Origin of the sequence: Agromyces mediolanus (assembly GCF_023715325.1) — a bacterium.
GTDB classification, from domain to species: Bacteria; Actinomycetota; Actinomycetes; order Actinomycetales; family Microbacteriaceae; genus Agromyces; species Agromyces mediolanus_A.
Genome location: NZ_JAMBNX010000009.1, coordinates 111,649 through 165,223, shown reverse-complemented (window position 1 = coordinate 165,223; position 53,575 = coordinate 111,649). Strand labels below are relative to the sequence as shown.

At 72.4% G+C, this 53,575-nt stretch carries 51 protein-coding genes (1 of these 51 cut by a window edge); 27 read left to right on the top strand and 24 right to left on the bottom strand.

Going from position 1 to position 53,575, the window contains the following annotated elements; all coding sequences use genetic code 11:
• Positions 1-154: 154 nt before the first annotated feature.
• The 5 genes from M3147_RS15780 to M3147_RS15760 all read right to left on the bottom strand — a co-directional run bounded on the left by M3147_RS15780 (position 155) and on the right by M3147_RS15760 (position 5,843).
• Positions 155-1,666 (bottom strand): APC family permease, encoded by a 1,512-nt coding sequence (locus M3147_RS15780; protein ID WP_251204370.1) that lies wholly within the window; start codon positions 1,664-1,666, stop codon positions 155-157.
• 116 nt (positions 1,667-1,782) lie between these two features.
• The gene (locus M3147_RS15775; RefSeq protein WP_251204369.1) at positions 1,783-2,166 is read right to left on the bottom strand and encodes a RidA family protein; all 384 of its coding nucleotides are present in this window, start codon (positions 2,164-2,166) and stop codon (positions 1,783-1,785) included.
• Positions 2,167-2,216: 50 nt separating this feature from the next.
• Positions 2,217-2,948 (bottom strand): IclR family transcriptional regulator, encoded by a 732-nt coding sequence (locus tag M3147_RS15770; protein ID WP_251204368.1) that lies wholly within the window; start codon positions 2,946-2,948, stop codon positions 2,217-2,219.
• Positions 2,948-4,555, bottom strand: a complete 1,608-nt coding sequence (locus M3147_RS15765; protein ID WP_251204367.1) for an N-acyl-D-amino-acid deacylase family protein — start codon at positions 4,553-4,555, stop codon at positions 2,948-2,950. Before M3147_RS15765 ends, M3147_RS15770 begins: the two co-directional genes overlap by 1 nt.
• Before the next feature lie 13 nt (positions 4,556-4,568).
• Positions 4,569-5,843, bottom strand: a complete 1,275-nt coding sequence (locus M3147_RS15760; RefSeq protein WP_251204366.1) for an alanine racemase — start codon at positions 5,841-5,843, stop codon at positions 4,569-4,571.
• A 96-nt stretch (positions 5,844-5,939) separates the two neighbouring features.
• Here M3147_RS15760 and M3147_RS15755 point away from each other — a divergent pair, with 96 nt between their 5' ends.
• Together M3147_RS15755 and M3147_RS15750 are read left to right on the top strand one after the other, a co-directional pair.
• Positions 5,940-6,845 (top strand): sugar kinase, encoded by a 906-nt coding sequence (locus M3147_RS15755; protein ID WP_251204365.1) that lies wholly within the window; start codon positions 5,940-5,942, stop codon positions 6,843-6,845.
• Complete coding sequence (locus M3147_RS15750; protein ID WP_251204364.1) at positions 6,842-7,459, top strand: bifunctional 4-hydroxy-2-oxoglutarate aldolase/2-dehydro-3-deoxy-phosphogluconate aldolase; 618 nt, start codon at positions 6,842-6,844, stop codon at positions 7,457-7,459. Before M3147_RS15755 ends, M3147_RS15750 begins: the two co-directional genes overlap by 4 nt.
• On the opposite strand, the gene M3147_RS15745 is transcribed toward M3147_RS15750, so the two are convergent.
• Positions 7,456-8,250 carry an IclR family transcriptional regulator gene (locus tag M3147_RS15745; protein ID WP_251204363.1) on the bottom strand — a complete coding sequence of 265 codons (795 nt, stop codon included), beginning with the start codon at positions 8,248-8,250 and terminating at the stop codon, positions 7,456-7,458. The two genes, M3147_RS15750 and M3147_RS15745, sit on opposite strands and share 4 nt — an antisense overlap.
• Before the next feature lie 123 nt (positions 8,251-8,373).
• Between M3147_RS15745 and M3147_RS15740 the strand changes: the two genes are divergently transcribed.
• From M3147_RS15740 to M3147_RS15710, 7 genes are read left to right on the top strand one after another with little or no spacing between them, the layout of a single operon-like run.
• The gene (locus M3147_RS15740) at positions 8,374-9,909 is read left to right on the top strand and encodes an ABC transporter substrate-binding protein (protein ID WP_251204362.1); all 1,536 of its coding nucleotides are present in this window, start codon (positions 8,374-8,376) and stop codon (positions 9,907-9,909) included.
• A 54-nt stretch (positions 9,910-9,963) separates the two neighbouring features.
• The gene (locus M3147_RS15735) at positions 9,964-10,767 is read left to right on the top strand and encodes an ABC transporter ATP-binding protein (RefSeq protein WP_251204361.1); all 804 of its coding nucleotides are present in this window, start codon (positions 9,964-9,966) and stop codon (positions 10,765-10,767) included.
• On the top strand, positions 10,764-11,786 hold the full coding sequence (locus M3147_RS15730; protein ID WP_251204360.1) for an oligopeptide/dipeptide ABC transporter ATP-binding protein: 1,023 nt from the start codon (positions 10,764-10,766) through the stop codon (positions 11,784-11,786). Before M3147_RS15735 ends, M3147_RS15730 begins: the two co-directional genes overlap by 4 nt.
• Positions 11,783-12,730, top strand: coding sequence for an ABC transporter permease (locus M3147_RS15725; RefSeq protein WP_251204359.1), 948 nt, complete (start codon positions 11,783-11,785; stop codon positions 12,728-12,730). Before M3147_RS15730 ends, M3147_RS15725 begins: the two co-directional genes overlap by 4 nt.
• Positions 12,727-13,599 carry an ABC transporter permease gene (locus M3147_RS15720; RefSeq protein WP_251204358.1) on the top strand — a complete coding sequence of 291 codons (873 nt, stop codon included), beginning with the start codon at positions 12,727-12,729 and terminating at the stop codon, positions 13,597-13,599. The genes M3147_RS15725 and M3147_RS15720 overlap by 4 nt, the downstream gene beginning before the upstream one ends.
• Positions 13,596-14,969 carry a serine hydrolase domain-containing protein gene (locus M3147_RS15715; protein WP_251204357.1) on the top strand — a complete coding sequence of 458 codons (1,374 nt, stop codon included), beginning with the start codon at positions 13,596-13,598 and terminating at the stop codon, positions 14,967-14,969. Before M3147_RS15720 ends, M3147_RS15715 begins: the two co-directional genes overlap by 4 nt.
• Before the next feature lie 31 nt (positions 14,970-15,000).
• Positions 15,001-15,357, top strand: a complete 357-nt coding sequence (locus M3147_RS15710; protein ID WP_251204356.1) for an iron chaperone — start codon at positions 15,001-15,003, stop codon at positions 15,355-15,357.
• 65 nt (positions 15,358-15,422) lie between these two features.
• Here M3147_RS15710 and M3147_RS15705 read toward each other — a convergent pair whose 3' ends face one another.
• On the bottom strand, positions 15,423-16,787 hold the full coding sequence (locus tag M3147_RS15705; protein WP_251204355.1) for an NAD-dependent succinate-semialdehyde dehydrogenase: 1,365 nt from the start codon (positions 16,785-16,787) through the stop codon (positions 15,423-15,425).
• Between the two features lie 181 nt (positions 16,788-16,968).
• On the opposite strand from M3147_RS15705, the gene M3147_RS15700 reads away from it, so the two are divergent.
• On the top strand, positions 16,969-17,199 hold the full coding sequence (locus M3147_RS15700) for a hypothetical protein (protein ID WP_251204354.1): 231 nt from the start codon (positions 16,969-16,971) through the stop codon (positions 17,197-17,199).
• Complete coding sequence (locus M3147_RS15695) at positions 17,196-17,594, top strand: TA system VapC family ribonuclease toxin (RefSeq protein ID WP_251204353.1); 399 nt, start codon at positions 17,196-17,198, stop codon at positions 17,592-17,594. The genes M3147_RS15700 and M3147_RS15695 overlap by 4 nt, the downstream gene beginning before the upstream one ends.
• A 7-nt stretch (positions 17,595-17,601) precedes the next feature.
• Here M3147_RS15695 and M3147_RS15690 read toward each other — a convergent pair whose 3' ends face one another.
• The gene (locus M3147_RS15690) at positions 17,602-18,324 is read right to left on the bottom strand and encodes a hypothetical protein (RefSeq protein ID WP_251204352.1); all 723 of its coding nucleotides are present in this window, start codon (positions 18,322-18,324) and stop codon (positions 17,602-17,604) included.
• On the bottom strand, positions 18,317-19,075 hold the full coding sequence (locus tag M3147_RS15685; RefSeq protein WP_251204351.1) for a GntR family transcriptional regulator: 759 nt from the start codon (positions 19,073-19,075) through the stop codon (positions 18,317-18,319). The genes M3147_RS15690 and M3147_RS15685 overlap by 8 nt, the downstream gene beginning before the upstream one ends.
• A gap of 73 nt (positions 19,076-19,148) precedes the next feature.
• On the opposite strand from M3147_RS15685, the gene M3147_RS15680 reads away from it, so the two are divergent.
• The 7 genes from M3147_RS15680 (at position 19,149) to M3147_RS15650 (ending at position 26,227) form a co-directional block, all read left to right on the top strand.
• Positions 19,149-20,315, top strand: a complete 1,167-nt coding sequence (locus M3147_RS15680; RefSeq protein WP_251204350.1) for a CaiB/BaiF CoA transferase family protein — start codon at positions 19,149-19,151, stop codon at positions 20,313-20,315.
• Positions 20,312-21,520: an acyl-CoA dehydrogenase family protein gene (locus tag M3147_RS15675; RefSeq protein WP_251204349.1), complete on the top strand. Its 1,209-nt coding sequence runs from the start codon at positions 20,312-20,314 to the stop codon at positions 21,518-21,520. Before M3147_RS15680 ends, M3147_RS15675 begins: the two co-directional genes overlap by 4 nt.
• Positions 21,521-21,534: 14 nt before the next feature.
• Positions 21,535-22,983 (top strand): aldehyde dehydrogenase (NADP(+)), encoded by a 1,449-nt coding sequence (locus tag M3147_RS15670; protein WP_251204348.1) that lies wholly within the window; start codon positions 21,535-21,537, stop codon positions 22,981-22,983.
• 119 nt (positions 22,984-23,102) lie between these two features.
• Positions 23,103-23,924 (top strand): amino acid ABC transporter substrate-binding protein, encoded by an 822-nt coding sequence (locus M3147_RS15665; RefSeq protein ID WP_251204347.1) that lies wholly within the window; start codon positions 23,103-23,105, stop codon positions 23,922-23,924.
• Positions 23,925-23,936: 12 nt separating this feature from the next.
• Positions 23,937-24,602, top strand: coding sequence for an amino acid ABC transporter permease (locus M3147_RS15660; protein WP_251204346.1), 666 nt, complete (start codon positions 23,937-23,939; stop codon positions 24,600-24,602).
• On the top strand, positions 24,589-25,407 hold the full coding sequence (locus M3147_RS15655) for an amino acid ABC transporter ATP-binding protein (RefSeq protein ID WP_251204345.1): 819 nt from the start codon (positions 24,589-24,591) through the stop codon (positions 25,405-25,407). The genes M3147_RS15660 and M3147_RS15655 overlap by 14 nt, the downstream gene beginning before the upstream one ends.
• Positions 25,408-25,438: 31 nt before the next feature.
• Entirely contained in the window at positions 25,439-26,227 is a 789-nt protein-coding gene (locus M3147_RS15650) for a Pr6Pr family membrane protein (RefSeq protein WP_251204344.1), read from the top strand.
• On the opposite strand, the gene M3147_RS15645 is transcribed toward M3147_RS15650, so the two are convergent.
• The 3 genes from M3147_RS15645 to M3147_RS15635 form a co-directional block, all read right to left on the bottom strand.
• Entirely contained in the window at positions 26,124-27,587 is a 1,464-nt protein-coding gene (locus tag M3147_RS15645; protein WP_251204343.1) for a flavin monoamine oxidase family protein, read from the bottom strand. The genes M3147_RS15650 and M3147_RS15645 overlap by 104 nt on opposite strands.
• 79 nt (positions 27,588-27,666) lie before the next feature.
• Entirely contained in the window at positions 27,667-29,073 is a 1,407-nt protein-coding gene (locus tag M3147_RS15640; protein WP_251204342.1) for an aspartate aminotransferase family protein, read from the bottom strand.
• A gap of 43 nt (positions 29,074-29,116) precedes the next feature.
• The gene (locus M3147_RS15635) at positions 29,117-30,682 is read right to left on the bottom strand and encodes a CoA-acylating methylmalonate-semialdehyde dehydrogenase (RefSeq protein ID WP_251204341.1); all 1,566 of its coding nucleotides are present in this window, start codon (positions 30,680-30,682) and stop codon (positions 29,117-29,119) included.
• Positions 30,683-30,785: 103 nt separating this feature from the next.
• Here M3147_RS15635 and M3147_RS15630 point away from each other — a divergent pair, with 103 nt between their 5' ends.
• From M3147_RS15630 to M3147_RS15610, 5 genes are all read left to right on the top strand, one after another.
• The gene (locus M3147_RS15630; protein WP_251204340.1) at positions 30,786-32,420 is read left to right on the top strand and encodes a PucR family transcriptional regulator; all 1,635 of its coding nucleotides are present in this window, start codon (positions 30,786-30,788) and stop codon (positions 32,418-32,420) included.
• A 104-nt stretch (positions 32,421-32,524) separates the two neighbouring features.
• On the top strand, positions 32,525-32,965 hold the full coding sequence (locus M3147_RS15625; RefSeq protein WP_251204339.1) for a VOC family protein: 441 nt from the start codon (positions 32,525-32,527) through the stop codon (positions 32,963-32,965).
• A gap of 10 nt (positions 32,966-32,975) precedes the next feature.
• Positions 32,976-33,719: a winged helix-turn-helix transcriptional regulator gene (locus tag M3147_RS15620; protein ID WP_251204338.1), complete on the top strand. Its 744-nt coding sequence runs from the start codon at positions 32,976-32,978 to the stop codon at positions 33,717-33,719.
• A gap of 133 nt (positions 33,720-33,852) precedes the next feature.
• On the top strand, positions 33,853-34,473 hold the full coding sequence (locus M3147_RS15615) for a hypothetical protein (protein WP_251204337.1): 621 nt from the start codon (positions 33,853-33,855) through the stop codon (positions 34,471-34,473).
• Positions 34,470-35,132 carry a hypothetical protein gene (locus M3147_RS15610; RefSeq protein ID WP_251204336.1) on the top strand — a complete coding sequence of 221 codons (663 nt, stop codon included), beginning with the start codon at positions 34,470-34,472 and terminating at the stop codon, positions 35,130-35,132. The genes M3147_RS15615 and M3147_RS15610 overlap by 4 nt, the downstream gene beginning before the upstream one ends.
• Before the next feature lie 97 nt (positions 35,133-35,229).
• Here the strand turns inward: M3147_RS15610 and M3147_RS15605 are convergent, their stop codons facing one another.
• The 7 genes from M3147_RS15605 to M3147_RS15575 all read right to left on the bottom strand — a co-directional run bounded on the left by M3147_RS15605 (position 35,230) and on the right by M3147_RS15575 (position 43,276).
• Positions 35,230-36,030, bottom strand: a complete 801-nt coding sequence (locus M3147_RS15605) for a nitrilase-related carbon-nitrogen hydrolase (RefSeq protein WP_251204335.1) — start codon at positions 36,028-36,030, stop codon at positions 35,230-35,232.
• Between the two features lie 20 nt (positions 36,031-36,050).
• Positions 36,051-37,427: an NAD-dependent succinate-semialdehyde dehydrogenase gene (locus M3147_RS15600; protein WP_251204334.1), complete on the bottom strand. Its 1,377-nt coding sequence runs from the start codon at positions 37,425-37,427 to the stop codon at positions 36,051-36,053.
• 59 nt (positions 37,428-37,486) lie between these two features.
• Positions 37,487-37,882: a cupin domain-containing protein gene (locus M3147_RS15595; RefSeq protein ID WP_251204333.1), complete on the bottom strand. Its 396-nt coding sequence runs from the start codon at positions 37,880-37,882 to the stop codon at positions 37,487-37,489.
• A complete protein-coding gene (locus tag M3147_RS15590; protein WP_251204332.1) occupies positions 37,879-39,330 on the bottom strand; it encodes an NAD(P)/FAD-dependent oxidoreductase in 1,452 nt (483 codons plus the stop codon). The genes M3147_RS15595 and M3147_RS15590 overlap by 4 nt, the downstream gene beginning before the upstream one ends.
• A 135-nt stretch (positions 39,331-39,465) precedes the next feature.
• Positions 39,466-40,980: a helix-turn-helix transcriptional regulator gene (locus M3147_RS15585; protein ID WP_251204331.1), complete on the bottom strand. Its 1,515-nt coding sequence runs from the start codon at positions 40,978-40,980 to the stop codon at positions 39,466-39,468.
• A gap of 146 nt (positions 40,981-41,126) precedes the next feature.
• Complete coding sequence (locus tag M3147_RS15580; protein ID WP_251204330.1) at positions 41,127-41,711, bottom strand: cysteine hydrolase family protein; 585 nt, start codon at positions 41,709-41,711, stop codon at positions 41,127-41,129.
• On the bottom strand, positions 41,708-43,276 hold the full coding sequence (locus M3147_RS15575; RefSeq protein ID WP_251204329.1) for an HNH endonuclease signature motif containing protein: 1,569 nt from the start codon (positions 43,274-43,276) through the stop codon (positions 41,708-41,710). The genes M3147_RS15580 and M3147_RS15575 overlap by 4 nt, the downstream gene beginning before the upstream one ends.
• Before the next feature lie 257 nt (positions 43,277-43,533).
• Between M3147_RS15575 and M3147_RS15570 the strand changes: the two genes are divergently transcribed.
• Together M3147_RS15570 and M3147_RS15565 are read left to right on the top strand one after the other, a co-directional pair.
• The gene (locus M3147_RS15570; protein WP_251204328.1) at positions 43,534-44,178 is read left to right on the top strand and encodes a GNAT family N-acetyltransferase; all 645 of its coding nucleotides are present in this window, start codon (positions 43,534-43,536) and stop codon (positions 44,176-44,178) included.
• Between the two features lie 139 nt (positions 44,179-44,317).
• Positions 44,318-44,776: a hypothetical protein gene (locus M3147_RS15565; protein ID WP_251204327.1), complete on the top strand. Its 459-nt coding sequence runs from the start codon at positions 44,318-44,320 to the stop codon at positions 44,774-44,776.
• Positions 44,777-44,890: 114 nt separating this feature from the next.
• On the opposite strand, the gene M3147_RS15560 is transcribed toward M3147_RS15565, so the two are convergent.
• From M3147_RS15560 to M3147_RS15540, 5 genes are all read right to left on the bottom strand, one after another.
• Entirely contained in the window at positions 44,891-46,546 is a 1,656-nt protein-coding gene (locus M3147_RS15560; protein ID WP_251204326.1) for an amidohydrolase, read from the bottom strand.
• Between the two features lie 66 nt (positions 46,547-46,612).
• Positions 46,613-47,455: an ABC transporter permease gene (locus tag M3147_RS15555; RefSeq protein WP_251204325.1), complete on the bottom strand. Its 843-nt coding sequence runs from the start codon at positions 47,453-47,455 to the stop codon at positions 46,613-46,615.
• Positions 47,452-48,378 (bottom strand): ABC transporter permease, encoded by a 927-nt coding sequence (locus M3147_RS15550; protein WP_251204324.1) that lies wholly within the window; start codon positions 48,376-48,378, stop codon positions 47,452-47,454. Before M3147_RS15550 ends, M3147_RS15555 begins: the two co-directional genes overlap by 4 nt.
• The gene (locus tag M3147_RS15545; protein WP_251204323.1) at positions 48,371-49,555 is read right to left on the bottom strand and encodes a polyamine ABC transporter substrate-binding protein; all 1,185 of its coding nucleotides are present in this window, start codon (positions 49,553-49,555) and stop codon (positions 48,371-48,373) included. The genes M3147_RS15550 and M3147_RS15545 overlap by 8 nt, the downstream gene beginning before the upstream one ends.
• A gap of 55 nt (positions 49,556-49,610) precedes the next feature.
• Positions 49,611-50,768, bottom strand: a complete 1,158-nt coding sequence (locus M3147_RS15540; RefSeq protein ID WP_251204322.1) for an ABC transporter ATP-binding protein — start codon at positions 50,766-50,768, stop codon at positions 49,611-49,613.
• A gap of 361 nt (positions 50,769-51,129) precedes the next feature.
• Between M3147_RS15540 and aceA the strand changes: the two genes are divergently transcribed.
• Together aceA and aceB are read left to right on the top strand one after the other, a co-directional pair.
• Complete coding sequence (gene aceA / locus M3147_RS15535; RefSeq protein ID WP_251204321.1) at positions 51,130-52,464, top strand: isocitrate lyase; 1,335 nt, start codon at positions 51,130-51,132, stop codon at positions 52,462-52,464.
• A 71-nt stretch (positions 52,465-52,535) separates the two neighbouring features.
• Positions 52,536-53,575, top strand: partial view of a malate synthase A gene (gene aceB / locus M3147_RS15530; RefSeq protein ID WP_251204320.1) — the 5' portion only. Its footprint extends 625 nt past the window's final position; the window shows 1,040 of its 1,665 coding nt (coding positions 1-1,040); the start codon lies at positions 52,536-52,538; its stop codon lies beyond the right edge, outside the window.

Here is a 53,575-nt window from a genome sequence, read left to right as displayed (position 1 = left end):
CCCCCAACCCCCAACCCCCGAGGGGGTCGTTTTGCGGCATCCGCAAGTCGCGATGGCGAGGAATCCGTCGGAAAGTGACCCCTTCGGGAGCGGGCGGGGCGGGGAGCAGTCGGGAGCAGGCGGGGCGGGAGCGGATGGGGCGCCGCCGAGCCCGCTACCGCCTGACGGGCGTCGCCCCGGTGCGGGTGCGGATCGCCTCGGCGACGGCGACGGCGTCGCCCTCCGGCGCGTTCGACTTCCGGTCGGGGCGGGCGATGAACAGGTAGGCCAGTCCGGTCACGAGCACGATGCCGAGACCGATCAGCACGACCCAGTCGGTGAACACGTCCCCGGATTCCCCGGGCCTGGCGATCAGCACGATCGCGAAGATCCCGTACGCCAGGGCCAGGATGTTCACGACGACGCCGGCCCCGCGCAGCGAGAACGGCCCGGCCGGGCGCCAGCCCTTCGCCCGCTGCCGCAGCGAGGCGAGCACGACCATCTGGAACGCGACGTAGATGCCGAGCACCGCGAAGGAGGTGATCGGCACGAGCAGATTGCCGTTGAAGAAGATCAGCACGCTGATGATCGCGGGCACCGTGCAGGCGACGATGAGCGCGTTCGTCGGCACCTTGTTGCGCGGCGACACCTTCGCGAGCCAGGTGTGGCCGGGGATCATCCCGTCGCGGGCGAAGGAGAACAGCAGCCGGCTCGCGGCCGCCTGCAGGCTCAGCACGCAGGAGATGAAGGCGGTGATCGCGACGAGGAGGAAGATCTTCGCGCCGACGGGGCCGAGGGTGTCGGCCAGGATGCCGGGGATCGGGTCGGCGTCCTCGCCGGAGACGATCGCCTCGAGGTTCGGCGCGGCGAGCACGTAGCCGCCGAAAGAGAACAGCGCCGAGACGCCGCCGACGAGGATCGTCATCATCATCGCCCGGGGGATGCGCTTCGCGGGGTTCGAGACCTCCTCGGCGACGTCGCCGCAGGCCTCGAAGCCGTAGAAGAGGAAGAGCCCGGCGAGCGCGGCGCCGAGGAAGGCCACCGCATAGCTGCCGTCGCCCTCGACGCCCATCGTGTTGAAGAAGATGCCGAAGTCGTGCTTGCGCTGGAAGATCAGCAGGTAGAGGCCGAGGCCGATGACGCCGATGAGCTCGGCGGCGAGGCCGATCTGGGCGACCCGGGCGAGGGTCTTCGTGCCCGAGAAGTTGAACACGAAGGCGAGCAGCAGCAGGCCGAGCGTGATCGCGAGGTTCACCCCCGGCGTGAGCTCCAGGTCGAAGAGGCTCGCCACGAAGCCGGAGCCGAACTCGGCGACGGCGGTGATCGTGACGATCATCGCCCAGATGTAGATCCAGGCCGCCATCCAGGCGTAGCGGCGGCCCCAGAGCCGCCGCGCCCAGGGGTAGATGCCGCCGTGGATCGGGTACTGCGAGACGATCTCGCCGAACACGAGGGAGACGAGCAGCTGCCCGCAGCCGACGATGACGATCCACCAGATCGACGGCGGGCCGCCGATCGTGAGCGCCACGGCGAACAGCGAGTAGACGCCGACGAGCGGCGAGAGGTAGGTGAAGCCGAGGGCGAAGTTCGCCCACAGGCTCATCGAGCGGTTGAACGAGTCGTCGTAGCCGAGCACCTGGAGGTGCTCGGCGTCGTCGAGGTGGGTGACCTCGGATTCTGCAGGCATGGGGGGGTCCCTTCGATCGTCATTGATCTCGCGTCTCGCGCGGGTCGAGCGCCAGCATAGCCAGAGCTGCGGTCCTAAAGCTATAGAACCGGATGATTCGATGGGACCCCGCCCGATCAGGCCTGCGGCACGGCCGCCACGACGTCGATCTCGACGAGGATGTTCGCGAGACGCGAGCCGACCGTGGTGCGCACGGGGTACGGCTCCTGGAAGAACTCCGCGTACGCCTCGTTGTACTCGGCGAAGTCGGCGAGGTCCTCGAGGTGGGCGGTCACCTTCACGACGTCGTCGAAGCCGAGGCCGTACTCGGCGAGCACCGCGCCGATGTTGCGGAGCACCTGGCGGGTCTGCTCCTGCACGCCGCCCTCGACGACGAGGCCCGTCGCCGGGTCCTGCGGGCCGAAGCCGGCGGTGTAGAGGAAGCCGTTCGCGACGACGCCGTGGCTGTAGGGGCCGGCGGGCTTGGGGGCGTTCGAGAGGGTGACGGCGGTCTTCGGCATTGCGTGCTCCGGTCTTCGTGGGTGGTGGGTGGTGGGTGATGGGTGGTGGTTCAGCCGAGCTCGGCGGCGATCGCCGCGGCCGTGGCGCGGAGGGCGGGGAGGTGCTGCTTCAGGGCGTCGAGGTCGGCGACCATGCGGATGGCGGTGACCGACACGGCGCCGACGACGCCCATGCTCGACACCACCGGCACGGCGAGGCAGTTGACGAAGGGCTCGAACTCGCGGTCGTCGGCGGCGTAGCCGGCGGCGGCGACCCGGTCGAGCTCGGCGTCGAAGCGCGCCCGGCTCGTGATCGTGCGCTCGGTGAACGGCGCCCAGTCGACCCCCGCGAGCACGGCGTCGCGCTCGGTCTCCGGCAGCTCGGCGAGGATGGCCTTGCCGACGCCCGAGCAGTAGGGGATCACCGCCTTGCCGATGCGCGAGTACATGCGCACGCCCGAGGCATCCTCCACCTTGTCGACGTAGACGATCGATCCGTCGAGGAGCGCCGCGAGGTGCACGGTGTTGCCCGTGCGCCGGTGCAGCCGGCGCACGTGCTCGGCGCCCGCCTCGCGCAGGTCGAGCGACTCGAGGGCCTCGCGGGAGAGTGCGGCGAGCCGCGGTCCGAGCGCGTAGCGGCCGGAGCTGCGGCGGCGCACCCAGCCGACCTGCTCGAGCGACTGCAGCTCGCGGAACATCGTCGAGCGGTGCAGCCCGAAGGCCTCGGCGAGCTCGGCGACGGTGCGCGGCGACTCGGCGACGGCGTCGATGATGCGGGCGGCCCGCTCCACGCTCTGCGACATCAGCGGCTCCCCTCGTGGGCGGCGGGCGAAGCTGCGCGGCGCAGGCCCCGGCCGGGTGTCGCGCCGGTGAGCCGGCCGCCCGCGAGCACCGGCACGCCCGCGACGAGCACGTCCTCGATGCCCTCGGCGAGTCCGAGCGGTGCGTCGTACGAGGCGGTGTCGCGCACGGTCGCCGGGTCGAGCAGCACGAGGTCGGCGAGGGAGCCCGCCTGCACGCGGCCGCGCCGGCCGAGGCCGAAGCGTTCCGCGGCCCGCGTCGAGGCGAAGGCGGCGAGCCCGGCCCAGTCGAGCACGCCGTGCTCGAGCACGAGCTCGCGCGGGTAGCGCGCGAAGCTGCCGCGCGCCCGCGGGTGCGGATGCCGGCCGACGAAGATGCCGTCGGAGCCGCCCATCGCCCGGGGGTGGGCGAGGATGCCGGCGAGCTCCGCCGCGCTCCGCTCGCGCTGCACGGCCATCACGACGTTCACCTCGAGCCGGCTGGCGACGAGGGCGTCGAGGGCGAACTCGGCCGGGCTCCGGCCGGCGCGGGCGGATGCCTCGGCGAGCGTCAGTCCGTGCGCCCAGTCGAGCTCGGCCGCGGCGAGGTGGCCGAAGACGAGCATTTCCGGCCAGGCCGGGCCGAGGCTCGGGTAGTCGGCGATGCCGGGGAACCAGTCGCGCAACAGCTCCGCGCGCACCCGTTCGTCGGCGAGCAGGCCGACGAGCTCGTCGGCGGGGCGCACACCGAACTCGGGCGGCAGCAGGGGCATGGCGAGCAGGGAGCAGCCGCGGCCGTAGGGGTACGCGTCGAAGCTCGCGTCGAGGCCGGCCTCCGCGAGCTCGGCCATGAGCGCGTGCACGATCGCCGGCTCGGCGTGGAAGTGCGAGACGTGCACGGGCGCCCCTGACCGCCGCCCGATCTCCGCGAGTTCCGCGACGCCGGCCGCGGAGTTCGCCTCGTAGCCGCCGCGGAGGTGCGAGACGTAGACCCCGCCGGCCCGCCCGAGCTCCATGGCCAGCTCGGCGAGCTCGTCGACGTCGGCGAAGATCCCCGGCACGTAGTCGAGGCCGCTGGAGAGGCCGAGGGCCCCCTCGTCGAGGCCGGCGCGGACGAGGGCGCGCATCGCGGCGAGCTCCTCGGCCGTCGCCGGGGCCGCGGACCGCCCCAGCACCTCGTGCCGCACGGTGCCGGCGGGCACGAGCACGCCGGCGTTCAGCGGCGTGGTGCCGTCGTAGCCCGCGAGGAGCCCGGCGATGCCGCCGCCGGCGTCGCCCGGGTGCCGGCCGTTGATGGCGGCGAAGTACTCGCTCCCGTACGCGCCGTCGCCCGGTGCGAAGCCGACGCCGTCCTGACCGCCGATGACGCTCGTGACGCCCTGGCGGAGCAGTGCGAGCTGCACCTCCGGGTCGAAGAGCCGGGCGTCGGCGTGCGAGTGGGCGTCGACGAAGCCGGGCAGGACGAGCCGCCCCTCGCCCGCGATCTCGTGTGCGGCGGAGCGGCCCGCGGGCGCGCCGCGCTCGTCGCGAGGCCGGACCGCGGCGAGGAGCTCGCCGTCGAGGACGAGGTCGACGGGCTCGGCCGCCGGGTCGAGCCGGACGTCGCGGATGACGGATCGGGGATCGCTCATGCTCGTCCGCCGCTCAGAAGAAGGTCCGGACGAGATCGACCACGCGGGTGCTGCCCGCCCGCTCGACGACGGGCAGCCAGCGGCGCTTGTCGAACGCCGTGCAGGGGTGGGAGAGGCCGAGGGCGACGACCTCGCCCACGCCGACGGGCAGCTCGTCGCCGCGGAGGAAGGCGTGCTGGTCGTTCACCGCGGTGACCTCGGCGCCCGGCAGGGGGCGGCTCGCCGCGTCGCCGAGCTCGGCGGAGACGGCGAGCGGGTGCGGCAGCCCCTCGTCGAAGGGGAAGTCGCGCCGGCCGCCGTCGAGCAGCGCGAGGCCGGGCTCCGGATGCGAGACGACGCGCGCGTAGCCGCGCATCGCGGGCGCGAGTTCCGCGTCGAGGGGCGAGATGCCGTGGTAGAAGCCGTCGTCGTGCACGAGTGAGGCGCCCGAGCGGAGGATCCAGCGCCCGGGCCGGCCCGACGCCGTCGCCGCGGCCATCGCCGGGGCGAAGACCTCGGCGACGACGTCGGGGTAGGCGCTGCCGCCGGCCGTGACGACGAGCGGTGCCTCGTCGTCGACCAGCCCGGCCACCCCGTCGCGCAGTTCGAGCATCGCCGTGAGGAAGTCGCGCACGGCGGAGAGCCCCGCCGCGCTGCGGTCGTGGGCCAGCGCGCCCTCGTAGCCGGCGACGCCGGCGAGGCGCAGCACCGGCGAGGCGGCGACGCGGCGGGCGAGCGCGAGGGCGTCGGCGACGGAGCGGGCACCCGTGCGGCCGCCGGCGCCGCCGAGCTCGACGAGCACCTCGATCGGGCGGGGGAGCGGGCCGCGCGGGGCCAGGCCGCGCTCCATCGCTTCGACGGTCTCGATCGAGTCGACCCAGCAGTGGAAGCGGAAGCCCGGGTCGGCGAGCTCGTCGGCGAGCCAGGCGAGGCTCGCCGGGGCGACGAGTGCGTTCGCGAGCATCAGGCGGTCGGCGCCGAAGGCGCGCGCGGTGCGGAGCTGGCCGGGGGTGGCGAGGGTGAGGCCGCTCGCGCCACGGTCGAGCTGCAGGGCCCAGAGCTGCGGGGCCATCGTGGTCTTGCCGTGCGGCATGAGCTCGAGTCCGGCGGCGCTCGTCCACTGCTGCACGGTCGTCGCGTTGTGCTCGAGGGCCGCGCGGTCGAGCACCGTGAGGGGGGTCCAGAACTCGTCGAGCGTCGGGGCCGTGGCGAGGAAGGCGCGAGCGGTGAGCCCCGCGGCACGGGCCGGCAGCCCGGTGTCGGCGGGCGTCAGCACCTCGTCGTGCAGTCGGTCGAGTGCGAGCGTCATGCGTCTCCTCGCAGTGCGGCGTGATCGGTCGGACGAAAGGTGTGCAGATAGTGCAACACGCTTGCGCGGCATCTGCACAGCAGTCAGCATAGGGCCGTGCCGCCCATCCCTGAAGTCCTGACCGTCGGCGAGACGATGGCGCTCGTCGTGCCCGCCCGCGCCGAGCCGCTCGAGTCCGCCGTGGACTTCCGCGTCGAGCCGGGCGGTGCGGAGTCGAACGTCGCGGCGCATCTCGCCGCGCTCGGTCGCCGCACGGCCTGGGCGGGGGCGGTCGGCGACGACCCGCTCGGCCGCCGGCTGCTCGGTCAGCTCGACGCGCTCGGCGTCGACACGGCCTGGGCCAGCCGCGACGCCACGGCGCCCACCGGCGTCTACTTCAAGGACCCCGGTGGCCGGGTGCACTACTACCGGACGGGCTCCGCCGCGTCGCGGCTCGACGCCGACGCGGTCGCGAGGCTGCCCGTCTCGGGCGTCCGGCTGCTGCATCTGAGCGGCATCACGCCCGCCCTCTCATCGAGCTGCGACCGCCTCGTCGAGGCGCTGTTCGACGCCGCCGCCTCGGTGGGCGTCCCGGTGAGCTTCGACGTGAACCATCGGCCGGCGCTGTGGCCGTCGGCGGCCGCGGCCGCCGAGCGGTTGCTGGCGCTCGCCCGCCGAGCCCGCTTCGTCTTCGTCGGACTCGACGAGGCCGAGGGACTGTGGGGCACGCGCACGCCGGACGCCGTGCGCGAGCTGCTGCCGACGCCGGCGCAGCTGATCGTGAAGGACGGCGCCGTCGGCGCGACCGCCTTCGCCGACGGCGCCCCCGCCGTGCACGTGCCGGCGATCCCGACGACCGCCGTCGAGGTGGTGGGCGCGGGCGACGCGTTCGCCGCGGGCTGGATCGCCGCCTGGCTCGACGGCGGGGATGCCGAGGCGAGGCTCACGGCGGGCCATGCCCGGGCCGTGCTGACCATCGCGGGCACGAGCGACGTGCCCCGTGAGGAGAGGAACGACGGATGACCCGGATCGAGAACGCCGAGTTCGCCGAGCTGCTCGGCGGTGCGCCCCTGATGGCGATCTTCCGCGGGCTCGGCGCGCGCCGGAGCCTGGAGCTCGCGGAGCGCGCCTGGGAGCTCGGCATCGACGCGGTCGAGCTGCCCATCCAATCCGCCGATGATGTCGAGGCGCTGCGCCTCGTCGCCGCCGCCGCGCGGAGCGTGGGACGCGTCGTCGGTGCGGGCACGGTGGTCAGCGCCGAACAGGTCGAGCTCGCGGCGGGCGCCGGCGCCGCGTTCACCGTGAGCCCCGGCTTCGACGAGGCGGTCGTGCGCGCTTCGGCGGCGGCCGGGCTGCCGCCGCTGCCGGGCGTCGCGACGGCCACCGAGGTGCAGCGGGCCGCGGCGCTCGGCCTGAGCTGGCTGAAGGCCTTCCCCGCCGCCTCGCTCGGATCGGGGTGGTTCCGCGCGATGCGCGGTCCGTTCCCCGAGGTGCGTTTCGTCGCGACGGGCGGGCTGGATGCCGGGAACGCCGCCGACTTCCTCGCGGCCGGGGTGCGCGCGGTCGCCGTCGGCTCCGCGCTCGAGGACGAGTCGCAGCTGCCCCGGCTCGCCGAGCTGCTGCGCGGCGGCCGCTAGCGGCGGGCGCCCAGCCGGCGCGAGATCTCGTTCGCCGAGGCGACGACGAGCGCGCTGAGCTCGGGCACGCGCTCGCTCGTCACGCGGGAGACCGGGCCGGACAGGCTGATCGCGTGCGAGCACTGGCCGTGCTGGTCGAACACGGGGGCTGCGACGCAGCGGATGCCGTCCTCGTTCTCGACGTCGTCGATCGCCCAGCCGCGCTCGCGCGTGAGCGCGAGGTCGTGCCGGAGGGCGGCCTCGTCGGTGATCGTCCGCGGCGTCCGGCGGGGCATCCCGGCCTCCAGTACGGCGTGGACGGCCGCCTCGTCGAGCTGCGCCAGGATCGCCTTGCCGACGCTCGTCGAGTACATCGGCTGGGTGTTGCCGACCCGCGAGAACATGCGCACCGCGAGCGGGCTGTCGACCTTGTCGATGTAGACGACGCGGGGGAGCGCGGCGCGGACGAGGTGGGTGGTCTCCTGGGAGGCGCGCGACAGCTGGATGAGCACGTCGTGCATGTCGCGGTCGATGCTCACGGCGTTCAGGTAGCTCTGGCCGAGCTGGGCGCTGCGCCAGCTCAGCCGGTAGTGCCCCTGGCTGTCGCCGGCCTCGATGAAGTGCTCCTCGATCATCGGCTGCATGAGGCGCAGGATCGTGCTCTTGTTCAGCTGCAGCAGCTCGCCGAGCTCGGCGAGCGAGTAGCCCTCGCCGCTCCGGTCCTCGCCGAGCTGCAGCAGGATCGCGAGCGCACGGCGCAGCGAGGACGAGTTGTTGCGAGGGGCGGGTGCAGTCGGGTGCTGCTCGGTCATCTGGTCTCCTCCGCGAATTAGGAAAGACTCTATACGTTCTGCACTGCAATACAGCACTTTGCTTTGCACAATCCTTCTGGATACTCTGCAACGACCCCCGCTTCCAACGACGGAAGGCTTCACATGTCCAGACCTCACCAGCACGTGTCCGCACTCGGCTCGGCGATCGCGCTCGGCGCCGCCGCGCTCCTGCTCGCCGGCTGCGCCGCGCCGCAGTCCCTCGCCGGCGGCGGCGACAGCGGCGACGCCCTCACCATCGCGGAGACGACGCCGCCCACCTCGCTCGATCCGCAGGGGTCGAGCATGTTCAGCGACCGCTTCGTCTGGCAGCTGAGCTACGAGTGCCTCCTCACGACGAGCGACGACGGCACCGTCGAGCCCGCGCTGGCCACCGGGTACGAGAAGTCCGAGGACGGCCTGAGCTACACGTTCACGCTCCGCGAGGGGGTGACCTTCTCCGACGGCGACTCCCTCGACGCCGACGACGTGGTCTTCACCTTCGACCGCCTGACGACGAGCCCCGAGCGCATCGACCTGGAGCTCTTCCCGACCCTCGTCGGTGCCGAGAAGGTCGACGACGCCACGGTGCGCTTCGATCTGTCGAGCCCCGACGCCGGCTTCGTGAACAACATGGCCAACCCGCTGGTCTGGGGCTGTGCGATCCTGAGCGACGGCTCCGACGACTCGCTCGCCACCGCGATGGTCGGCACCGGCCCGTGGACCCAATCGGCGTACGAGCCCGGCACGAGCCTCACCCTGCAGCGCAACGACGACTATTGGGGCGAGCCGACCGCTTCGGCACAGCTGTCGATCCTGTACATGCCGAGCATGGCGACGCAGGTGAGCAACCTCAAGGCGGGCAAGGTCGACCTGATCTTCCCCGACCAGACCTCGGCCGGCTCGCTCGAGAAGGAGGGCTTCGCCGTCGAGCGCACACCCACCGACTCGACGATCTTCCTGCAGATCAACGACACGAAGGCGCCGTTCGACGACCCGGCGGTGCGCCAGGCGCTCGCACTCGCCTTCGACCGCGACCAGCTCGCCGAGCAGGCCTACGGCGGCGCGGCGCGCGCGAGCGGCTACCTGCCGCCGGGCCTCGAATGGGCGCCCGACGTCGCCGAGCTGCCGAACTTCACCCAGGACGCCGCGAAGGCCAAGGAGCTGCTCGCCGGCGCCGGCTACCCGGAGGGCGTCAGCGCGAAGCTCATGTACATCGGCTCGTACGACTACGGCACGAACGACCTGCTGGCCAGCATGCAGGACCAGCTCGCTCAGGCCGGGTTCGCGATCGAGCTCGAGCCGCTCGAAGGCGCCACCTGGGGCGACCGGCTCACCTCGATCGACTACGACCTCAGCTGGAACGCGCAGTCGTACTACTCCAACCCCTACCAGTACATCGCCCCCGCCCCCGGGCGCCAGGGACCGGTGCCCGCCTCGCTCCAGCAGCTGCTCGACGCGGCACTCGCCGCCGACTCGCAGGAGGCCTACCAGGACGCGCTCGTCGCCGTCGAGATGCACGAGGCGGAGATCGTCTACCCGACGCTCACCCTGCTCGCCACCGACGCGTTCGTCGCGCACCCCGACGGGGTGAGCGGCGTCTCGGTCCCGTCGAGCCAGAGCCGGGCGTTCCTCGCGGGCGTCTCGAAGAGCACGGACTGAACCCCGGGGCCGCCGGCCAGCCCGGCGGCCCCCACAGCACGGAAGGGAAGCGCGATGCCGCTCCTCGAACTCGAGCACGTCGACATCCGGTACCGGGCCGGTTCGGAGCCCGCGGTGCGCGACGTCTCGCTCACGCTCGACCACGGCGAGCGGGTCGGCATCGTCGGCGAATCCGGATCGGGCAAGAGCACCCTCGTCGCGGCGGTGCTCCGCTCCCTGCCGAAGGGGGCCGCGGTCGACGGCCGCATCACCCTGGACGGCCGCGACCTCGCCGGGGTCCCGCCCGCCGAGTTCCGCCGGCTCCGCAGCGTCGAGGTCGCCCGGATCCCGCAAGACCCGCTCGCGAGCCTCAACCCCGTCATCCGCATCGGCGTCCAGCTCGACGACGTGATCCGGGCGCACCGCCGGCTCCCGGCCGCGGACCGGCGCCGGCTCGCCGTCGACGCGCTCGCGGCCGTCGGCATCCCCGCGCCGGAGTCGAAGCTGCGCAGCTACCCGCACGAGCTGTCGGGCGGTATGCGCCAGCGCGTGCTCATCGCGATGGCGCTCGTGAACGAACCCCGCCTGCTCATCGCGGACGAGCCGACGACCGCGCTCGACGTCACCGTGCAGGCCCAGATCATCGACCTGCTCCGGCACCGGCTCGACCACGAGGGCATGTCGATGCTGCTCATCACCCACGACATCGGCGTCGTCGTCGAACTGTGCGAGCGGATCGTCGTCATGCGCCGTGGCGGCATCATCGAGGAAGGACGGACCGCCGAGATCATGCGGGACCCGAAGCATCCGTACACCAGATCGCTCTTCGCCGCGGCCTCGGCCATGCCCGTCGGCCGCCGCCGGGAGGGCGCCGCATGACCGCCGTGGACGCGCCGGCGGTGACCGCCCCGGCCCTCGCGGCGACCGGCCTCGTACGCCACTTCGCCGTCTCCGGTCGCCGGTCGAAGGCCGAACGGGCCGCCGGCGCCGGACGGCATCGCGCCGTGCACGCCGTCGACGACGTCAGCCTCGTCGTCCCGGCCGGCACGACGCTCGGCGTGGTCGGCGAATCGGGATGCGGCAAATCCTCGCTCGGGCGACTGCTCGTCGGCCTCGATCGTCCCGACCGCGGCGAGATCGAATGGGCGGGCGAGCGGGCCGGCACGCACCGCGGTCAGGTGCAGGCCGTCTTCCAGGACCCCGCGAGCGCACTCGACCCGCGGATGACGGTCCAGGACGCGATCGGGGAGGCGCTCCCCGGCCTCCGCGGCGACGAGCTCCGCGCCGCCGTCGACGAGCTGCTGCACCGGGTCGGGCTCGACGCCGAGCTCGCGGAGCGGCTCCCGCACCAGCTCTCCGGCGGTCAGCAGCAGCGCGTCTGCATCGCCAGGGCGATCGCCTCGAACCCCGCGCTCGTCCTCCTCGACGAGGCGGTCAGCTCGCTCGACGCCTCGCTGCAGGCCCAGGTGGTCGAGTTGCTGCTGCAGCTCCAGGAGCGCAACCACGCAGCCTACGTGTTCATCTCCCACGATCTCCGGGCCGTGCGCGCGGTCAGCGACCGCATCGCCGTGATGTACCTCGGCCAGATCGTGGAGCTCGCCCCCGCCGAGCGCTTCGACCTCGAACTGCTCCACCCGTACTCGGTGGCGCTGCGCTCGGCTGAACCGCACCTCCCGGGCGACGGCCACCGCATCGAGCGGATCGTGCTCCAGGGGGATCCGCCGAGCCCCATCGACCCGCCGAGCGGATGCCGGTTCGCCTCGCGCTGCCCGGTCGCGCAGGCACGCTGCCGCACGGAGGCGCCCGCGCTCGTCGAGCGCACCGACGGCCACGCGGTGCGCTGCCACTTCCCGGGATCGCTCGTCCCGCTCGTCCTGCCCGAGGAGCAGCCCGCATGATCGGCTACATCGTGAAGCGCGTCGCCGGCGCGGTGCTCGTGCTCCTCCTGCTGAGCGTGCTCATCTTCTTCGCCGGCCGCGGGCTCGTCTCGGGCAACCCGGCGACGCTCATCGCGGGCTCGAAGGCCTCGCCGGAGACGATCGCGGCACTCGAGCACTCGCTGGGCCTCGACCGGCCGATCATCGTGCAGTACCTCGACTGGCTCGGTCGCGCCGTGACCGGCGACTTCGGCGTCTCGCCCTTCTCCGGGATCGAGAACACCGAGGTGCTCCGCCAGCAGCTCCCCGTCTCGCTGGAGCTGGCGCTCATGAGCCTCTGCTTCGCCGTGCTGATCGGCGTGCCGCTCGGGGTGATCGCCGCGAAGCGGGCGGGCAGCTGGCTCGACACGGCGCTCCGCGCGCCGATGATCCTCATCTTCGCGATCCCCGGGTTCATCTCCGGCACCATCGCGATCTTCCTCGCGACGAACGTGCTGACGAACCTCTACTCGCCGGTGTACATCCGCTTCGAGGACAATCCGCTCGGCAACCTGCAGATCATGCTGCTGCCGGCCCTCGCCGTCGGCATCCCCACGGCGCCGCTCATCATGCAGGTGACCCGCGCGGCGATGATCGAGGTGCTCGGGCTCGCCTTCGTCGCCTCGGCCAGGACGAACGGCCTGCCGGAGCGGCGGGTGACGTACGGCTATGCGTTGAAGGCCGCGACCCCGCCCATCCTCACCTTCATCGGCTTCACCTTCGGCTCGCTCATCGGCGGCCTCTTCATCGTCGAGCAGATCTTCGGCCTGCCAGGGCTCGGCCGGGGGATGCTGCAGTCGATCTCCACGCGCGACTTCACCCAGCTCACCGCGCAGGCGCTCGCGCTCGCCGCAGCTTTCATCGTCGGCAACCTCATCGTCGACCTGCTCGTGCCCGTCGTCGACCGAAGGATCGCCCTGCGATGACCAGCGAACTCACCGAAACCCTCGCCTCGACCTCGCTGCTGCAGCCGTCGAAGCGCCGCCGGATCCCCGTCGTGGGCACGATCGCGTACGCCGTGCTCGCCGTCTACGTGCTGCTGGCCATCGTCGGCCCGCTGCTCGTGCCGTACCCGCCGAACCAGCTGAACGTCGGTCCGCGGCTCGCGCCGCCCGGACCCGAGTTCTGGTTCGGCACCGACGCCCTGGGCCGCGACCTGCTCTCCCGGGTCGTCGCCGCGATCCGGCCGGCCCTCGTCGCGGCGGCGACGGCGACGGCGATCGCCCTGGTGATCGGGACCCTGTTCGGCCTCGCCGCGGGCTACTGGCGCGGGGCCGTCGACGGCGTGATCTCGCGCATCGTCGACTTCCTGTTCGCGGTGCCCGAGTACCTGCTCGCGATCCTCGTCCTCGCGGTCCTCGGCAGCGGCCTCGTGAACGCGGCCGTCGCGATCGGCATCGTCTTCATCCCGCGCTTCGCGAGGACGGTGCGCGGCTCGACGCTCGAGATCATGTCCCGCAACTACATCGACGCCGCGCGGCTGTCCGGGCGGGGCGGGGCGTGGATCATGTCCCGCCATCTCCTGCCGAACATCGCTTCGCCGCTCGTCGTGATCACCGCGATCAACCTCTCGACGGCGACGGGCGCCTACGCGGCGCTGAGCTTCCTCGGCTTCGGGGTCCGGCCGCCGGACGCGGACTTCGGCAGCATGATCGCCGACTCGCTGCAGTACCTGACGGCGGATGCCTGGGTGGTCGTGCCGCCCGCGGTGGCCTTCGTCATCCTGATTCTCGCCATCAATCTCGCGGGGGACGCCCTCCGCGACCGACTCGACCCGAGGAGCGTCTCCCGATGACCGTGCTCTCCCTCTCCGCCGCCGAACTCCGGGCCCGGCTCGAGCCGGCGCTGCCCGAGCTCCTCGAGGAGTTCCAGGTGCCCGGCGCGGGCATCGCGCTCCGACTCGGCGAGGAGCGTATCGGCTTCGGCGTCGGCGTCACGAACCTGGAGCACCCGCTCCCGGTCGACGGCGACACGATCTTCCAGATCGGCTCGATCTCGAAGACGCTGCTCGGCGTCGTCGTCGCGCAGCTCGAGGCGGAGGGGCTCGTCGAGCTGGACGCCCCGGTGGCCCCGCTGCTCGCGGACCTCGGCCGACTCGATCCGCGGATCACGCTCGGGCAGCTGATCACCCACCGCTCCGGCATCGACGCCCAGTACATGATCGGCCGCGCGCACGAGCTGCTCGCCGACCACGCGGATGACAGCATCTCCGCCTCGATCGCGAAGTTCGCCGACGACGAGCCGATGTTCGCGCCGGGCAGCGACTTCTCCTACAGCGGGCCCGGCTTCATGGTCGCCGCGGCGGTCGTCGAACGGGTCACGGGCCGGCGCTGGGCCGACGTGCTCCGGGAGCGGGTGCTCGAGCCCGCCGGGATGCGGCGGACGTTCACCACCGCGGACGAGGCGATCACGCACCGCGTGGCGGCGCCGCACGACCTCACGGACGGCCGGGCCAGGGTGGCCCGCGACGAGGGCTGGCAGCTGCACTGGCAGCTGCCCGGTTGGGACGTGCCCGGCGGCGGGGTGCTCAGCACGCCGAACGAGCTGCTCCGCTACGCGGAGTTCGCCGAGCGGGCGGCGCCGGGGACGGCGCACTTCCGCACGCTCGCGAACCGCGGCGTGCCCGGCCAGGACATCGCCTACGGCTGGATGGCCGAGCGTCGGCGCGGCCGGGCCGCGTACCTGCACGACGGGCTCACGATCGGCTACTCGACCCGGCTCGTCCTGGTGCCGGAGGCGCAGCTCGGCTACGCGATCCTCACGAACTCGGTGAAGGGCGAGCCCTTCAAGAACGCGGTGGAGCGGCTGATCCTCGACGCCCGCTTCGGGGCGGAGCCCCGCACCGACGTCGCCGTCGAGGCGTTGGCCGGGTACCTCGGGCTCGTCGGCCGCTACGACTGCGGCTTCTACGGGCAGGCCGACCTCCGCGTGCGGGCCGACGGGGACGGCTTCGAGCTCGTCTCGCTGCCGACCGCCCGCGACGACGGGAGCTACACGATCGACCCGATGTCGGTCGAGCGCCTGCTGCCCGCCGGCCCCGGCGTGCTCTCCAGCGACCCGGGGTCCGAGTTCCCCGAGGACGTCGTCGCGTACGTGCGGGACGACGCTGGCCTCGGCGTCGCGCTCAGGCTGGGCGAGCGGCTCGCGGTCCGCGTCGGGGGCTGACCGGGCCCGCCCGGGGTGGCAGGATGCCACCATGGGAACGGTGACGGACTACCTCGACGCCCGCAGCGGGTCCGACCGGGCGGCGCTCGAACGCGTCATCCGCGTCGCGCGCGAGCTCGCACCGGACGCGAGCGAGGGGGAGAGCTACGGCATGCCCGCGCTGCTGCACCGCGGCAAAGGCCTCGTCGCCGCGATGGCGGCGAAGGAGCACCTCGGGCTCTACCCGTTCAGCGGCACGGTGCTCGCCGGCTTCGCGGACGAGCTCGCGGGCTTCGACTGGTCGAAGGGCTCGGTGCGGTTCAGCGCCGAGCACCAGCTGCCCGAGGAGTTGCTGCGGCGGATCCTCGGCGCGCGCATCGCCGAGATCGACGCGCGCCTCGACCGCTGAGCACGGCGGAGACGACGGATGCCGCAGGCATCGGCCTGCGGCATCCGTCGTCGTGATCGGCGGGATCAGCCGATGCGGATCATCTTCTTGTTGACGAACTCGTCGGCGCCGAAGCGGCCGAGCTCGCGGCCCGAGCCCGAGCGCTTGATGCCGCCGAAGGGCAGCTCGGCGCCGTCGGCCCCGACGACGTTCACGAAGACCATGCCGGCCTCGATCTTGTCGGCGACGCGGAGGGCCTGCTCGCGGTCGGTGGTGAACACGTAGGAGCCGAGACCGAACGGGGTGTCGTTCGCGAGCTCGACGGCGGCGTCCTCGTCGGCGACCTTGAACACCTGCGCGACCGGGCCGAAGAACTCCTCGTGGAAGGCGTCCGAGCCGGGCTTCACGTCGGTGAGGATCGTGGCCGAGTAGTAGTTGTCGCTGCGGGTGCCGCCCGAGTGCAGGGTGGCGCCCTGGGCGACGGCGCGGTCGACCTGCTCCTGCAGGGTGTCGGCGGCCTTGGCCGAGGACAGCGGGCCGAGGGCCGTGCCGTCCTTGGCGGGGTCGCCCTCCTCGACGGCGTTCATCGCGGCGGTGAACTTCTCGAGGAAGGGCTCGTAGAGCTCGTCGGCGACGATGAAGCGCTTGGCCGCGTTGCAGGCCTGGCCGTTGTTGTCGACGCGGGCCATGACGGCCGCCTCGACGGTCGCGTCGAGGTCGTCGGTCGACAGCAGGATGAAGGGGTCGGAGCCGCCGAGCTCGAGCACGACCTTCTTCAGGTAGCGGCCGGCGATCTCGGCGACCTTCGCGCCGGCGCGCTCCGAGCCGGTGAGCGAGACGCCCTGCACGCGCGGGTCGGCGATGACGGTCTCGATCTGCGCGTGCGAGGCGTAGATGTTGACGTAGGCGCCCTCGGGGAAGCCGGCGTCGAGGAAGATGCGCTCGATCGCGGCGGCCGACTCGGGGCACTGCTCGGCGTGCTTCAGCAGGATGGTGTTGCCGATGATGAGGTTCGGGCCGGCGAAGCGGGCGACCTGGTAGTACGGGAAGTTCCACGGCATGATGCCGAGCAGCGGGCCGAGCGAGGAGCGGCGGATGAGCGCCGAGCCCTCGCCCGCGAGCAGCTCGATCTCCTCGTCGGCGAGGAGCGATGCGGCGTTGTCGGCGTAGTACTCGTAGATCGCGGCGGAGAACTCGACCTCGCCGACGGCCTGCTCGCGGGGCTTGCCCATCTCGCGGACGATGATGTCGGCGAGCTCGTCGATGCGCTCGGTGTGCAGCTCGGCGACGCGGCGGATGAGGGCTGCGCGCTCGGCGACGGTGGAGTTCTTCGACCAGGTGCGGTGGGCCTCGGTGGCCTTCGCGATCGCGGCCTGCAGCGCCTCGTCGGTGATCGTGTCGTAGCTCTTGACGACCTCGCCGGTGGCGGGGTTGGTCACGGCATAGGGCATGGGGTTCTCCTTCTCGGGTGCACGCACGCCAGAGTCCGTCTGCCGCGGTGCATACGCTCGTCCTTCAAAGATATAACAGCGGATGATTGATCGGGACCGGTCTCTGCGGATGCACAGCTGGACGTGGCGCGATTGCCGCTGCATCGGATCTGCATCACTCATGATGCGATAGCCTGGTCGCATGCGCACCACCGTCGATCTCCCGCCGGCCGTGCACCATCGCGTGCGCGAGCTCGCCGCCTCACGGCACCAGTCGATGTCCCGCGTGATCGCCGACCTGACCATGACCGGGCTCGCCGGCCTGCAGGTCGAGGTCGAGTACACCCGCGATCCGCAGTCCGGCCTGCCGGTGCTGAGTCTCGGCCGAGCCGTCGACGACGCCGAGGTGGCCGACGCGCTCGACGACGAATGACGACGCGCTTCCTGCTCGATGCGAACGTGCTCATCGCGCTCACCGTCGCCGAGCACGTGCACCACGAGCGCGCGAGCGCCTGGTTCGCCGGGGTCGAGCAGGCCGCCGTCTGCCCGATCGTTGAAGGCGCGCTGCTGCGGTTCCTCGTGCGACTCGGGGTGCCGCCGAGCTCCGTCCGCGCCATGCTGCTGGCGCTGCACGACGATCCCCGCATCGAGCTCTGGGCCGAGTCGCTGTCGTACACCGAGGTCGAGCTCGGGCACGTGATCGGGCATCGCCAGGTGACCGACGCCTATCTCGCGGCGCTCGCGCGGCACCATCGGGGGCGGCTGGCGACCCTCGACGAGGCGCTGCACGCGGCGGTGCCGGAGTCCACGCTGCTCGTGCCGCGCTGAGGGGCGCTCAGGCCGGAGCGACGAGCACCCGGAAGGGCGTCGCCGCGCAATCGAGCGCGGCGGCCGAGCTGCTGGCGAGCTGGCCGACCTGCAGCGCCGGCTCGGTCGAGAGCACCACCCGGCCGTCGGCGTTCACGAGCGCGAGCGGGGCGTCGACCGCGAGGAAGCCGGCGAGGAGCTCCCGCTCGAGCCGGCGCACCGCGACGTCCGCGCCCACGACGCCGACCATGCGCTCGCCGTCGGCGGCGTGCGCGGGCATCGTCAGGGTGAGGATGTAGTCGCAGGTGCAGAGGTGGTCGACGAACGGCCCGGTGACATGCGCGTGCCGCGTCGTCGCGGGGATGCGGTACCACTCGAGGGCCCGGAAGTCGCGCAAGTACTCGGTGTAGCCGCGGGTGGAGAGATCGAGCCGGGTGGGCCCGTCGGTCGAACCGAGCACGGGGTTGTCGTCGAGCGGGCCGAGCCACCAGGCGAAGTGCACGTCGCGACCGTGCACGATCTCGCCGTCGGCGATGAAGCCGGCACCGACGAGGAGGGCGTCGGGCTCGACGAGGCGGGGGATGACGAGCTCGGAGACGAGCTGGTCGAGCGCGAGCGGCTTCACGCCGGGCGCGATCGCCCGCTCGATCGGCGCACGCCAGGCGGCGAGCTGCTCGAACACGCCCGTGAACAGCCGCGACACGGCCGCGGCGGCGGCCTCGGCCCCGGCGGGGAGCGCCTGATCAGTCATCGATGCCCCCTCCTCGCTCGACTCTCGCCTTCGCCGCGAGCAGCCGTTCGGCGAGACTCGCGACGAGGGCGCCGGCGGCGGCGCGGGCTTCCGCCGGGCGGTGTGCGGCGACGGCCTCGACGATGCGCCGGTCGGTCGCGGCGGCCAGGCGGCGCTCGTCCTCCTCGTCGAGACCGAGCAGCAGCAGCGGGCCGGCGTCGGCCTGCAGGCGGATCTGCTCCCGCACGAGCCGCGCCGACTGGCTGAGCACGGCGAGCTCGAGGAAGAAGCCGCCCTGGTTCGTGCGGGCGGATGCCGCGGTGCCGAAGTCGGCCGCGTCGAGCCACTCGGCGAGGCGGACCGCCTCCGGCTCGGCCGCGCGCTCGGCGGCGCGCTCGGCGATGCCCGCGAGGATGGCGCCGAAGTAGACGGCCATGTCGCTGAGCTCGACCTGGGCGAGGGCGCGCAGCCGCGCGGTGAGCAGGGCGCGGTGCTCGGCGTCGTCGTGCACGACGAAGCTGCCGCCCTCCCGGCCGCGACGCGTCTCGACGAGGCCGGCGTCGCGGAGGATGCCGAGGCCCTCGCGCACCGTGATGAGCGCGACGCCGAAACGGCGGGCGAGCTCGGGCTCGCTCGGCAGGCGCTCGCCGGGGTGCAGCACCCCGAGCACGATGCCGTCGGTGAGCCGCTGCGCGACCTGCTCGGCACGGCCGGCGTCCGACAGCTGCGCGAACACGGCCTCGCGCGCTCCCGGGCCCACCCTCGATCCCATAGCGCACAGCTTTTCACAGGAGTTAAAGATTCACTATAGGATGAATGAAGATCGACGGTGATGGAGGCGAGCGATGACGAGTGAGACCCAGCAGGCGGGTGTGCTCGCGGGGCTCCGCGTCGCCGACTTCTCCCGCGTCCTCGCCGGCCCGTACGCGACCATGACCCTCGCCGACTTCGGCGCCGACGTCATCAAGATCGAATCGCCGGCCGGCGACGACACCCGGCACTGGAAGCCGCCCGTCGACGCCGCCGGCAATGCCACCTACTTCGGCAGCGTGAACCGCAACAAGCGCTCGGTGGCACTCGACCTGACGAGCGAGGCCGGCCTCGCCGAGGCGCGCCGGCTCGCGGCGAGCGCCGACGTCGTCATCGAGAACTTCCGCCCCGGCGTGATGGCCCGCTTCGGCCTCGCCTACGACGACGTCCGGGCCATGAACCCCCGCGCGGTCTACTGCTCCATCACGGGCTTCGGCACCGGCGAGGGAGCCGCGCTCGCCGGCTACGACCTGCTCGTGCAGGCCGTCGGCGGGCTCATGTCGATCACCGGCGAGCCCGAGGGCGAACCGGCGAAGGCGGGCGTCGCGCTCGTCGACGTGCTCTGCGGGCAGAACGCGGTCGCCGGCATCCTGCTCGCCCTCCGCGAGCGCGAGCGCACCGGACGCGGCCAGCTCGTCGAGGTGAACCTGCTGCAGAGCCTCCTCGCCGCGCTCACGAACCAGGCGGCGTCCACGCTCGTGACGGGTCGCGCGCCGCGCCGGCTCGGCAACCAGCACCCGTCGATCGCGCCCTACGCGGTGTTCCCCGCCGCCGACCGCGACCTCGTCATCGCCGTCGGCAACGACAAGCAGTTCCGGGCGCTCACGGCCGAGCTCGGCATCCCCGGTCTCGCCGACGACGAGCGCTATGCGACGAACGAGGCGCGCGTCGCCCACCGCGACCACCTGCGCGCCGAGCTCGAGGCCGCCCTCGCCGCCGCGCCCGCGGCCGCGTGGGTCGCCCGCTTCGCCGTGTGCGGCGTGCCCGCCGGTCTCGTGAACGACGTCGCCGAGGCGATCGCCTTCGCCGAGTCCCTCGGGCTGGAGCCCGTCGCCGAGATCGCGCAGAGCCGCACCGTCGCGAACCCCATCGGGCTCTCCGAGTCCGCCCCCGCCTACCGCACCCCGCCGCCCGCGCTCGACCAGCACGCGGGCGCCGACTGGAACGACGCCTCGACCGGCCAAGGAAAGGAACCCCGATGACCACCGCACCCCGCATCGACCAGGTGTTCGACTTCGACGAGCTGCTGAGCGAGGAGGAGCGCGGCTGGCAGCAGCGGGCCCGCGCCTTCGCGCAGGACCGCATCCTGCCGATCATCGAGGACGACTTCGAGCAGAAGCACTTCCGCGCGGAGCTCATCCCCGAGCTCGGCGCCGCGGGCTTCCTCGGCATGCACCTGAGCGGCTACGGCTGCGCGGGCGCCGGCGCGGTGAGCTACGGCCTCGTCTGCCTCGAGCTCGAGGCGGCCGACTCGGGCTGGCGCACCTTCGTCTCCGTGCAGGGCTCGCTCGCGATGAGCGCCATCCACAAGTACGGCTCCGAGGAGCAGAAGCAGCGGTGGCTGCCGGGCATGGCGAAGGGCGAGCTCCTCGGCTGCTTCGCGCTCACCGAGCCGCAGGGCGGCAGCGACCCCGCCGCGATGACGACCGTCGCCCGCCGCGAAGGCGACAGCTGGGTGCTCGACGGCGCCAAGCGCTGGATCGGCCTCGCCTCGCTCGCCGACGTCGCCGTGGTCTGGGCCCGGGTCGAGGACGACTCGCTCCCCTCGACGGGCTCGGGGAACCAGGGCGCCAAGGCGGTGCGCGGCTTCCTCGTGCCGACGACGACGGCCGGCTTCACCGCGACCCCGATCGACGGCAAGCTCTCGATGCGGGCGAGCGTGCAGTGCGACATCGAGCTCGACGGCGTGCGGCTCCCCGCCGACGCGATCCTGCCGGGCGCCGAGGGGCTCTCCGGTCCGTTCGGCTGCCTGAACGAGGCGCGCTACGGCATCGTCTGGGGCGCGATGGGCGCCGCCCGCTCCTGCCTCGAGGTCGCCCTCGACCGTTCCATCACCCGCGAGGTGTTCGGCAAGCCGATCGGCGCGAACCAGCTCACCCAGGCGAAGCTCGCCGACATGCTGCTCGAGGTCGAGAAGGGCATGCTGCTCGCCCTGCACCTCGGCCGCCGCAAGGAGGCCGGCCGGCTCACCCCCGCGCAGATCTCCGTCGGCAAGCTGAACAGCGTGCGCGAGGCGCTCGCCATCGCCCACGAGGCGCGCACCATCCTCGGCGGCGACGGCATCACCAACGCCTTCCCCGTGATGCGGCACGCGGCGAACCTCGAGTCCGTGCGCACCTACGAGGGCACCGACGAGATCCACCAGCTCATCCTCGGCCGGGCGCTGACCGGCCTGAACGCGTTCTGAACGGCGGCGGAAGCATGACGACCGTCGACGACGCCGTCCGCGCGGCGGCCGCGAGCGGGCTCGAACGCAGCGACCGCGCCGAGCGGGCCGGCTGGCTCCGCGCGATCGCCGACGCGCTCGAGGCGCACCGCGCCGAACTCGTCGAGCTCGCCAACCGCGAGACCCACCTCTCGGAGACCCGGCTCGACGGCGAGGTCACCCGCACCGCGACGCAGCTGCGCTTCTTCGCGGGGGTCGTCGAGGAGGGCTCCTACCTCGAGGCGACGCTCGACCGCCCCGACGCCTCGCTGCTCCCGCCGCGCCCCGATCTGCGGCGGATCCTGCGACCGCTCGGGGTCGTCGCGGTGTTCGCCGCGTCGAACTTCCCCTTCGCCTTCTCGGTGCTCGGCAACGACACCGCCTCGGCGCTCGCCGCCGGCGACCCGGTGGTCGTGAAGGCGCACCCGGGGCATCCCGAGCTGTCCCGCCGCACCGCGGCGATCGCCCGCGCTGCGCTCGCGGGGGCCGGTGGTCCGGCCGACGCGCTCGTGCTCGTCGAGGGGATGGATGCCGGCATCGAGCTCGTGCGGCATCCGCTCGTGCGCGCGGTCGGCTTCACCGGCTCGACCCGCGGCGGTCGCGCGCTGTTCGACCTCGCCGCCGCGCGCCCCGAGCCGATCCCGTTCTACGGCGAGCTCGGCTCGATCAACCCGGTCGTCGTGACGCCGGCCGCCGCGGCGGAGGACGCGGCCGGGCTCGCGGCCGGGCTCGCCGGCTCCTTCACCCGCGACGGCGGCCAGTACTGCACGAAGCCCGGGCTCGTGTTCGTGCCCCGCGGCACCGGCTTCGAGGACGCGCTCGCGGCCGCCGCCGCCGAGGCGCCGGGCCAGCGACTGCTCACCGAGGGCATGACGCGCGCCTTCACCGAGGGCGCGAGCGGCATCGCCGCCCGCGGCGACGTCGAGCTGCTCGTCGACGGCGGTGCCGCGCCGGAGCCCGGGGTGTCCCGGCCCACGGTCGTCGCCACCGACATCGCCGCCTTCCTCGCCGACCCGGCCGCGTTCCAGGAGGAGCACTTCGGCCCCCTCACGCTGCTCGTCCGCTACGACGACCCCGCGCCGGGCGCCGAGCTCGACCGGGCGCTCGCGGCGCTCGAGGGCAGCCTCACCGGCACCGTGCGGCACGCGGCATCCGACGACGACGAGCTCGTCGCGCGGGCGAGCGCCGCGCTCGCCCGCATCGCCGGCCGTGTGCTGTACAACGGCTGGCCGACGGGCGTCGCGATCGCCTGGGCCCAGCACCACGGCGGCGGATGGCCCGCCTCGACCGCCTCCGTGCACACCTCGGTCGGGGCGAGCGCGATCCGGCGCTTCCTCACGCCGGTGGCCTATCAGGATGCCCCGCAGCAGGTGCTCCCGGTCGAGCTCCGCGACGGAAATCCGGCGGGGGTGCCGCGCCGCGTGGACGGGGTGCTCGAGGCGTAGCCGCACCGGGCGGGAATGCAACGGGGCGTCACGCGGTTTCTGGAAGGCGGCGCCCTGTGCTGGACTACCGGGTGTCTCACCAGCGCTGCACCCCAGCCGTCCGAAACGGAGCACCACCCATGCCCAGCCCCCGCCGCCTCCGCGCCGCCATCGGCGCCGCCGCGTCCGTCGTCGCCGTGATCGCCCTCGCCGCCTGCTCGAGCGGCGGTGCCGGGTCGGCGTCCCAGAGCGACGCCGCCGGCAACGAGTACGGGCTGCTGAAGCCGGGCACGCTGACGGTCGCCACCGAGGGCACCTACCGGCCCTTCACGTTCCACGCGGACGGCTCGGGCGAGCTCGTCGGCTACGACGTCGAGGTCGCCGAGGCGGTCGCCGACGAGCTCGGGCTGAAGGTCGAGTTCCAGGAGACCCAGTGGGACGCGATCTTCGCAGGCCTCGAGGCGGGGCGCTTCGACGTCATCGCGAACCAGGTCTCGATCAACCCGGAGCGCGAGGAGAAGTACCTGCTCTCGACCCCGTACACGGTCTCGCCGAGCGTCGTGGTCGTGAAGGACGGCGACACCTCGATCACGAGCTTCGCGGACCTCGAGGGCAAGACCACCGCCCAGTCGCTCACGAGCAACTTCTACACCCTCGCCCAGGAGGCGGGCGCGAACGTGCAGTCCGTCGAGGGCTGGGCGCAGGCCGTCGCCCTGCTGGAGCAGGGCCGCGTCGACGCGACCGTGAACGACGAGCTGACCTACCTCGACTACGTGAAGGAGAACCCCGACGCGAAGCTCCAGGTCGCGGCCGAGACCGACCCGACCGAGAGCGCCTTCGCCTTCACCAAGCAGAAGACCGCGCTCGTGAAGGCGGTCGACGAGGCGCTCGCGAAGCTGCAGGCCGACGGCACGCTCGCGAAGATCGGCGAGAAGTACTTCGGCCAGGACGTCTCCCAGTAGTACCGTCCCACTATGGCCGACGGCTGGCAGCTCTTCCTCGATTCCTTCTGGCCGATCGTCTGGGGTGCGGTGAGCGGGACCATCCCGCTCGCGCTCGCCTCCTTCGCGATCGGACTCGTCCTCGCCCTGGGCGTCGCGCTCATGCGGCTCTCCCGGAACCGCGTGGTGTCGGGCATCGCCCGGGTGTACATCTCGATCATCCGGGGCACCCCGCTGCTCGTGCAGCTCTTCGTGATCTTCTACGGGCTGCCCGCGATCGGCGTCGTCATCGACCCGTGGCCGAGCGCGATCGCGGCGTTCTCGCTGAACGTCGGCGGCTACGCGGCGGAGATCATCCGGGCGGCGATCCTCTCGGTGCCGAAGGGGCAGTGGGAGGCCGGCTACACGGTCGGCATGTCCCACGCGAAGACGCTGCGGCGGATCATCCTGCCGCAGGCGGCCCGCGTCTCGGTGCCGCCGTTGTCGAACTCGTTCATCTCGCTCGTGAAGGACACCTCGCTCGCCTCGCTCATCCTCGTGACCGAGCTGTTCAAGGTGTCGCAGCAGATCGCGGCGTTCAGCCAGGAGTTCATGCTCCTGTATCTGGAGGCCGCACTCGTCTACTGGCTGATCTGCCTCGCCCTGTCGAGCGGGCAGAGCGCCCTGGAGCGGAGGCTCGATCGCTATGTCGCCCACTGACCCCGTGGCTGCCCGCCCGGGTGCCGCCGACCGCCCGCTACTGACCGCCGCCGGCCTCCGGAAGGCCTTCGGCCAGAACGAGGTGCTGCGGGGCATCGACTTCGAGGTTCGCCGCGGCGAGGTCGTCGTGCTCATCGGCCCGAGCGGCTCGGGCAAGACGACCGTGCTGCGCTCGCTGAACGGGCTCGAGACGCCGGACGCGGGCGTGCTCGACCTCGACGGCGGACCGGTGATCGACTTCGCCGCGCAGGCGCTCGGCCCCGCGAAGGCGGCCAAGCGCGAGCGGCTCGCGCTGCGCGACCGCTCGGCGATGGTGTTCCAGCACCACAACCTCTTCCCGCATCTCACCGTGCTGGAGAACGTCATCGAGGGCCCGGTGCAGGTGCAGCGGGTGCCGAAGGTGCGGGCGGTCGCGGAGGCGACGGCGCTGCTCGAGCGGGTCGGTCTCGCCGAGAAGCGCGACGCGTACCCGTTCGAGTTGTCCGGGGGGCAGCAGCAGCGGGTCGGCATCGTCCGCGCGCTCGCGCTGAAGCCGGACCTGCTGCTCTTCGACGAGCCGACGAGCGCCCTCGACCCCGAGCTCGTCGGCGAGGTGCTGCAGGTGATCGCCGAGCTCGCCCGCGAGGGCTGGACGATGGTGGTCGTGACGCACGAGCTCGCCTTCGCCCGGCAGGCGGCCGACGAGGTGCTCTTCCTCGACGGCGGCGTCGTGGTCGAGCGCGGCGCGCCGGCCGAGCTCTTCACGGCGCCGCGCGAGGAGCGCACGCGGCGCTTCCTCGACCGCATCCTGCGCCCCCTCGACTGAGCGGCGCGGGCGCCGGCGGTAGCGTTGAGGGATGACTCCGCGCACCGACGGCCTCGCGTCGCCGGCCTGGGCGCGGGCGTTCACGAGGGCCAGGCGCCTCGCCACCGGTGGGCAGCGGCGCGCGCTCGGCTGGTTCCGGCTCGGCATCGCCGCGCTCGAGGTGGTCGCCCTCATCGGCAACTTCGTCTACGTGCTCGGCTTCCGTGCCTTCGCCACCGCGAACTTCTTCAGCTACTTCACCGTGCAGTCGGCGTTCGCGGCGGTCGCGACCCTCGTGCTCGCGGGCGGCTACGCGCTCCTCGCGCCGCGCGACCCGCGCTGGCTCGGCACGCTCCGCACGATCGTGACGGTGTACGTCGTGATCTCGGGCATCGTCTTCGCGCTCATCGTCGCGAACGCCTCGACGCGCGACTACCGCATCGAGGTGCCCTGGTCGGACACGCTGCTGCACTTCGTCGTCCCGGCGCTCGCGCTCGTCGCCTGGACGGTGGACGCCGTGCTCGCGGTGAACCCGCCGGTGTCGTGGTCGACCATCGCCTGGGTGCTCGCCTACCCGTCGCTGTGGCTCGGCTACACGCTGGTGCGCGGTGCGGATGTCGGGTGGTACCCGTACTTCTTCCTCGACGAGACGCAGGTCGGCGGTCCCGTCGGCGTCGCGGTCTACTGCGCGATCGTGCTCGTGATCTTCGTGGCCGTGACGGCGGGGCTCGTCGCGATCAACCGCGGGCTGTGGCGTAGGGCGCGAGATCGGCGAGCACGGCGTTCTGGAACGTCTGATCGTCGAGCCGGTCGAGCAGTCGCGCTTGCGACGCCGCGATGACGCCGACGAGCACGGGGTCGCCGCCGAGGTCGATCCATCCCGCGACGTGCGACGGGGTCTCGACCGTGAGCAGCTGCGGCACGGTCGCCTGCGCGTCGGCGGTCGTCTCGCCCTCGGCGGGGGTGGCGGTGCGCCAGAACGCCTCCTCGAATCGGAGCCAGACGAGATCCACGGCCCCCGTGCGGAGCGCGGCGATCGCCTCCTGATGCGCGGCGGGCAGTGCCGGCTCGAAGGCGAAGGCGTCGGACTGCAGCACCCCGAGGGGCACGGCGATGATCGCCCGGTCGGCCGCGACGGACTCGCCGGAGTCGAGGCGCAGGCCCACCCGCCGCTCGGTGATCGTCACCCGGGTCACCGCGCTGCCCGCGGCGACGTCGATGCCGTCGGCGAGACGGTCGGTGACGTCGGCGAGTCGACCGGTGACGAGCCGGCGCGGGGCGCCGACGAGCCCGGCGAAGTCGGTGCGTGCGGAGACGAGCGTCGCCCCGGCCCCGGTCAGCGGCTCGACGCCGGTGCGGACGGTGTGCTGCACCCAGGCGAGGTCCTCGGGCGTCAGCTCGCCCGCGCCGCTCGCGCGGAGCGCGTCGGCGAGGGAGCGGTCGTCGTCCTGCGCGAGGGCCCACTCATGTACGCGGGCGAGCGCGTCGGAGCCGGTGGATGGCACGTCGAGCACGGTGCCGTCGGCGCTCCGCGTCTCGACGGTGCCCGGGAACGGCTCCGTCGTGACCTCGCTCGCCGACAGCAGCGCGGTCAGCTCCTCGTCGTCGTCCACGAAGAGCGGGCCGAGTTCGACCTCGCGGCCGAACGCGGCATCCTGCACCGACTCGATCCGCCCGCCGATCCGGGTGCGCGCCTCGACGACGATGACCTCGAAGCCCTCGTCCTGCAGCACCCGGGCGGCGGCCAGCCCGGCGAGTCCGGCACCGACGACCGCGACCCGCTCGCCCGGGTCCGCGCGCTCGACGAGCGAGCGGGCGGCGAGCCGACCGGTCGAGAGCGCGCCCTGCAGGGTGCCGGGCGCGTCGGGGGAGCAGGCTTCGCCGGCGAACCAGACCCGGTCGGCGACCGGTTCGGCGAGGGTCTCGCGGAGCTCGGGTGTCGTGCCGACCGCCTGGAAGCCGAAGGCGCCGCGGGCGAAGGGGTCCGCCGCCCAGGTGGAGCGGCGCATCGCGCTCGGCAGCGGGATCCCGGCCGGGGCGCTCGGCGTCGGCGTGGGGGAGGCGCTCGGCGTCGGCGAGCCGCTCGGGGTGGGCTTCGGGCCCGTGGTGCAGCTCGCGAGCGCGAGCGAGGCGGCACCCGCGAGCCCGGCGGCCAGGAGCGCCCGGCGGCTCATGCCGCCACCGTCAGCCCGCTCCCGCATGCTTCTCAGGCTAGCCGGAAACGCGTGATCGCCCGCGTCCATCCGGACGCGGGCGATCATCGGGCGAGTGCGGACCGGCTCAGGCCGTGTACCCGTCGGCCACCGTCAAGGCCTCGTCGATGACGTCGAGGCCGCGGACGAGCTCGTCCTCGGTGATGACGAGCGGCGGGGCGACGTGCGTGCGGTTGAAGTGCACGAACGGCGAGACGCCGTTCTGCTTGCACGCCGCGGCGAACGCGCCCATCGGCGCGGCGTCGGCGCCCGAGGCGTTGAACGGCACGAGCGGCTCGCGGGTCTCGCGGTTCTTCACGAGCTCGATCGCCCAGAAGAGGCCGAGGCCGCGGACGTCGCCGACCGAGGGGTGCTTCGCCTGCAGCTCGGCGAGCCGCGGGGCGACGACGCGCTCGCCCAGGTCGCGGACGCGCTCCAGGATGCCGTCGCGCTCGAACACCTCGAACGTCGCCACGCCGGCGGCGCAGGCGAGCGGGTGGCCGGAGTAGGTGAGTCCGCCGGGGAAGGCGACCGTGTCGAAGTGCGCCGCGATCCGCTGCGAGATGACGACGCCGCCGAGCGGCACGTAGCCCGAGTTCACGCCCTTCGCGAAGGTGATCAGATCGGGGGTCACGCCGAAGTGGTTCACCGCGAACCACTCGCCGATGCGGCCGAAGCCGACCATGACCTCGTCGGCGATGTAGACGATGCCGTAGCGGTCGGCGAGCTCGCGGACGCCCTGCAGGTAGCCGGGCGGCGGCACGAGTACGCCGTTCGTGCCGACGACGGTCTCGAGGATGATCGCGGCGATCGTCGAGGCGCCCTCGAGCACGATGACCTGCTCGAGGTGGGCGAGGGCGCGCGCCGTCTCCTCCTCGGGGCTCGTCGAGCCCCAGGCGGAGCGGTACTCGTAGGGGCCGAAGAAGTGCGCGACGCTGCCGTCGCTCGGCTCGTTCGCCCAGCGCCGCGGGTCGCCCGTGAGCGAGATCGCGGTGGCGGTCGAACCGTGGTAGCTGCGGTACATCGAGAGCACCTTGCGGCGGCCGGTGACCTGGCGGGCCATCCGCACCGCGTACTCGTTGGCGTCGGCGCCGCCGTTCGTGAAGAACACCTTGTCGAGGTCGCCGGGGGCGACCTCCGCGATGCGGCGGGCGAGCTCGCCGCGCACGTCGGAGGCCATCGACGGCTGGATCGTCGCGAGCCGGCCCGCCTGCTGCTGGATCGCGGCGACGAGGTCGGGGTGCTGGTGGCCGAGGTTCAGGTTCACGAGCTGGCTCGAGAAGTCGAGGTAGGCGTTGCCCTGGTAGTCCCAGAACGTCGAGCCCTCGCCCGCAGCGACGGGCAGCGGGTCGATGAGCGCCTGCGCGCTCCACGAGTGGAAGACGTGCGCGCGGTCGTCGGCCCGCACCTGCGCGTCGCCGGCGGCGTCGGGCAGCGCGTGGGACGCGCCGTGGCGGTCGGTGTAGCTGGCGGTGGCGGTCAGCGTGTCGGTCATGATTCTCCTTGCCGGTTCAGCGAGGCCTGCGCAGTGCGCCGGGTCAGTGGTTCTGCGGGAAGCCGAGGTTGATGCCGCCGTGCTGCGCCGGGTCGAGCCACCGGCTCGTGATGGCCTTCTCGCGGGTGAAGAAGTCGAAGCCGTGCGCGCCGTACGCCTTCGCGTCGCCGAACAGCGACTGCTTCCAGCCGCCGAAGGAGTGGTAGGCGACCGGCACGGGGATCGGCACGTTGATGCCGATCATGCCGACCTGGACCTCGTTCTGGAAGCGGCGGGCGGCGCCGCCGTCGTTCGTGAAGATCGCGGTGCCGTTGCCGAACTGGCCCGAGTTGATGAGCTCCAGGCCCTCGTCGTAGCTCTCGACGCGGACGACCGAGAGCACCGGGCCGAAGATCTCCTCGGTGTAGGCGCGCGAGGTGGTGGGCACCTTGTCGAGCAGGGTCGGGCCGAAGAAGAAGCCGTCCTCGTGGCCCTCGACGGTGAAGCCGCGACCGTCGACGACGATCTCGGCGCCGTCGGCCTCGGCGATGTCGACGTAGGAGGAGACCTTGTCGCGGTGCACGGCCGTGATGAGCGGGCCCATGTCGGGCTCACTGAGCTTGCCGTCACCGGCGTCGGTGCCCGCGCCGTTGCCGATCTTCAGCTTCGCGATGCGCTCGGTGATCTTCGCGATCAGCTCGTCGGCGACGGGCTCGACGGCGAGCACGACCGAGATGGCCATGCAGCGCTCGCCCGCCGCGCCGTAGCCGGCGTTGATGGCCTGGTCGGCGACGAGGTCGAGGTCGGCGTCGGGGAGCACCAGCATGTGGTTCTTCGCCCCGCCCAGGGCCTGCACGCGCTTGCCGTGCTTGGAGGCGGTCTCGTAGATGTACTGCGCGATCGGCGTCGAGCCGACGAAGGAGATCGACTGCACGAGCGGCGAGGTGAGCAGGCCGTCGACGGCGAGCTTGTCGCCCTGGAGCACGGTGAAGACCCCGTCGGGCAGACCGGCCTCCTTCCACAGCTCGGCGAGCCAGAGGGCGGCGCTCGGGTCCTTCTCGCTCGGCTTCAGGACGACCGCGTTGCCGGCGGCGATCGCGATGGGGAAGAACCACATCGGCACCATGGCCGGGAAGTTGAACGGGCTGATGATGCCGACGACGCCGAGCGGCTGCTTGATCGAGTAGACGTCGATGCCGGTCGAGGCGCTCTCCGAGAAGGCGCCCTTGATGAGCGAGGGGAAGCCGGTCGCGAGCTCGACGACCTCCTGGCCGCGGAGGATTTCGCCCATCGCGTCGGAGAGCACCTTGCCGTGCTCGGCGGTGATGATCGCGGCGAGTTCGCCGCGGCGGGCGTTCAGCAGCTCGCGGAAGGCGAACAGCACGGTCTGGCGCTTGGCGATCGAGTAGCCGCTCCAGATCTCGAAGCCGGCCTGCGCGGAGGCGATGGCGGCGTCGATCTCGGCCTGGTCGGCGAGGGCGACCTCGGCCTGCACGGCGCCGGTGGCCGGGTTGAAGACGGGGGCGGTGCGGCCCGAGGTCGAGGCGCGGTGGCCGCCGTCGACCCAGTGGCCGATGACCGGCACCTGGGCCGTCGAGCTCGTGGCGGATGCGGTCTCGGTCGTGCTCATTGCGTCTCCTTCTGCGGGGTGGAACCGGCCGGGCCGGACAGAATGCCCGGAGCTCGGCTAAGCTTGTGATTCCCAGTGTTGCAGAGCCGAAGTGAGTGAAGCGGTGGCAGATCGTCGCGAAGATGAGTCGATCCGAACGGAACGTCCGGGCCCGGTCGCCGAGGGCGCGGGGCTGCCGACGGTGCGCGAGATCCTCGCCCTTCCCGCGCTCGCCGAGGGCGTGCCGGAGGTGCTCGTCGGCGGTGACGCGCTCGACGCGCGGGTGCGCTGGGCGCACGTCTCCGACAGCGCCGGCGTGGCCCGCCTCCTCGACGGCGGCGAGCTGCTGCTCACGACCGGCTCCGGCTGGCCGACCGAGCCCGAGGAGCTGGTCGCGTTCATCGGCGGCCTCGTCGATGCGGGGCTCGCGGGGCTCGTGCTCGAGCTCGGCGTGCACTACCGCTACGTGCCCGCGGTGGTGGCCGAGGCGGCGGGGCGTCGCGGGCTCGCCCTCGTCGCGCTGCACCGCGAGGTGAAGTTCGTCGCGCTCACCGAGGCCGTGCACGGCCGCATCATCTCCGCCCAGACGGCGGCGCTCGTCGCCCGCGACGAGGTGCGCGAACGGTTCACCGGGCTCGCGCTGCGCGGCTCGCCAGCGGACTTCATCGTCCGCCAGCTCGCCGCGACGCTCGGCTCGGGCGTCGTGCTCGAGAACCTCGCCCACGAGGTCGTGAGCGCCGAGGTGCCGCCGAGCGAGGAGGAGTCGCTGCTCCGGCAGTGGGAGGCGCGGTCGCGCCGCGCCCACCGGGGCGATGCGGACGGCTGGCTCATCGTGCCCGTCGAGGCGCGCGGCCTGCGCTGGGGGCACCTGGTGGCGCTCGCCGGCCCGGAGCATCCGGCCGGCCGGAACGCGGTGCTGGAGCAGGGCGCGACGGCGCTCGCCTTCGGGCGGCTCGCTGACTCGGGCGGTGACGAGTGGGCGCGGATCGGCCGGCAGCGGCTCGTCGACGCGCTGCTCGACGGGCGCTTCGCGGCGCTGCCGAATGCGGCGGCGCGACTCGAGGCGGCCGGGCTCCCCATCGCGCACGGGGTGCAGTTCGGGGTGGTCGCGTCGGGCGCGGAGGTCTCGGGCGAGCTGGCGGATGCCGCGGCCCGCGCCCTCGGCGGCCGCGCGCTCGCCGGGGTGCTCGCGGAGGGGCAGCCGCCCGCGGCCGTGCTGCTCGTCTCGCTGCCCGAGGCGACGCGCTTCGCGGTCGACGAGGCGGGGGTGCTCGCCTTCGCCCGCTCGCTCGTCGAGGAGCCGGCCGCGAGGGAGCGGCTCGTGCTCTCGGTCGGGCAGGCCGCCCACGGCCTCGCCGAGCTGCTGGCCTCGGTGCAGCAGGCGCGGGACCTCGCGCGGGTGCCGGTGCCGCGGGGCACTCGAGGCCCGGTGGTGCGGCGCGCCGACGATCGCCCGCTGGTGCGGCTCGTCACCTCCTTGCGCGACGATCACCGGCTGCAGGAGCACGGGGAACGGATGCTGGCCCCGCTGATCGAGTACGACCTGGCCCGCGGGGGCGACCTGCTCGACGTGCTCGCTGCGATGCTCGCCCATCCGGGCAACCGCACGGCGGCGGCGTCGGCCTCACACCTCTCCCGCTCGGTGTTCTACCAGCGCATCGCCCTCATCGCGGAGCTGCTCGACGCGGACCTCGACGACGGCGAGACGCTCACGGCGCTGCATCTCGCGCTGCTCGTCCGGCGGAGCGGGAGTCGCTGAGCCGGCCGTCGAGGCATCCGTTTACTTGCTCTTGACAAGCTTGCTTGTTAAGAGCAAGCTGAGCGTGTTCAGGCACCATCTCGACGACGAAATCGGAGCACGCCATGTCCGCCACCACCAGCATCTTCGTGAACCTCCCCACGACCGACCTCGATCGCTCGAAGGCGTTCTACGAGGCGCTCGGCTTCAGCATCAACCCGCTCTTCACCGACGAGAACGCCGCTTGCGTCGTGCTCGACGAGAACGTGTACTTCATGGTGCTGACCCGCGACTACCTCGCCACCTTCACCGACAAGCAGATCATCGACCCGAAGACCCACGCGCAGGCACTCATCGCGCTGAGCCGCGAGTCCCGCGACGACGTCGACCAGGTGCTCGCCAAGGGGCTCGCCGCGGGCGGCACCGAGCCCCGCGAGGCGCAGGACTACGGCTTCATGTACTCCCGCGACCTCGAGGACCCGGACGGCAACGTGCTCGAGTTCCTCTTCATGGAGCCGGCCGCCGCCGAGCAGGGCCCCGACGCGTTCCTCGCCGGCCAGGCCTGACGAGGCGCCGATGGGCACCCGCGCCGCACGCGGCTTCGGCCAGTACAGCGGCGTCGCGCGTGCCGTCGAGCGGGTCGGGGAACGCTGGGCGCTGCTCATCGTCCGCGACCTCCTCGGTGGTGCGCGCCGGTACAGCGACCTCAAGGCATCCCTGCCCCGGATCCCGACGAACATCCTGAGCGACCGGCTCAAGGAGCTGCAGGAGGCGGGCATCGTGCGCCGCGTGCCGAGCGTGCGCGGCGGTTACGAGCTGACGCCGCTCGGCCGAGGCCTCGAGCCGGTGGTCGCGGCGCTCGAGCGCTGGGGCTGGTCGGTCCTCGGGGACCCTGGCGAGGGGGAGACGATGAGCGCCGACGCGCTCGGCTTCGCGCTCTCCACCGCTTTCCGGCCGGATGCCGCCGCGACGCTCCCGCCGACCGAGTACGTGCTGTGGCTCTCCGGGGCGGAGCCGCCCGTCGCGGTCTCGGCGATCGTGGTCGCCGGCACGCTCGACGTCGTCGCCGTCGGTTCCGGCGCGCTGCCTCAGCCGCGGCGGCGCTCCGCGCACGAGCCCGTGCCTGAGGCGGTGCTCGAGCTCGAACTGACGCCGACGGCGCTCCGCGCGCTGCTCGCCGAGGGCGCGCCCCGGGCGAACGACGACGGGCCGTTCGCGGGGGACGCCGAGCTGCTCGCGCGCTTCGTCCGCACCTTCCGCATCGATCCCGTCGAGCCGTCCCCCGGCACCGCGCGAGCGGCGGGCGCGGCCGTCGCCTAGCCGTTACCGGAGTGATATCTCCGCGACGCTGGCCGGGCCTCTCCGCTCGGTACGCTGAGCCGACGGTGCACATGCGCGGCAGGGGGAGACGATGACGGGACGGAGCGCGGGTCGGCGCGTCAGGGGCGTCGGAGTGACCGCGGCGATCGCCGCGCTCCTCCTCGCGGGGTGCGCGAGCGAGCCGACACCGAGCCCCTCGCCGACGGCGAGCGTCACGCCGACGCCGAGCGTCACGCCGACACCGAGCCCCTCGCCGACCCCGACGCCGGGGGCGGCCCAGGACCCGGCGGATCCGTCGAGCTGGCTGATCGGCGCCGATGGCATCGGGCCGATCCAGCGCGGGGCGGCGTATCCGGCGGCGATCGAATCGCTCACGGATCTGTACTCGGTCGAGCCGTCGGGGCTGTGTCCCGAGCTCGTGAACCTGAAGCACCCCGACAAGGCCGGACTGCTCGTGATCCTCTCGGACGACGGCTCCGTGGTGCACCGGGTCTCAGTGGCGAGTTCGACGCGCGACCCAGGCTGGCCCCACGAGGGCGGCGCCACCGCCGCCGGGATCAGACTCGGATCGACCGAAGCTGAGCTCGCCGCCGCCTACCCGGAGCTGGAGCTCGTGATCGAGCGGCCGAGCTCGACCGTGTACGCGGTCGGCGACGACACGGCGGGTTGGATCGACTTCCTGGTCATCGACGGCGTCGTCTCGACCATCATCGCCGCAGACACGAAGTTCGTTCCGCAGGAGCTCTGCGCATGATCGGTCGCGGTCGCGCTGCCGCCGCGTTCGCGGGCCTCGCGATCGCCGCGCTCCTCCTCGCGGGGTGCGCGAGCGAGCCGGAGCCGACGCCGAGCCCGCCGGCGACATCCAGCCCGACGCCCACGGCGAGCCCGACGCCCGCGCCGGTTCCGAGCGCGGCCGCGCCGGACGTTGCCGATCTCACGACCTGGACGATCAGCGGCGCCGGCTTCGGCCCGGTCGTGCGCGGCGCGGCGTACCCGGAGGTGGCGACGCCGCTCACCGCCTTCGACCTCGCCCCGGTCGACGCGGCGTGCCCGAGGCTGTTCACGCTGGCGCTCGCCGCCGACGACGGTCCGAGCGTCGCGGCACTGCTGCTCATCGTCTCCGAGACCGGCGACCGCGTCGAGGACGTCTGGGTGTCCGGCTCACCGGACGCCTCCGGGACGCTGCCCCTCGCGCCGCGCACCGCAGAGGGCATCGGCCTCGGCTCGAGGATCGACGAGCTCACCGCCGCGTACCCGGAGCTGCAGCAGATCGCTCAGCTGAGCGCCGAGGGCTTCGGCTACGCCGTCGGAGATGCCGAGCGCGGCTGGATCGACTTCATCGTGGTCGAGGATGTCGTCACCAGCGTCGGCTCCTCCGCCGAGCCTCGTGCGCCCAAGGAGTTCTGCGGCTAGCTCGTCCGTGAACGCCCGGCGCACCTCGTCGCGCTCGAGGACGCCTACGATCTGTACCCGCTGCCGAGTTCGCCCTGGACTGCAGCCTGGGCCGAGCTCAGCGGAGGAACCGCAGGTAGTCCACCGCCGGGTCGACGGCAGCGCCCACGGTGAGCACCGCCTCGGCGACCTCTTCGCCGCCGCCGAGCTCGAGGGCGACCGAGCCGTCCGCCCGCACCGCGCGCGAACCGCCGACGAAGCGGAAGCCGTCGGCCTCGCCCACGGCGTTCACGTAGACGTGCGGCAGACGGTTGTCGAGCGCCCGGGCCCGCGAGGCGAGCTCGTGGTCGGGCAGGTACGGGGCCATGTTCGCGGCGACCGAGACGAGCAGCTCGGCGCCCGCCAGGGCGAGTCGGCGGGCGGGCTCCGGGAACTCGATGTCGAAGCAGATCAGGGCGCCGATCGCGGCGCCCGCGGCGGTGCCGAGCACATCGTCGTCGCCCGGTGCGAAGGCCTCGGCCTCCGCACCGAACAGCAGTCGCTTGCGGTACACCGCGGTGAGCCGGCCCTCGGCGTCGATGATCGCGAGCGCGTTGTGCACCGAGCCGTCGGGCCGCGAGGCATCCGGCCCGCCCCGCTCGGCGAAGCCGAAGGCGACGGCCGTGCCCAGCTCGCGGCAGGCCGCCGCGAGCTCCGCGAGGATCGGATCGTCGCGGGTCACGGCCAGCTCGTCGACGCGTTCCCCGGTGTAGCCGCAGAGGAAGAGCTCGGGGAAGACCGCGAGCTCGGCATCCGGATGCGCCGCCAGGACCTCACGGATCGCCGCCGCGTTCGCGCGCAGATCGCGCGGGGCGGCGGCGAGCTGCGCGAGGACCACCCGGAGCTCGCGCTCCCCGGTGGCCCCCGCCTGCTGGATCATCTCGGTGCCTGCCGCTCGCGTTACTTCGCGACGAAGGACAGGCGGCGGTTCGCGAACTCGCCGATGCCGATCGGACCCATCTCGCGACCGAAGCCCGAGCGCTTCACGCCGCCGAACGGCAGCTCGGCCGCCTCCGCCGCGATCGTGTTGACGTGGGTCATGCCGACCTCGAGCCGCGAGGCGACGCGTGCGGCGCGCGCCTCGTCGGTCGAGAACACGGAGCCGCCGAGGCCGAGGTCGCAGTCGTTCGCGAGCTCGAGCGCTTCCTCGTCGCTGTGCACCCGGTAGACGGTCGCGACCGGCCCGAAGATCTCCTCGCGGTACGACGCGGAGTCGCGCGGCACGCCCGTGAGCACGGCCGGCGAGTAGTAGGCCCCCGGGCCGTCGGACAGCACGCCGCCCGCCTCGAGCGTCGCGCCCGCGGCGACTGCGCGCTGCACCTGCTCGTGCACGGTCTCGGCGGCCACGCGCGTCGACAGCGGCGCGTACTCGCCGTCGCCGAGGGCGAGCTGGTCGCCCGGGACGAGCCCGTCGGCGAGCTTCGTGAGCTCCGCGACGAACTCGTCGTAGATGTCGTCCATGACGATCAGTCGCTTGTTCGAATTGCAGACCTGGCCGCCGTTGTAGACGCGGAAGTCCCAGGCCGCCTTCGCGACGGCCGCGACGTCGTCGGCGTCGAGCACGACCATCGGGTCGATGCCGCCGAGCTCGAGCACGCACTTCTTCAGGTGGCGGCCGGCCTGCTCGCCGATGATCGCACCGGCGCGCTCGGAGCCGGTGAGCGAGACGCCCTGCACGCGGTCGTCGGCGATCATCGTCGCGATCTGCTCGTGCGAGGCGAACACGTTCTGGTAGCCGCCGACGGGCACGCCCGCCTCCTCCATGATCTCCTGGATCGTGAGGGCCGAGCGGGCGCAGATGTCGGCGTGCTTCAGGATGATGGTGTTGCCGAGCACGAGGTTCGGCGCCGCGAAGCGGGCCACCTGGTAGTAGGGGAAGTTCCACGGCATCACGCCGAGCAGGGGGCCGATCGGCAGCTGCTCGATGACGGCCTTGCCCGGGATGGTCGACGGGATCTCGTAGTCGGTGATGAGGCTCGGCCCGTGCACGGCGTAGTAATCGATGATCGCGGTCGCGAACTCGACCTCATCGATCGACTCGGCGATCGACTTGCCCATCTCGACCGCGATGAGGCGGGCGAGCTCCTCCTTGCGCTCCTCGAACAGCTCGGCGACGCGCTTCACGACGGCGGCGCGCTCCTGCACGCTGCGCTCGCGCCACTCGCGGTAGGCCCCGTCGGCCGCCGCGAGCGTCTGCTCGATCTCCGCATCGGTCGCGACCTCGAAGGTCTCGACGATCTCGCCGGTCGCGGGGTTCTGCACCCGGTATTTCGCCATGTCGGCTCTCCTTCGTCTTCGTGGGTCTGCGGCGCGGGCAGCGGCCCGCGCGGGAGCGCTCAGCGCTCGATGAACACCTTGCGCAGCGGTTCGCGCACGGTCCAGATGGTCTGCATGCCGGCCTCGAGGCGCACCACCGAGCCGGGGGCGAGCACGATCGCCTCGCGGGCGGGCTCGACGAACTCGACGGTCGCGTCACCTGCGAGGACGACGAAGACCTCGTCGACCTCGGTGTCGCGCATGGTGCCGCGGCCCATCTCCCAGATGCCGATCTCACCGGCGGCCGACACATCGAGCGGCAGGTACGCGGTCGTCGGCTCGCCGGCGACCGACTGCTCGGCGGGGACGGGCTCGTGCTCGAGGGCGACGGCCGGGCCCTCGACGAGCAGGCCGGCGGCGAGGCGCTCGGCGCCCTGCTCGGTGCCCTGCTGCTCGGTGCCCTGCTCGGTGCTCACGAGTCGAACCCGAGGCCGAGGGCGTCGAGCGTCTTCAGCAGCACGTTGCGCTTGCCGCGGTTGTGGTCGGCGCGGTCGAGCGACCAGCGGGTCGCGTTGATGCCGATCGCGGCGGCCGGCTCGGGCGGGAACGGGAGCGGGCGCTTGCGCACCATCTCGAGCTGCGTGCGCTCGTTGTCGCGACGCTCGAGCAGGTCGAGCATGACCTCGGCGGCGAACCGCGTCGACCCGACGCCGAGACCGGTGAATCCGGCGGCGTAGGCGACGCGGTGCTCGCGCGCCGTGCCGAAGAAGGCGGTGAACTGCGTCGAGGTGTCGATCGCGCCCGCCCACTGGTGGCTGAACTGCAGGCCCTCGAGCTGCGGGAACGTCGTGAAGAAGTGGCTCGCGAGCGTCTGCCACGACTCGGGCCGGTTCTCGTACTGCTCCCGGACCTTGCGCCCGTAGTGGTACACGGCGTCGTAGCCGCCGAAGAGGATGCGGTTGTCCTTCGAGAGCCGGTAGTAGTGGAACTGGTTCGCGAGGTCGCCGATGCCCTGGCGGTCCTTCCAGCCGATCGAGTCGAGCTGTTCGGCCGAGAGCGGCTCGGTCATGAGCACGTAGTCGTAGACCGGGACCGTCATCAGGCGGTTGCGCTTCAGCAGCGAGGGGAAGACGTTCGTCGCGAGCACCGCGTGCTTCGCGTCGACGCGGCCGCCGTCGGTGACGACGCTCACGGCCCCGGTCGATCCCGGCGTGTCGATGCGGCGCACCGGCGACTGCTCGAAGATCTCGACGCCGCGCTCCTCGGCCACGCGCGCGAGCTCGGCCGCCAGGCGCGCCGGGTGCACCATCGCGTTGGTGCGCTTCTCCCAGACGCCGCCGAGGTAGGTGGGGGAGTGGACGGATGCCTGGACCGCGGCTTCGTCGAGGAAGACGACGTCGTCGGCCTCACCGTTCGCCGCGGCCTCGTCGGCCCACTCGCGCAGCCACTCGAGCTGGTGCTCCTCGACCGCCGGCGCGAGCTGCCCCGTGCGCTCGAACTCGAAGTCCATGCCGTAGCGCTGTTCGCTCGCCTCGATGGCGTCGAGGTTCTCGACGCCGAGGCGATCGAGCAGCGGCATCTCCTTCGGCCAGCGCGCGAGGCCGTTCTCGTGCCCGTGCGTGAGGCTCGCCTCGCAGAAGCCGCCGTTACGGCCGGACGCGGCCCAGCCCACCCGCTTCGCCTCGACGAGGACCACGTGCGACTCGGGCGCGCGCTCCTTGGCGAGCAGCGCGGTCCACAGGCCGCTGTAGCCGCCGCCGACGACCACGAGGTCGGCGACGACGGTGCCGGCGAGTTTGGGCCGCGACGGCTTCAACGCCTCGGGCAGGTCGTCCCGCCAGAAGACCGAGTGGCGGGTGTCGGCGAGCGCATGCTCGATGACGGATGAAGAGGGTCGACGTCGTTCGAAGACGGTGGTGCCCACGGGGATCACTCCGATGCGTGTTTGGTTCCCACCATCCTGACGCGGCGGCGGCCGGGCCGCCAGCCCGCCGGTGTCGCGGAATCGCGGCGGCTCCGGACAGATTGACGGATGCCGCACCCGCGGTGGGCGTCGGCGTCAGGCCGTTGGGGCGTGCTGTTCGAGGAACTCGTACACCTCGGTCTGGTCGACGCCCGGGAACGTGCCGGTCGGCAACGCCGCGAGCAGGCTCGTCGGCGTGCGCGCGGCCGGCCACGAGGCATCCGCCCATTTGTTGGCGAGCCCCTCGGGCGCCTGGCAGCAGCTCGGATCGGGGCAGCGGGACACCGCGCGGTGCGGCGTCTCGCGGCCGCGGAACCACTTCACGTGCTCGAAGGGCACGCCGACCGACACCGAGTACTCGCCCTCCTTCGCCTTCTCGATGCGGGAGGTGCACCAGAACGTGCCGGACGGAGTGTCCGTGTACTGGTAACAGGGGCTGAAGCGGTCCTCGACGTCGAAGACGGTGCGTGCGGTCCAGTTGCGGCACACGGTGGTGCCCTCGACGGCGCCCAGGGCGTCGGACGGGAAGCGCACCCGGTCGTTCTCGTACGCCTTGATGATCGTGCCCGACTCGTGCACCTTCATGAAGTGCACCGGGATCTCGAGCCGCGCGGTCGCGAGATTCGTGAAGCGGTGGCCGGCGGTCTCGTAGGAGACGGCGAAGTGGTCGCGCAGCTCCTCCATCGAGATGCGGCGCAGGTTCTTCGCCTCGGCGAGGTAGCGGACGGCGGCCTGCTCGGGCAGGAGGATGGCCGCGGTCAGGTAGTTCGTCTCGACGCGCTGGCGCAGGAACTCGCCGTAGTCGCGCGGCTCCTCGTGGTGCAGGAGGTGGCTCGCGAGCGCCTGCAGGATCGGCGAACGGGAATCGCGGGACGGCGACTGCTGCGTGGGCAGGTAGATGCGGCCGTGGCGCTTGTCGGTCACCGAGCGGGTGGAGTGCGGGAGGTCACCGACGTAGTGCAGGGAGTAGCCGAGGTGGGAGGCCATGTCGGCGACGAGCTGGTGCGAGACCGGACCGCCGGTGTGGCCGACCGCCTCGAGGAGCTCGGCGGCGACGCGTTCGAGCTCGGGGTAGAAGTTGTCGCGGGCGCGCATCTCGGCGCGCAGCTCGGCGTTCGCCCGGCGCGCCTCCTCAGGCGTCGCCGCCCGTTCGCGGTGGAGACGGTCGATCTCGTTGTGCAGGGCGAGGATCGTCTGCAGAGTCTGATCGTTCATGGACTTCGCGACCCGGAACGGGTCGAGGCCGAGCGCCGAGAAGACGGGACCGCGCTGGGCGCGCTCCACGGCGATCTCGAGGGCGGCTCGCTCGCTCGGGGCGTCGGCGCGGAGAAGCTCGTCGACCGTGGTGCCGAGGGAGAGGGCGATCGTGCGGAGCATCGAGAGGCGCGGCTCGCGCTTGCCGTTCTCGATGGCCGAGACCTGGCTGGGTGCCCGGTCGATCGCGCGGGCCAGCTCGCCGAGCGTCATGCCGCGGGCGGTGCGGTGCTCGCGGATGCGGCGGCCGAGGGTGAGCGCGTCGACCTCGGCGGCGGGCGAGGCGGCGGCGGCGTTCGAGGCTGCGGTCGCGGAGGCGGTCGCGGAGTCGGCGGTGGCGGGATCGGCGGCGATCATGTCAACGATGGTCACATGAGCAGCAGGATGCCGCAAACAGAACTTCTGTCGAAATTCTGCGAACTGGGCGGGGTGGGGCGTGAATCCGCGGCGTTCGGCCTCGTCTGGCCTCGGATATCGCGAAGAATTCGAGAAATGCGCTCGGCTCAGTCGGCTGCGAGCAGCTGCCCGGCGCTCAGGACCTCGGCGTAGCTGTCGCCGAGGGCGGCCATGAACGCGGCGTGCACCTGAGCTGCGGGGACGGTCAGCTCGCCGAAGGCGAGGTCGGGTGCGGCGCAGGCGTCATGGATCACCGTCACCGCGAAGCCGAGGTCGGCGGCCGCGCGAACGGTCGCGTCGACGCACATGCTCGACATCATTCCCATCACGACGAGTTCGAGTGCCGGGGCTCCCGACTCGGAGCCGTCGGCGGGCCCGCCGCCGAGCGTCCGAAGCTCCCGCTCCAGACCCGTGCCGAGGAACGCGTTGGGCTGCGTCTTCGTGAGCAGCGTCTCGCCGTCGCGCGGTGCGACGCTCGGGTGGATCTCGATCCCCGGTGTGCCCGGCTGGAAGAAGGCGGCCTCCGGGGAATCCCAGACGTGCTGGATGTGGACGACCGGCTCGCCCTGCTCGCGCCAGGCCGAGAGCACCTCGGCGGCGCGGTCGGCCGCGGCCTCGGGCTCGACGAGGGGGTGGCGACCGCCGGGGAAGTAGTCCTGCTGGATGTCGATGATGAGCAGCGCGCGGGTCATGCGCTCACGCTAGCGGGCGGGGGCGGGTTCGCGGGAGCGCGGCGGGAACTTCCTCGGGGCGCGCCGCGGGACGGGCGTCGTCGTCTCGCGAACCGCTCGGCCAGGAGCCGATCGCTCGCGAGGTTGCCCGGGCGGGGAACCTGCTGCGGGTCGAGATGCGGCGGCGGGACGAACCAGCTGCGGTCGTCGCGGAGGCGGATTCGCCAGCCGTCGCGGTGGACGCGATGGTGGTGATGGCTGCACAGCATGATGCCGTTGCCCGCATCGGTGCGGCCCTCGTCGCGCTGCCACCAGGCGATGTGGTGCGCCTCCGCGTATCCCGGTGGTCGGAGGCATCCCGGCCAGGCGCAGCCGCCGTCGCGGTCGATGAGGACGAGCTTCTGCTCGGTGCTGAAGAGGCGTGCGGTGCGACCGAGGTCGAGTCGTGCGCGGCGGTCACCGAGCAGCAGCGGGCTGATGCCGGCGCTCAGCGCGAGTGCGCGTGCCGTCGCGATGGAGATCGGCTGGTCTACGCCGTCGATCGTCGCGTACCCCTCGCCGGACACGAGGGCCTCGGCGTCGACCCGTGCGACGACGGTCACTCGGCGCAGCGCCGTCGGCGCCTCGCCGCAACCGAGCGCATGCCGGGCCAGGTCGGCGAGCGCATCGGCGTTGAGCTGGGCGATCGACCGGTCCTCACGGAACAACGGATCATCGGCGTCGGCATCAGTGCCGGCGCCAGTACCTGCGGCCTCGAGGTTGCCGTTGCCGTTGCCGTTGCCGTTGCCGTTGCGGTCGCGGGCCTCGCCGGCGCGAGGGCGACCACGGCTCACGCGCAGCGCCGCGCCCACCAGCGCGTCGACCGCGGACTTGACGGCTGCACCGCTCTCGGGGTCGAATGCCCCGCGGACGAGGATCATGCCGAAGCGGTCTTCGCGGATCGTGAGCGACCGGCGCGCCCGGAGCTCGTCTTCGCGCGGCTCGACGCCGTCGGGATCGAGGTGCGCCTCGAGGCGCTTGACGAGTGAGTGCAGCCCGTCGACGCCGACGATCGGGGCACGTTCGACGAGAAGAGCTTCGGCGGTCGAGAGTGCTTCGGGGTCGCACCGGAGTGCGGCCCGCTCGAGGAAGCGTGTAATGAGCCCGGCCGCGTCGAGGCAGAGCCCGCCGCCGTGCATCGCCGCAGCGACGAGCGGTCGCTTCGCCGGCAGCTCCTCGTCGAAGAAACTGCGTCGCGCTGAGATCGCCCGCCCGACCTCGATCAGCCGAACGGCGTCGATGCTGCGGCCTCCGCTCGCGGCGGTGAGGAGTTTGGCTGCGCTCGGGAAGCCGTGCTCGCGGGCCAGATCGGCGTCGACCTCGCCACAGGACCGGTCGGCGAGCTCGGCCGCGCAGCGCGCCTGCAGCGCCTCGAGTGCCCGGGCAGCCCGAGCCAGCGCTTCGATCGTGCACACGAGGCCGGCGCCGCTCATCGCGTGAACTTCGGCGTCTGCACCGCTCGCCGCGCCCGTCTGCGCGCCCGACCACGCCTCGGCGACGGTCGCGGTGGCCTCGATGAAAGAGGCGAGGGCGGTGGTGGAGTGCATGTCCCTATTCTTGCGCCGCTCGCGCTCGGAAATCGAAGAAAGATTCGATCTGTGGATAACTCGCTCGACCAGGCTCTCGGCCCGCTAGCCTTGTCTTCACAAGGGAATTCGCTTGGATGCGCATGCGGTCTCGCGTGCCGACGCAGGCCGGGTGAGAGGGGAAGATGGTGGGAGAAAAGAGTATTTATGTTCGAATCACGTTCACTGCTGGGTGGCCTGCGCCCGGCTCAGCCGGAGCGGGCGGGTATCGTCGATGAATGGAACTCCTCGACGTCTGGCCCGTCTTCCGTCTCCGGCTGCGTACACCGCGGCTCGAACTGCGACCGGTGCGGGACGCCGACCTTCCGAGTCTGGCCGAGGCGGCGCTCGACGGGGTCCACGAGCCGGGACGCAATCCGTTCGGCATCCCCTGGACCGAGGCTCCGCGCGAGGAGCTGCTGCCGAACCTGGCGCGGTTCGTCTGGCGAGAGCGCGCGGGCGTCGCGCCGAACGAGTGGAACCTGCTGTTCGCCGTCCTCGAAGACGGCCGCCCGATCGGCCTGCAGGACCTTCGTGCGACGAACTTCGCCGCCTTGCGCACCGTCTCGAGTGGCTCGTGGCTGACGCGCTCCCGCCACGGCCTGGGGCTCGGCACCGAGATGCGGGCCGCGCTGCTCCTGTTCGCCTTCGACGAGCTCGGTGCGACCGTCGCGGAGTCGGGGGCGTACGACTGGAACGCCTCCTCCCTCGCCGTCTCGGCGAAGCTCGGCTACCGAGAGAACGGCGTGACGAAGCGCGCGCCGAAGCCGGGCGTGGTGGAGGACGAGGTGCAGCTGCGGCTCGTGGCGTCCGAGTTCCGCCGTCCGGACTGGCAGCTCGAGGTCGGCGGGTTCACCGAGGCGCGCCCGTTGCTGTTGGCATGAGCCTCGCGCGCACCGCCGAAGGGCGCAGTCGACGAGAGCTGCGGGGACCCCTCCCCATTTTGGGGGAGGCCGCTTGGCTGATTGGATGGTCCGCGGGGGCCCGGGACCGACCCGGGAACCGGAGGGAACCAGAACCATCATGACCGCAACCCGTAAGATCGCCGCCGTCTCGTTCGCCGCGATGGCCCTGCTGCTCGCCGGCTGCGCCTCGGGCGGAAACGCCGAGGGCACCGCCGCGAAGGCGGAGAAGCAGGCGGAGGCGCCCGCGGCCGAGCAGACCAAGCAGGAAGCCTGCACCGACGTGCAGACCGCGCTGCAGGAGCTCTCCAGCCTGAGCTCCGTCGACTCCAGCGACCCCGCCGCGGCCCTCGCCGCGCTGAAGGAGGCGTCCGGCACCGTCACCGAGACCGCCGCCAAGGTCGGCCACCCCGAGGTGAAGGCCGCCGCCGACCAGGCCGCGGTCGCGCTCGACGAGTACGTCGTGTACCTCGACGGCATGGTCGCCGACCCGGCCAACGCCGACATCTCGGCGATGAGCGAGCACATCACCTCGCTGCAGGAGTCGGTCACCGAGCTCGGCACCGTCTGCGCCAGCTGAGCACCGCGTCCACGACGCATCCACGCGGGCGCAGCGAACCCTGCGCCTGAGCGGAACCACGACGGCCCGCACCCGGACGGGTGCGGGCCGTCGCGCGTCATCGCGGAGGCGGGCTCAGGCGTCGTCCGCCGCGTGCACCCGCTCGCCCTCGACGAAGGTCTGCAGCACCCGCGTCGCGCCGATCTCGGGCGCCGCTCCCGCGAACGGGTCCCGATCCAGCAGCGCGAAGTCGGCGAGCTTGCCGACCGCGATCGTGCCCGTCTCATCGAGGTGGTTCACGAACGCCGAGCCCGCCGTGTACGCGGTGAGCGAGGTCGCGAGGTCGATCGCCTGCTCCGGCAGGAACGGCGGGTACTCCCCCTCCTCCTCGCCGGGCGCGGACACCCGGTTGACCGCGACGTGGATGGCGGCGAGCGGGTTCGGCGTCGACACCGACCAGTCGCTGCCCGCCGCGAGCACCGCGCCCGAGCGCAGCAGGTCGCCGAACGGGTACTGCCAGGCGTCGCGCGGTGAACCGAGGAACGGCAGGGTCAGCTCCACCATCTGCGGTTCGAGCGCCGCCCAGAGCGACTGCATGTTCGCCGCGACGCCGAGCTCGCGGAAGCGGGGCACATCCTCGGGGTGCACCACCTGCAGGTGGGCGATGTGGTGGCGGTGGTCGTTCCGGCCGTTGCGGGCGATCGCGTGCTCGACGGCGTCGAGGCACTCGCGCACGGCCCGGTCGCCGATCGCGTGGAAGTGCAGCTGGAAGCCGTGCGCGTCGAGCAGCGGCGCCGCCTCGTTCAGGAGCTCCGGCGGCACGAAGGAGATGCCCGAGTTGTCGGTCGGGTGCCCGTGGCCGTCGCAGTAGGGCTCGAGCATCGAGGCCGTGAAGTTCTCGGCGACCCCGTCCTGCATGATCTTCACACTCGTCGCGGCGAAGCGGCCGCCGCGGTACTCCTCGCGCTTGGCGAGGAGGCCGTCGATCTGCTCGAGGCCCTTCGTGCGGTCCCACCAGAGCGCGCCGACGACGCGCCCGGTGAGCCGACCGGATGCCGCGGCCGAGAGATACGCGCGGCCGGGATCGTCGCCCACGCCGTAATCGCCGACGATCGCGTCCTGCCAGGCGGTCACGCCGAAGGAGTGCAGGTAGCGCTGCCCCTCGAGCACCGCCGCCTCCAGCTCCTCTGGCGTCGTGACGGGCAGGTGCCGGCGCACGAGGTCCATGGCGCCCTCGTGCAGGGTTCCGCTCGGCGCCCCGTCGGCGTCGCGCTCGATGCGGCCGTCGGCGGGGTCGGGCGTGTGCCGGTCGATCCCGGCGAGCCGCAGCGCGGCGCTGTTCACCCAGGCGCCGTGCCCGTCGCGGTTCGGCAGGAACGCCGGGCGGTCGGGCAGCACCCGGTCGAGGGCCGCGGCGGTGGGGGTGCCGCCGGGGAACGCCGACATGCCCCAGCCGCCGCCGAGGATCCACGGGGCATCCGGGTGCGCCGCCGCGTACGCGGCGATCGTGTCGAGGTACGCGCCCTCGGTCTCGCCGTCGCGGAGGTCGCAGCGCAGCATGTCGAGCCCGCCCCAGACAGGGTGCACGTGCGCGTCCTGGAACCCGGGCACGAGCAGCCGGCCGTGGAGGTCGACCACCTCGGTGCCCGGCCCGACGAGCTCGCGCACGTCGTGGTCGGCGCCGACCGCGACGATCCGGCCGCCCGAGACGGCGACGGCCGAGGCGCGCGAGCGCACGGCGTCGGCGGTGAAGACGGGTCCGCCGGTGAAGACGAGATCGGCGTGAGGCATCCGTGAGTCCTTTCAGAGGGTGCGCGAAGGCGCGCGAGCAACAGGGGAGCGGGCGAGCGCGGCGGCTCAGCCGCCGCCCATGGTGCGGGCGATGTCGGCGGCCGAGTCGCCCGCGCGGCGCAGCACGTACGCGACGAGGCCGAGTGCGAGCAGGGTCAGCACGAGCATGATCGTCGACACCGCGGCGATCTCCGGGCGAAGACCGCTGCGCAGCGCGCTCAGCACGTACACGGGCCACGGCGTCGTGCCCGAGACCTGCACGAAGGCCGCGATGACCGTGTTGTCGAGGCTCAGCGTGAACGACAGCAGGAAGCCGGCGAGCACGGCGGGCATCGCGAGCGGCAGCGTGACCCGGCGGAAGGTGGCGGGCGGCTTCGCGTACAGGTCGGCCGAGGCCTCCTCGAGCTGGCCCTCCTGCCCGACGAGCCGGGCCCGCACGAGGTAGGAGACCACCGCGACGGAGAACAGCGAGTGCCCGATCACGAGCCGGATGATGCCGTCGTTGAACAGGCCGATGCCGAGATCCTGGCCGAGGAACACGAGCCACGGCAGCAGCGCCACCGCGTCGACGATCTCCGGCGTCACCGAGACGAGCAGCAGGAGGCCGAGGAACCACCACACCCACTTGCCGGGGTGGCGCGCCATCGCGATGCCCGCGAGCGTGCCGAGCAGCGTCGCGACGATCGCGGCGATGAAGCCGGTCTGCACCGAGATCCAGACGGCGTCGCGGATCGCCGGCTTCTCGAAGAGCGCGAGGAACGAGTCGAAGCCGAAGGACTGCCACGACACGAGCAGGCGCCCCACGTTGAACGAGGACACGATGATCACGAGGATCGGCGCGAAGAGGAAGATGAAGACGAGCACGCCCCAGACGCTCAGGACGACATCCGACCACGACCGCTGCTTCATACAGCCACCTCCTCGACGGGCTTGGACCGGGCGGATGGCTCGGCCGCGCCGAGCACGAGCCGGTTCCGGCTGCGGAACGGCAGCGTGACGAGCCAGACGAGGCCCGCCCCGACCGCCACGGTCGCCATGATCACGATGATGAGCAGCACCGCCATCGCCGAGCCCAGCGCCCAGTTCTGCGCCGTCTGGAACTGGCTCGCGACGAGCTGACCGACCATGTTGCCCTTCGCGCCGCCGAGGACGGTCGCCGTGATGTAGTCGCCCATCAGCGGGATGAACACGAGCAGCACGCCCGCGACGACGCCGGGGCGCGCGAGCGGCAGGGTGACCCGGAAGAACGTGGTCCACCGCCCGGCGCCGAGGTCCTTCGAGGCTTCGCGGAGCGGCCCGCTGACCCGGTCGAAGGCGACGAAGAGCGGCAGGATCATGAGCGGCAGGTAGTTGTAGACGACGCCGAGGAGCACCGCTCCGCGGGTGTACAGCAGCTCGAGGGGGCCGTCGATGAGGCCGATCGCCTGCAGCGCACTGGACAGCCAGCCCTCGGGCGCGAGGATGACCTGCCAGCCGATGGTGCGCACCAGGAAGTTCGTCCAGAACGGCACCATCACGAGCGCCACGAGCAGTCCCCGACGCGAGGGCGGTGCCTTGACGGCCATCCAGTACGCCACGGGCAGTCCGACGAGCAGGCAGATCACCGTGCCCGCGATGCCGACCCAGAGCGTGTTCTGGAACGTGGCGAAGAACGTCGGCGACATCGCCTCGACGTAGCGGTCGAAGCTCAGCACATCGTTGGCGTGCGTGCCGAAGATGCCCGGCTTGTAGCCGAAGCTGAACCAGATCACCATCCCCACCGGGGCGACGAAGAAGACCAGCAGCCACACCCACGCCGGGAAGGCGAGGGCGACGCCGGCGCTCTTACGCACCGGCCGCCGCCTTCATCGTGTTCCAGATCTCCACGACGCGCTCCTGCGCCTCGTTCACCTCGCCCTCGTGCATCGTCTCGATCTGCTCCGGGGTGAAGAACACGAGGTCGAGCATGGGCAGCTCGGCGTCGGCCGCCGCCTGCTCGATGCCGGTCGCGCCCGTGTGGTACCCGATGTAGTCGAGCTCGGCGAGCGAGTTCTCGGGGGTCAGCACGTAGTTGATGAAGGCGTGCGCGGCCTCGGGGTTCGGGGCGCCGGCCGGGATGGCCCAGTTGTCCATCCACAGCTCGGTCGCCGGCGAGCCGAGCACCCACTGCCAGCGGCTGGGGTCCGGGCTCTCCAGGATGCCGAGGCGGGCGTCGCCGTTCCACGACTGCATGAGCACCTGGGTGCCCTGCGGGATGGCGGAGCCGCCGGGGTACGAGTCGAATGCGGCGACGTGCGGGGCGAGGGTGTTCACGAGGAAGTCCTCGGCCGCGTCGAGCTCGGCCGGGTCGGTCGTCGTCCAGTCGATGCCGTTCGCCCAGAAGTAGATGCCGGTGAGCTCGGCGGGGTCGTCGAGCACGCTCGTCTTGCCGCTCGCCTCGTTCTGCGCGGCGTCGATGAAGTCGTTCCAGTCCTTCAGCTCGCGCGTGATGATGTTCTTGTCGTAGACGAAGCCGGTCGTGCCCCACGCCTTGCAGATCGAGTACTCGTTGTCGGGGTCCCACGCCCGGCCGAGGAACGCCGGGTCCATGTGCTCGAGGTTCGGGATGAGCTCCAGGTTGAACTTCTGCAGCAGCCCGTTCTCGATCATCTGCGGGATGAAGGTGCCAGTCGGCACGACGATGTCGAAGCCGCTCGTGCCCTTCGCCGCGACGAGCTTCGAGATCAGCTCCTCGTTCGAGTTGAAGGAGCTCAGCGTGATCTTCGGCCCCAGCTCCTTCGTGAACGCCTCGAGCACGTCGGGCGCGTCGTAGTCGCCCCAGGTGTAGATCGAGAGCTTCGACTCGAGCGGCCCGCCGGTCGCGACGGGCGCGTTCTGCGCCCCGCCGCCCGGGCTGCACGCGGCGAGCACGCCGGTCGCGCCGGCGGCGACCGCCGCGCTGAGGAAGCCGCGGCGGCTGAGCTCGCGACGGATGACCTTCGCGGCGTCGGTGCTCGCGAGGATCCGCACGGTGGGGGTCGATTCGGTCATGAGGTCCTCCTGGGTCGTACAGCGGAACAGTGGGGCGAATCGGATGCCGAGGCGGTCACGCGGTCGGCGGGGCGACGTAGCCCCCGGCCTGCGCCGCCTCGTCGGCGGGGAAGAGCAGCACGCTCTCGGCCGACCAGGAGCAGCGCACCGCCTGGCCGAGCTCGAGCGTCGGCGCCTCGGGGGTCGGCCGGCGGGCGATGAGGCTCTGCTCCTCGCCGAGCCGCACGAGGTACTGCATCGTCTCGCCGAGGTGGGAGACGCCGAGCAGGGTGCCCCGCACCGAGTTCGGCGCGGACGGCGCCGCCGCGTCGTCAGCCTCGATGCGCACGAACTCGGGCCGGACCGCGGCCTGACCGTTCGCGACGCCGGCGAGCGCCGTGCTCGTGCCCTGCACCACGGCGTGCGGCGACTCGACGGCTGCGCCGTCCCGGGCGACGGGCCCGCGGAAGAAGTTCTGCTGCCCGACGAAGGCGGCGACGTACGCCGAGACGGGGCGGGCGTAGATGGTGTCGGCGTCGGCGAGCTGCTCGATGCGGCCGTCGCGCATGATGGCGATGCGGTCGCTCATCGACAGCGCCTCGCCCTGGTCGTGCGTGACGAAGACGAAGGTGATGCCGAGCCGGGACTGCAGGAGTTTCAGCTCGAGCTGCATCTCCTCGCGGAGCTGCCGGTCGAGGGCGCCGAGGGGCTCGTCGAGGAGCAGCACCGCGGGGCGGTTCACGAGGGCGCGGGCGAGCGCGATGCGCTGCTGCTGGCCGCCGGAGAGCTGCGTCGGCCTGCGGTCGGCGAAGCGGCGCATCTGGACGAGCTCGAGCGCCTCGGAGACCCGCGTGCGGAGCTCGGACTTCGGGGTGCGCCGCTGCTGCAGGCCGTAGGCGACGTTCTCGGCGACGGACATGTGCGGGAACAGTGCGTACGCCTGGAAGACGGTGTTGACGTCGCGGCGGTACGGCGGCAGCCCGAGCACCGAACGGCCGGAGACGCGGATGTCGCCCTCGTTCGGCTGTTCGAATCCGGCGATCATGCGGAGCGTCGTCGTCTTGCCGCAGCCGGAGGGGCCGAGGAGGGAGAGGAACTCGCCCGGCTCGATGGTGAGCGAGACGCCGTCGACCGCGGTCTGCTCGCCGTAGCGCTTCGTGACCCGATCGATCTCGACGGAGCCCGCCCGAACATTGGATTGGGAGGCCGTTCTCGCCTCGGTCGCCGTCGTCACCTCGTGGTACCTCCCGGGTCCGCGGCACGCCGCCTTGCGTGCCGCCGTTCACTCGCGTGCCGCCATTCAACCGCCGGGGGCGGGCGGGGGCAATGGCCCGGTGCAGAACCGGACGATCCATCGCCCGGCGTCGGCGATGGGCGACAGTTCGTCCGAGGTCTCGTCATCGCGCCGAAACCCGAATCCCGTTCGGAGGGGCTATGCGGCCCCGCCGAGTCGACTCGAGCCCGGCAATTTCCGACGCGCAGAACTTCCGGGAAAGTTCACCCCACGGATCGTGGTCGGCACCCCTCGGGGCGCCCGCAGCATGGAGGCATCACAGCGAACCGCACCCCGCGGCGAACTCGAACGGAGCACGACGATGAGCACCCCCTTCCGCCCCGGAGACCAGACCCAGACCGCTGCCGAGCTGCAGCTCGAGTGGGACGCCAACCCCCGCTGGGAGGGCGTCACGCGCGACTACACCGCCGAGGACGTCATCGCCCTCCGCGGTCCGGTGCGCGAGGAGCGCACGCTCGCGAAGCGCGGCGCCGAGCGGCTGTGGGACGACCTCCAGCGCAACACCGGCACCGCGTTCGCGCCCATGGCCGAGCCCGAGTGGTCGGCCGCGCTCGGCGCCCTCACCGGCAACCAGGCCGTGCAGCAGGTGCGCGCCGGGCTGAAGGCCATCTACCTCTCCGGCTGGCAGGTCGCCGCCGACGCGAACCTCTCCGGCCAGACCTACCCCGACCAGTCGCTGTACCCGGCGAACTCGGTGCCCGCCGTCGTCCGGCGGATCAACAACGCGCTGCTGCGCGCCGGCCAGATCGAGGCGGGGGAGGGTTCGACCGACCAGGAGCAGAAGGACTGGATGGCCCCCATCGTCGCCGACGCCGAGGCCGGCTTCGGCGGCCCCCTGAACGCCTACGAGCTCATGCACCAGATGATCGAGGCGGGCGCCGCCGGCGTGCACTGGGAGGATCAGCTCGCGAGCGAGAAGAAGTGCGGCCACATGGGCGGCAAGGTGCTCATCCCGACGAGCCAGCACATCCGCACCATCAACGCCGCCCGGCTCGCGGCCGACGTCGCCGGGGTGCCGTCGATCATCATCGCCCGCACCGACGCGCTCGCCGCGACCCTGCTCACGAGCGACCACGACGAGCGCGACCGCCCCTTCGTCACGGGCGAGCGCACCGCCGAGGGCTTCTACGAGGTGCAGAACGGCATCGAGCCGGTCATCGCCCGCGGCCTCGCCTACGCCGAGTACGCCGACCTGCTCTGGGTCGAGTCGGCCGAGCCCGACCTCGAGCTCGCCCGCCGCTTCGCCGAGGCGGTGCACGCGAAGTTCCCCGGCAAGCGCCTGAGCTACAACTGCTCGCCCTCGTTCAACTGGAAGCGCCACCTCGACGACGAGCAGATCGCGAAGTTCCAGCGCGAGCTCGCGGCGATGGGGTACGCGTTCCAGTTCATCACCCTCGCCGGCTTCCACGCCCTGAACCACTCCATGTTCACGCTCGCCCAGGACTACCGCGAGCGGCACATGAGCGCCTACGTCGAGCTCCAGGAGGCGGAATTCGCCTCGGAGGCCTCCGGCTACACCGCCACGCGCCACCAGCGCGAGGTCGGCACCGGCTACTTCGACCGCATCGCCACCGCGCTGAACCCGCAGAGTGCCACGCTCGCCCTCGTCGGATCGACCGAGGAAGACCAGTTCTGACGACCTGAGCGCGCCGAGGCATCCCCTCGGCGCGCCGGGCCTCACCTCCACGGAACCAAGGAGACGACCTCATGACCATCACGCCCACCCTCGACCGCACCGAGTCCCCCCAGCGCACCGGCGGCTTCGCCACCGTCTCGCCCTGGATCGAGGTGACCGCCCCGCTCGGCGAGCGCTACGAGGAGATCCTCACCCCGGCGGCGCTCGACTTCCTCGCGGCGCTGCACGACCGCTTCGCGCACACCAGGCACGAGCTGCTGGCCGCGCGGCTGCAGACCCGCGTGGACGCCGCCAACGGCCGCGACCCGCGCTTCCTCCCCGAGACGGCGGAGATCCGCGCCGACCGCAGCTGGCGGGTCGCCGGTGCCGGCCCCGGCCTCGAGGACCGCCGGGTCGAGATCACCGGCCCCACCGACCGCAAGATGACGATCAACGCGCTGAACTCCGACGCGAAGGTCTGGCTCGCCGACCACGAGGACGCCACGAGCCCCACCTGGCGGAACATCGTCGAGGGGCAGCTGAACCTCGCCGACGCGCTCCGCGGCCGGCTCGACTTCACGAGCCCCGAGGGCAAGCAGTACCGCGTCGAGCGCGAGCTCGCCGAGACGCCGACGATCGTGTTCCGGCCGCGCGGCTGGCACCTCACCGAGAAGCACCTGCGCTTCCACGACCGCACCGGTCGGGCGATGCACGCCTCCGGCTCGCTCGTCGACTTCGGCCTCTACGTGTTCCACAACGCGCGCCGGCTCATCGAGCTCGGCCGCGGCCCGTACTTCTACCTGCCGAAGCTCGAGTCGCACCTCGAGGCCCGGCTCTGGAACGACGTGTTCGTCTTCGCGCAGAACGCGCTCGGCATCCAGCAGGGCACGATCCGGGCGACGGTGCTGATCGAGACGATCCAGGCCGCGTTCCAGATGGAGGAGATCCTCTACGAGCTGCGCGAGCACTGCGCGGGCCTGAACGCCGGCCGCTGGGACTACATCTTCTCGATCGTGAAGACGTTCCGCAGCCGCGGCCGCCGCTGGGTGCTGCCCGACCGGGCGCAGATCACCATGACCGTGCCGTTCATGCGGGCGTACACCGAGCTGCTCGTGCAGACGGCGCACCGGCG

What these genes read in the sequence shown, in the direction of transcription:
- M3147_RS15585 (WP_251204331.1), bottom strand. Translation starts at nt 40,980, where the DNA reads ATGATCGCCGCCGATCCCGCCACCGCCGACTCCGCGACCGCCTCCGCG.
- M3147_RS15555 (WP_251204325.1), bottom strand. Translation starts at nt 47,455, where the DNA reads ATGAAGCAGCGGTCGTGGTCGGATGTCGTCCTGAGCGTCTGGGGCGTG.
- M3147_RS15765 (WP_251204367.1), bottom strand. Translation starts at nt 4,555, where the DNA reads ATGAGCGATCCCCGATCCGTCATCCGCGACGTCCGGCTCGACCCGGCG.
- M3147_RS15580 (WP_251204330.1), bottom strand. Translation starts at nt 41,711, where the DNA reads ATGACCCGCGCGCTGCTCATCATCGACATCCAGCAGGACTACTTCCCC.
- M3147_RS15760 (WP_251204366.1), bottom strand. Translation starts at nt 5,843, where the DNA reads ATGACGCTCGCACTCGACCGACTGCACGACGAGGTGCTGACGCCCGCC.
- M3147_RS15600 (WP_251204334.1), bottom strand. Translation starts at nt 37,427, where the DNA reads ATGGCGAAATACCGGGTGCAGAACCCCGCGACCGGCGAGATCGTCGAG.
- M3147_RS15780 (WP_251204370.1), bottom strand. Translation starts at nt 1,666, where the DNA reads ATGCCTGCAGAATCCGAGGTCACCCACCTCGACGACGCCGAGCACCTC.
- M3147_RS15655 (WP_251204345.1), top strand. Translation starts at nt 24,589, where the DNA reads ATGTCGCCCACTGACCCCGTGGCTGCCCGCCCGGGTGCCGCCGACCGC.
- M3147_RS15705 (WP_251204355.1), bottom strand. Translation starts at nt 16,787, where the DNA reads ATGCCCTATGCCGTGACCAACCCCGCCACCGGCGAGGTCGTCAAGAGC.
- M3147_RS15640 (WP_251204342.1), bottom strand. Translation starts at nt 29,073, where the DNA reads ATGACCGACACGCTGACCGCCACCGCCAGCTACACCGACCGCCACGGC.
- M3147_RS15570 (WP_251204328.1), top strand. Translation starts at nt 43,534, where the DNA reads ATGGAACTCCTCGACGTCTGGCCCGTCTTCCGTCTCCGGCTGCGTACA.
- M3147_RS15660 (WP_251204346.1), top strand. Translation starts at nt 23,937, where the DNA reads ATGGCCGACGGCTGGCAGCTCTTCCTCGATTCCTTCTGGCCGATCGTC.
- M3147_RS15675 (WP_251204349.1), top strand. Translation starts at nt 20,312, where the DNA reads ATGACCACCGCACCCCGCATCGACCAGGTGTTCGACTTCGACGAGCTG.
- M3147_RS15725 (WP_251204359.1), top strand. Translation starts at nt 11,783, where the DNA reads ATGATCGGCTACATCGTGAAGCGCGTCGCCGGCGCGGTGCTCGTGCTC.
- M3147_RS15575 (WP_251204329.1), bottom strand. Translation starts at nt 43,276, where the DNA reads ATGCACTCCACCACCGCCCTCGCCTCTTTCATCGAGGCCACCGCGACC.
- M3147_RS15690 (WP_251204352.1), bottom strand. Translation starts at nt 18,324, where the DNA reads ATGACTGATCAGGCGCTCCCCGCCGGGGCCGAGGCCGCCGCCGCGGCC.
- M3147_RS15625 (WP_251204339.1), top strand. Translation starts at nt 32,525, where the DNA reads ATGTCCGCCACCACCAGCATCTTCGTGAACCTCCCCACGACCGACCTC.
- M3147_RS15775 (WP_251204369.1), bottom strand. Translation starts at nt 2,166, where the DNA reads ATGCCGAAGACCGCCGTCACCCTCTCGAACGCCCCCAAGCCCGCCGGC.
- M3147_RS15670 (WP_251204348.1), top strand. Translation starts at nt 21,535, where the DNA reads ATGACGACCGTCGACGACGCCGTCCGCGCGGCGGCCGCGAGCGGGCTC.
- M3147_RS15740 (WP_251204362.1), top strand. Translation starts at nt 8,374, where the DNA reads ATGTCCAGACCTCACCAGCACGTGTCCGCACTCGGCTCGGCGATCGCG.
- aceA (WP_251204321.1), top strand. Translation starts at nt 51,130, where the DNA reads ATGAGCACCCCCTTCCGCCCCGGAGACCAGACCCAGACCGCTGCCGAG.
- M3147_RS15650 (WP_251204344.1), top strand. Translation starts at nt 25,439, where the DNA reads ATGACTCCGCGCACCGACGGCCTCGCGTCGCCGGCCTGGGCGCGGGCG.
- M3147_RS15645 (WP_251204343.1), bottom strand. Translation starts at nt 27,587, where the DNA reads ATGCGGGAGCGGGCTGACGGTGGCGGCATGAGCCGCCGGGCGCTCCTG.
- M3147_RS15720 (WP_251204358.1), top strand. Translation starts at nt 12,727, where the DNA reads ATGACCAGCGAACTCACCGAAACCCTCGCCTCGACCTCGCTGCTGCAG.
- M3147_RS15715 (WP_251204357.1), top strand. Translation starts at nt 13,596, where the DNA reads ATGACCGTGCTCTCCCTCTCCGCCGCCGAACTCCGGGCCCGGCTCGAG.
- M3147_RS15735 (WP_251204361.1), top strand. Translation starts at nt 9,964, where the DNA reads ATGCCGCTCCTCGAACTCGAGCACGTCGACATCCGGTACCGGGCCGGT.
- M3147_RS15770 (WP_251204368.1), bottom strand. Translation starts at nt 2,948, where the DNA reads ATGTCGCAGAGCGTGGAGCGGGCCGCCCGCATCATCGACGCCGTCGCC.
- M3147_RS15635 (WP_251204341.1), bottom strand. Translation starts at nt 30,682, where the DNA reads ATGAGCACGACCGAGACCGCATCCGCCACGAGCTCGACGGCCCAGGTG.
- M3147_RS15730 (WP_251204360.1), top strand. Translation starts at nt 10,764, where the DNA reads ATGACCGCCGTGGACGCGCCGGCGGTGACCGCCCCGGCCCTCGCGGCG.
- M3147_RS15665 (WP_251204347.1), top strand. Translation starts at nt 23,103, where the DNA reads ATGCCCAGCCCCCGCCGCCTCCGCGCCGCCATCGGCGCCGCCGCGTCC.
- M3147_RS15680 (WP_251204350.1), top strand. Translation starts at nt 19,149, where the DNA reads ATGACGAGTGAGACCCAGCAGGCGGGTGTGCTCGCGGGGCTCCGCGTC.
- M3147_RS15560 (WP_251204326.1), bottom strand. Translation starts at nt 46,546, where the DNA reads ATGCCTCACGCCGATCTCGTCTTCACCGGCGGACCCGTCTTCACCGCC.
- M3147_RS15610 (WP_251204336.1), top strand. Translation starts at nt 34,470, where the DNA reads ATGATCGGTCGCGGTCGCGCTGCCGCCGCGTTCGCGGGCCTCGCGATC.
- M3147_RS15605 (WP_251204335.1), bottom strand. Translation starts at nt 36,030, where the DNA reads ATGATCCAGCAGGCGGGGGCCACCGGGGAGCGCGAGCTCCGGGTGGTC.
- M3147_RS15695 (WP_251204353.1), top strand. Translation starts at nt 17,196, where the DNA reads ATGACGACGCGCTTCCTGCTCGATGCGAACGTGCTCATCGCGCTCACC.
- M3147_RS15565 (WP_251204327.1), top strand. Translation starts at nt 44,318, where the DNA reads ATGACCGCAACCCGTAAGATCGCCGCCGTCTCGTTCGCCGCGATGGCC.
- M3147_RS15700 (WP_251204354.1), top strand. Translation starts at nt 16,969, where the DNA reads ATGCGCACCACCGTCGATCTCCCGCCGGCCGTGCACCATCGCGTGCGC.
- M3147_RS15710 (WP_251204356.1), top strand. Translation starts at nt 15,001, where the DNA reads ATGGGAACGGTGACGGACTACCTCGACGCCCGCAGCGGGTCCGACCGG.
- M3147_RS15685 (WP_251204351.1), bottom strand. Translation starts at nt 19,075, where the DNA reads ATGGGATCGAGGGTGGGCCCGGGAGCGCGCGAGGCCGTGTTCGCGCAG.
- M3147_RS15745 (WP_251204363.1), bottom strand. Translation starts at nt 8,250, where the DNA reads ATGACCGAGCAGCACCCGACTGCACCCGCCCCTCGCAACAACTCGTCC.
- M3147_RS15750 (WP_251204364.1), top strand. Translation starts at nt 6,842, where the DNA reads ATGACCCGGATCGAGAACGCCGAGTTCGCCGAGCTGCTCGGCGGTGCG.
- M3147_RS15545 (WP_251204323.1), bottom strand. Translation starts at nt 49,555, where the DNA reads ATGACCGAATCGACCCCCACCGTGCGGATCCTCGCGAGCACCGACGCC.
- M3147_RS15620 (WP_251204338.1), top strand. Translation starts at nt 32,976, where the DNA reads ATGGGCACCCGCGCCGCACGCGGCTTCGGCCAGTACAGCGGCGTCGCG.